At 73.3% G+C, this 56225-nt stretch carries 53 protein-coding genes; 37 read left to right on the top strand and 16 right to left on the bottom strand.

From position 1 onward, the window contains the following. Positions 1–29: 29 nt before the first annotated feature. Positions 30–815: a S1 family peptidase gene (locus CLV70_RS12235; RefSeq protein ID WP_245908186.1), complete on the top strand. Its 786-nt coding sequence runs from the start codon at positions 30–32 to the stop codon at positions 813–815. A 63-nt stretch (positions 816–878) separates the two neighbouring features. On the opposite strand, the gene CLV70_RS39665 is transcribed toward CLV70_RS12235, so the two are convergent. Further along, the gene (locus CLV70_RS39665; protein ID WP_158277759.1) at positions 879–1025 is read right to left on the bottom strand and encodes a hypothetical protein; all 147 of its coding nucleotides are present in this window, start codon (positions 1023–1025) and stop codon (positions 879–881) included. A gap of 386 nt (positions 1026–1411) precedes the next feature. Here CLV70_RS39665 and fabG point away from each other — a divergent pair, with 386 nt between their 5' ends. The 4 genes from fabG (at position 1412) to CLV70_RS12215 (ending at position 8034) form a co-directional block, all read left to right on the top strand. Continuing rightward, the gene (gene fabG, locus CLV70_RS12230) at positions 1412–2116 is read left to right on the top strand and encodes a beta-ketoacyl-ACP reductase (RefSeq protein WP_106126579.1); all 705 of its coding nucleotides are present in this window, start codon (positions 1412–1414) and stop codon (positions 2114–2116) included. A 21-nt stretch (positions 2117–2137) separates the two neighbouring features. Continuing rightward, positions 2138–2905 carry an enoyl-ACP reductase FabI gene (fabI, locus tag CLV70_RS12225; RefSeq protein ID WP_106126578.1) on the top strand — a complete coding sequence of 256 codons (768 nt, stop codon included), beginning with the start codon at positions 2138–2140 and terminating at the stop codon, positions 2903–2905. A 336-nt stretch (positions 2906–3241) separates the two neighbouring features. Beyond that, positions 3242–5770, top strand: coding sequence for an ATP-binding protein (locus tag CLV70_RS12220; RefSeq protein WP_106126577.1), 2529 nt, complete (start codon positions 3242–3244; stop codon positions 5768–5770). Beyond that, the gene (locus CLV70_RS12215; protein WP_146164045.1) at positions 5767–8034 is read left to right on the top strand and encodes a sensor domain-containing diguanylate cyclase; all 2268 of its coding nucleotides are present in this window, start codon (positions 5767–5769) and stop codon (positions 8032–8034) included. Before CLV70_RS12220 ends, CLV70_RS12215 begins: the two co-directional genes overlap by 4 nt. Here CLV70_RS12215 and CLV70_RS12210 read toward each other — a convergent pair. Beyond that, positions 8025–8522: a hypothetical protein gene (locus tag CLV70_RS12210; protein ID WP_158277758.1), complete on the bottom strand. Its 498-nt coding sequence runs from the start codon at positions 8520–8522 to the stop codon at positions 8025–8027. The genes CLV70_RS12215 and CLV70_RS12210 overlap by 10 nt on opposite strands. A 130-nt stretch (positions 8523–8652) precedes the next feature. Between CLV70_RS12210 and CLV70_RS12205 the strand changes: the two genes are divergently transcribed. From CLV70_RS12205 to CLV70_RS12170, 8 genes are all read left to right on the top strand, one after another. Beyond that, positions 8653–9210 (top strand): TetR/AcrR family transcriptional regulator, encoded by a 558-nt coding sequence (locus CLV70_RS12205; protein WP_158277757.1) that lies wholly within the window; start codon positions 8653–8655, stop codon positions 9208–9210. Between the two features lie 46 nt (positions 9211–9256). Then, complete coding sequence (locus tag CLV70_RS12200) at positions 9257–10285, top strand: ferrochelatase (protein ID WP_106126573.1); 1029 nt, start codon at positions 9257–9259, stop codon at positions 10283–10285. Next, positions 10282–11061 carry an HAD-IIA family hydrolase gene (locus tag CLV70_RS12195; protein ID WP_106126572.1) on the top strand — a complete coding sequence of 260 codons (780 nt, stop codon included), beginning with the start codon at positions 10282–10284 and terminating at the stop codon, positions 11059–11061. The genes CLV70_RS12200 and CLV70_RS12195 overlap by 4 nt, the downstream gene beginning before the upstream one ends. A 5-nt stretch (positions 11062–11066) precedes the next feature. Continuing rightward, positions 11067–11822 (top strand): helix-turn-helix transcriptional regulator, encoded by a 756-nt coding sequence (locus CLV70_RS12190; RefSeq protein WP_106126571.1) that lies wholly within the window; start codon positions 11067–11069, stop codon positions 11820–11822. A 45-nt stretch (positions 11823–11867) separates the two neighbouring features. Continuing rightward, positions 11868–12470: an SAM-dependent methyltransferase gene (locus CLV70_RS12185; protein WP_106126570.1), complete on the top strand. Its 603-nt coding sequence runs from the start codon at positions 11868–11870 to the stop codon at positions 12468–12470. Between the two features lie 15 nt (positions 12471–12485). Beyond that, positions 12486–13646, top strand: coding sequence for a CaiB/BaiF CoA transferase family protein (locus CLV70_RS12180; protein ID WP_106126915.1), 1161 nt, complete (start codon positions 12486–12488; stop codon positions 13644–13646). A 108-nt stretch (positions 13647–13754) separates the two neighbouring features. Then, a complete protein-coding gene (locus tag CLV70_RS12175) occupies positions 13755–14270 on the top strand; it encodes a hypothetical protein (protein ID WP_106126569.1) in 516 nt (171 codons plus the stop codon). A 9-nt stretch (positions 14271–14279) separates the two neighbouring features. After that, the gene (locus tag CLV70_RS12170; protein WP_106126568.1) at positions 14280–15809 is read left to right on the top strand and encodes a PP2C family protein-serine/threonine phosphatase; all 1530 of its coding nucleotides are present in this window, start codon (positions 14280–14282) and stop codon (positions 15807–15809) included. A 3-nt stretch (positions 15810–15812) separates the two neighbouring features. Here the strand turns inward: CLV70_RS12170 and CLV70_RS12165 are convergent, their stop codons facing one another. The 4 genes from CLV70_RS12165 to CLV70_RS12150 all read right to left on the bottom strand — a co-directional run bounded on the left by CLV70_RS12165 (position 15813) and on the right by CLV70_RS12150 (position 18160). Continuing rightward, entirely contained in the window at positions 15813–16217 is a 405-nt protein-coding gene (locus CLV70_RS12165; RefSeq protein WP_106126567.1) for an ATP-binding protein, read from the bottom strand. After that, complete coding sequence (locus CLV70_RS12160) at positions 16210–16560, bottom strand: STAS domain-containing protein (protein ID WP_106126566.1); 351 nt, start codon at positions 16558–16560, stop codon at positions 16210–16212. Before CLV70_RS12160 ends, CLV70_RS12165 begins: the two co-directional genes overlap by 8 nt. A gap of 92 nt (positions 16561–16652) precedes the next feature. Further along, a complete protein-coding gene (locus CLV70_RS12155; protein WP_425440142.1) occupies positions 16653–17324 on the bottom strand; it encodes a class F sortase in 672 nt (223 codons plus the stop codon). After that, complete coding sequence (locus CLV70_RS12150) at positions 17321–18160, bottom strand: DUF4397 domain-containing protein (RefSeq protein ID WP_106126565.1); 840 nt, start codon at positions 18158–18160, stop codon at positions 17321–17323. The genes CLV70_RS12155 and CLV70_RS12150 overlap by 4 nt, the downstream gene beginning before the upstream one ends. 155 nt (positions 18161–18315) lie before the next feature. Between CLV70_RS12150 and CLV70_RS12145 the strand changes: the two genes are divergently transcribed. From CLV70_RS12145 to CLV70_RS12130, 4 genes are all read left to right on the top strand, one after another. Then, positions 18316–18897, top strand: coding sequence for an RNA polymerase sigma factor (locus CLV70_RS12145; protein ID WP_106126564.1), 582 nt, complete (start codon positions 18316–18318; stop codon positions 18895–18897). Continuing rightward, positions 18851–19573: an anti-sigma factor gene (locus tag CLV70_RS12140; RefSeq protein ID WP_106126563.1), complete on the top strand. Its 723-nt coding sequence runs from the start codon at positions 18851–18853 to the stop codon at positions 19571–19573. Before CLV70_RS12145 ends, CLV70_RS12140 begins: the two co-directional genes overlap by 47 nt. A gap of 66 nt (positions 19574–19639) precedes the next feature. Then, the gene (locus tag CLV70_RS12135; protein WP_245908185.1) at positions 19640–20380 is read left to right on the top strand and encodes an alpha/beta fold hydrolase; all 741 of its coding nucleotides are present in this window, start codon (positions 19640–19642) and stop codon (positions 20378–20380) included. A gap of 38 nt (positions 20381–20418) precedes the next feature. Continuing rightward, positions 20419–20856 carry a MarR family winged helix-turn-helix transcriptional regulator gene (locus CLV70_RS12130; RefSeq protein WP_106126562.1) on the top strand — a complete coding sequence of 146 codons (438 nt, stop codon included), beginning with the start codon at positions 20419–20421 and terminating at the stop codon, positions 20854–20856. Here CLV70_RS12130 and CLV70_RS12125 read toward each other — a convergent pair. Next, entirely contained in the window at positions 20835–21338 is a 504-nt protein-coding gene (locus CLV70_RS12125; protein ID WP_106126561.1) for an NUDIX domain-containing protein, read from the bottom strand. The two genes, CLV70_RS12130 and CLV70_RS12125, sit on opposite strands and share 22 nt — an antisense overlap. Continuing rightward, positions 21331–22113, bottom strand: a complete 783-nt coding sequence (locus CLV70_RS12120; protein WP_106126560.1) for a hypothetical protein — start codon at positions 22111–22113, stop codon at positions 21331–21333. Before CLV70_RS12120 ends, CLV70_RS12125 begins: the two co-directional genes overlap by 8 nt. Before the next feature lie 88 nt (positions 22114–22201). Here CLV70_RS12120 and CLV70_RS12115 point away from each other — a divergent pair, with 88 nt between their 5' ends. Beyond that, complete coding sequence (locus tag CLV70_RS12115) at positions 22202–23029, top strand: DUF3097 domain-containing protein (protein ID WP_106126559.1); 828 nt, start codon at positions 22202–22204, stop codon at positions 23027–23029. Here the strand turns inward: CLV70_RS12115 and CLV70_RS12110 are convergent. After that, positions 23001–24314, bottom strand: a complete 1314-nt coding sequence (locus tag CLV70_RS12110; RefSeq protein WP_106126558.1) for a serine hydrolase domain-containing protein — start codon at positions 24312–24314, stop codon at positions 23001–23003. The two genes, CLV70_RS12115 and CLV70_RS12110, sit on opposite strands and share 29 nt — an antisense overlap. A 118-nt stretch (positions 24315–24432) precedes the next feature. Between CLV70_RS12110 and CLV70_RS12105 the strand changes: the two genes are divergently transcribed. The 3 genes from CLV70_RS12105 (at position 24433) to CLV70_RS41000 (ending at position 27540) form a co-directional block, all read left to right on the top strand. After that, complete coding sequence (locus CLV70_RS12105; protein WP_106126912.1) at positions 24433–24882, top strand: NfeD family protein; 450 nt, start codon at positions 24433–24435, stop codon at positions 24880–24882. A gap of 10 nt (positions 24883–24892) precedes the next feature. Next, entirely contained in the window at positions 24893–26008 is a 1116-nt protein-coding gene (locus CLV70_RS12100) for an SPFH domain-containing protein (protein WP_106126557.1), read from the top strand. Between the two features lie 377 nt (positions 26009–26385). Next, complete coding sequence (locus CLV70_RS41000; protein WP_245908184.1) at positions 26386–27540, top strand: hypothetical protein; 1155 nt, start codon at positions 26386–26388, stop codon at positions 27538–27540. A 208-nt stretch (positions 27541–27748) separates the two neighbouring features. Here the strand turns inward: CLV70_RS41000 and CLV70_RS12085 are convergent, their stop codons facing one another. The 3 genes from CLV70_RS12085 to CLV70_RS41705 form a co-directional block, all read right to left on the bottom strand. Next, positions 27749–28282 carry a GNAT family N-acetyltransferase gene (locus tag CLV70_RS12085; protein ID WP_342750364.1) on the bottom strand — a complete coding sequence of 178 codons (534 nt, stop codon included), beginning with the start codon at positions 28280–28282 and terminating at the stop codon, positions 27749–27751. A 316-nt stretch (positions 28283–28598) separates the two neighbouring features. Continuing rightward, positions 28599–29405: a TrmH family RNA methyltransferase gene (locus CLV70_RS12080; RefSeq protein ID WP_245908183.1), complete on the bottom strand. Its 807-nt coding sequence runs from the start codon at positions 29403–29405 to the stop codon at positions 28599–28601. Continuing rightward, positions 29402–29527: a hypothetical protein gene (locus tag CLV70_RS41705; RefSeq protein WP_281260444.1), complete on the bottom strand. Its 126-nt coding sequence runs from the start codon at positions 29525–29527 to the stop codon at positions 29402–29404. Before CLV70_RS41705 ends, CLV70_RS12080 begins: the two co-directional genes overlap by 4 nt. 164 nt (positions 29528–29691) lie before the next feature. On the opposite strand from CLV70_RS41705, the gene CLV70_RS12075 reads away from it, so the two are divergent. After that, entirely contained in the window at positions 29692–31602 is a 1911-nt protein-coding gene (locus CLV70_RS12075) for a flavohemoprotein (RefSeq protein ID WP_245908182.1), read from the top strand. On the opposite strand, the gene CLV70_RS12070 is transcribed toward CLV70_RS12075, so the two are convergent. Next, positions 31603–32919, bottom strand: coding sequence for a MurL-like N-terminal domain-containing (locus tag CLV70_RS12070; RefSeq protein ID WP_483880082.1), 1317 nt, complete (start codon positions 32917–32919; stop codon positions 31603–31605). 64 nt (positions 32920–32983) lie between these two features. Here CLV70_RS12070 and murD point away from each other — a divergent pair, with 64 nt between their 5' ends. The 6 genes from murD to CLV70_RS12040 all read left to right on the top strand — a co-directional run bounded on the left by murD (position 32984) and on the right by CLV70_RS12040 (position 39909). After that, complete coding sequence (gene murD / locus CLV70_RS12065) at positions 32984–34336, top strand: UDP-N-acetylmuramoyl-L-alanine--D-glutamate ligase (protein WP_106126555.1); 1353 nt, start codon at positions 32984–32986, stop codon at positions 34334–34336. Positions 34337–34667: 331 nt separating this feature from the next. Continuing rightward, complete coding sequence (locus CLV70_RS12060) at positions 34668–35633, top strand: MurR/RpiR family transcriptional regulator (RefSeq protein WP_106126554.1); 966 nt, start codon at positions 34668–34670, stop codon at positions 35631–35633. Between the two features lie 98 nt (positions 35634–35731). Then, a complete protein-coding gene (gene ngcE, locus CLV70_RS12055; protein WP_106126553.1) occupies positions 35732–37165 on the top strand; it encodes an N-acetylglucosamine/diacetylchitobiose ABC transporter substrate-binding protein in 1434 nt (477 codons plus the stop codon). Between the two features lie 48 nt (positions 37166–37213). Further along, positions 37214–38125 (top strand): carbohydrate ABC transporter permease, encoded by a 912-nt coding sequence (locus CLV70_RS12050; RefSeq protein WP_106126552.1) that lies wholly within the window; start codon positions 37214–37216, stop codon positions 38123–38125. Positions 38126–38144: 19 nt separating this feature from the next. Further along, entirely contained in the window at positions 38145–39077 is a 933-nt protein-coding gene (locus CLV70_RS12045; protein ID WP_106126551.1) for a carbohydrate ABC transporter permease, read from the top strand. Between the two features lie 136 nt (positions 39078–39213). Continuing rightward, positions 39214–39909 (top strand): hypothetical protein, encoded by a 696-nt coding sequence (locus CLV70_RS12040; protein WP_106126550.1) that lies wholly within the window; start codon positions 39214–39216, stop codon positions 39907–39909. 2 nt (positions 39910–39911) lie between these two features. Here CLV70_RS12040 and CLV70_RS12035 read toward each other — a convergent pair whose 3' ends face one another. Then, positions 39912–42860 (bottom strand): AfsR/SARP family transcriptional regulator, encoded by a 2949-nt coding sequence (locus CLV70_RS12035; RefSeq protein WP_106126549.1) that lies wholly within the window; start codon positions 42858–42860, stop codon positions 39912–39914. Positions 42861–43010: 150 nt separating this feature from the next. After that, entirely contained in the window at positions 43011–44126 is a 1116-nt protein-coding gene (locus CLV70_RS12030; RefSeq protein WP_146164044.1) for an endonuclease/exonuclease/phosphatase family protein, read from the bottom strand. 166 nt (positions 44127–44292) lie between these two features. Between CLV70_RS12030 and CLV70_RS12025 the strand changes: the two genes are divergently transcribed. The 7 genes from CLV70_RS12025 (at position 44293) to CLV70_RS11995 (ending at position 53146) form a co-directional block, all read left to right on the top strand. Beyond that, complete coding sequence (locus CLV70_RS12025; RefSeq protein ID WP_106126547.1) at positions 44293–46140, top strand: glycosyltransferase; 1848 nt, start codon at positions 44293–44295, stop codon at positions 46138–46140. 76 nt (positions 46141–46216) lie between these two features. After that, complete coding sequence (locus CLV70_RS12020; RefSeq protein WP_211303758.1) at positions 46217–47527, top strand: aspartate aminotransferase family protein; 1311 nt, start codon at positions 46217–46219, stop codon at positions 47525–47527. Continuing rightward, positions 47524–48555: an NAD-dependent epimerase/dehydratase family protein gene (locus CLV70_RS12015; protein ID WP_106126908.1), complete on the top strand. Its 1032-nt coding sequence runs from the start codon at positions 47524–47526 to the stop codon at positions 48553–48555. The genes CLV70_RS12020 and CLV70_RS12015 overlap by 4 nt, the downstream gene beginning before the upstream one ends. 70 nt (positions 48556–48625) lie before the next feature. Continuing rightward, the gene (locus CLV70_RS12010) at positions 48626–49405 is read left to right on the top strand and encodes a UbiA prenyltransferase family protein (protein ID WP_245908181.1); all 780 of its coding nucleotides are present in this window, start codon (positions 48626–48628) and stop codon (positions 49403–49405) included. Further along, positions 49398–50399 carry a glycosyltransferase family 2 protein gene (locus CLV70_RS12005; RefSeq protein ID WP_106126544.1) on the top strand — a complete coding sequence of 334 codons (1002 nt, stop codon included), beginning with the start codon at positions 49398–49400 and terminating at the stop codon, positions 50397–50399. The genes CLV70_RS12010 and CLV70_RS12005 overlap by 8 nt, the downstream gene beginning before the upstream one ends. After that, positions 50396–51583 (top strand): endonuclease/exonuclease/phosphatase family protein, encoded by a 1188-nt coding sequence (locus tag CLV70_RS12000; RefSeq protein ID WP_106126543.1) that lies wholly within the window; start codon positions 50396–50398, stop codon positions 51581–51583. Before CLV70_RS12005 ends, CLV70_RS12000 begins: the two co-directional genes overlap by 4 nt. A 15-nt stretch (positions 51584–51598) precedes the next feature. Further along, positions 51599–53146: a Rieske 2Fe-2S domain-containing protein gene (locus CLV70_RS11995; protein WP_106126542.1), complete on the top strand. Its 1548-nt coding sequence runs from the start codon at positions 51599–51601 to the stop codon at positions 53144–53146. Positions 53147–53190: 44 nt separating this feature from the next. Here the strand turns inward: CLV70_RS11995 and CLV70_RS11990 are convergent, their stop codons facing one another. Next, entirely contained in the window at positions 53191–53577 is a 387-nt protein-coding gene (locus CLV70_RS11990; protein WP_106126541.1) for a response regulator, read from the bottom strand. Between the two features lie 87 nt (positions 53578–53664). Here CLV70_RS11990 and CLV70_RS11985 point away from each other — a divergent pair, with 87 nt between their 5' ends. Then, positions 53665–54255 carry a nitroreductase family protein gene (locus tag CLV70_RS11985; protein WP_106126540.1) on the top strand — a complete coding sequence of 197 codons (591 nt, stop codon included), beginning with the start codon at positions 53665–53667 and terminating at the stop codon, positions 54253–54255. 36 nt (positions 54256–54291) lie between these two features. Then, positions 54292–55986 (top strand): bifunctional 3'-5' exonuclease/DNA polymerase, encoded by a 1695-nt coding sequence (locus CLV70_RS11980; protein ID WP_425440141.1) that lies wholly within the window; start codon positions 54292–54294, stop codon positions 55984–55986. Positions 55987–56225: the final 239 nt, after the last annotated feature.

Raw genomic sequence — 56225 nt, 5'->3', positions numbered from 1 at the left:
CCCATCGGCAGACTACTAGGAGTTACGCAGTGCGACGACGCACCAAATCTATGCTGGCCGCAGCGTTGCTGGTGCCGGCCGTGGTGACCGGGCTCGCGATCAACAACATCGGCACCGCCAACGCGATCGCGAACGGCGAGCTGGTGCCGGAGGGCAAGTACAGCTTCTCGGTGAAGCTGACGATGACCGGCATCCCGACCGCCGACGGTGGCCGGCGCAACAGCGGCTGCTCCGGCTCGCTGGTCGCCCCCGAGTGGGTGCTGACCGCCGGGCACTGCTTCCGGGACTTCAACAACGTGCGGCAGAACAAGCCGGTCGCGGACCTCACCACGGCCACGGTCGGGCGTACGGACCTCGACAACACCGACAAGGGCCACGACGCCACGGTGATCGCGGTGCGGCAGGCGCCCAACGCCGACGTGTCGCTCGCCAAGATCGACACGCCGATCACGGATGTCCGGCCGATCAAGATCAGCCGTTACGCCCCGCAGGTCGGGCAGGTCGTGCGGCTGACCGGGTACGGCTCCGTCACGGGCACCAACCCGGTACCGGAGAAGCACCTGCGCACCGGCCAGATGAAGGTGGACTCGCTGACCGACTCGGTCACGGGCATGAAGGGCTTCGCGCCGCAGTCGGACACGACGCCGTGCCCGTACGACTCGGGCGGCCCCTTCTTCGTGGAGGCCAAGAAGGGCCCGTACCTCGTGGCCGTGGTCAGCAACGGGCCGTCGTGCCCGCACACCCAGGTGGAGAGCGCCGCCCGGGTGGACAACCTGCTGGACTGGGTCAACGAGACGATCCGCACCGTCAAGTAGTACGACCCGTCGTCGCCCCGGTTCCCGTTCGGGAGCCGGGGCGCCGCTGTCCGTGCGCCCGGGTCACGGGGCGTTGTGGACCAGCACGAAGACCACCACGACCCACGCGGCGGCGATGGTGAAGGTCAACGGAGCGACGAAGCGGTTCATGAGGGTGACTTTCCGGTGAGCGGTGACGGGACGTGCGCACACGGAAGTCGCGACCGGCACCCTGCTCCGTCGCGGCGCGGCACGACGCGCCCCGGCCGCGTACGGAATCGCACGAGGCTCCGGGCGGGGAGCGGGATGGGTCTGGCGGTGTCAGCGGGCCGGATCCGGCCTCGCGGCGCGGCACGCACGGGGGCGTGGCGGACCGGAGACGGGCTCAGAGCGGCTGACGAGCGGCCCGGCCACGACTAGGAGGATCGCTATCTCGCACAGCGATCACCTCCGTCTGTAGTGCCGGCGTCCGAACCGTCGATGAGCGTACCCCTTGGGTCGTTGCGGAGAGAAACCGCGACCCCCGGAGTGTCGCCTCGCCCGGTCACCGGCCGCCGGCACAGGCGCTAGTCTGCGTGCGGTTCATTTCATGCAGGTGGGAAGTAAGGAGCAGCGCGTTGGCCCGCACCGTGTTGGTGACCGGAGGTAACCGCGGAATCGGTCTGGCGATCGCCAGGGCGTTCGCCGAGCAGGGCGACCGGGTGGCGGTCACGCATCGGGGCAGCGGCGCCCCCGAGGGACTGTTCGGCGTCAAGTGCGACATCACCGACCCCGAGGCCGTGGACGCCGCGTTCGCCACGGTGGAGAAGGAGCTCGGCGCGGTCGAGGTGCTGGTGGCCAACGCCGGCATCACCGACGACACGCTGCTGATGCGGATGTCCGAGGACCAGTTCACCCGGGTGATCGACACGAACCTGACCGGCGCGTTCCGCTGCGCCAAGCGGGCCAGCACCAAGATGCTGCGCGCCCGCTGGGGCCGGATCATCTTCATCTCGTCGGTCATCGGCCTCTACGGCGGCCCGGGTCAGGTGAACTACGCGGCGAGCAAGGCCGGCCTGGTGGGCATGGCCCGCTCGATCACCCGCGAGCTGGGCAGCCGTAACATCACGGCGAACGTGGTCGCGCCCGGCTTCATCGACACCGAGATGACCGACGTGCTGAGCGAGGCCCGCCGGGAGGAGATCCTCAAGGCCATCCCGGCCGGCCGGCTCGCCGCTCCCGGCGAGGTGGCGCAGGCGGTGACGTTCCTCGCCGGCGACGGGGCGGCGTACATCTCGGGTGCGGTCGTGCCGGTCGACGGCGGCCTCGGCATGGGTCACTGACCCTCGAATTCAGGAGAGAGCGTGTCTGGACTGCTGGCCGGTAAGCGGCTGCTCATCACCGGCATCATCACCGACGCGTCGATCGCGTTCTCGGTGGCGAAGCTCGCCCAGGAGAACGGCGCGACCGTCGTGCTGACCGGGTACGGCCGGCTGTCGCTGGTCGAGCGGATCGCCAAGCGCCTGCCCGCGCCGGCGCCGGTGATCGAGCTGGACGCCACGAACCCGGAGCACCTGGCCGGCCTCGCCGACAAGGTCCGCGAGCACGTGGACGGCCTCGACGGCGTGGTGCACTCGATCGCGTTCGGCCCGCAGAGCGTGCTCGGCGGCGAGTTCCTCAACGCTCAGTGGGAGGACGTGGCCACCGCGCTGCAGGTGTCGACGTACTCGTACAAGTCGCTGGCGACCGCCTGCCTGCCGCTGATGGGCAAGGGCGGCAGCATCGTGGGTCTGACCTTCGACGCCACCAAGGCGTGGCCGGTGTACGACTGGATGGGCGTGGCCAAGGCCGGCCTCGAGTCGGCGTCCCGCTACCTGGCGCTGCACCTGGGCAAGCAGGGCATCCGCAGCAACCTGGTGTCGGCCGGCCCGTTGCGCACGATGGCGGCGAAGTCGATCCCGGGCTTCTCGCAGTTCGAGGAGGCGTGGGCCGAGCGCGCGCCGCTGGGCTGGGACCTCGTCGATCAGGAACCGGCGGCCCGCGCGGTGTGCGCGCTGCTGTCCGACTGGTTCCCGGCGACCACCGGCGAGATCGTGCACGTGGACGGCGGCTACCACGCCCTGGGGGCCTGAGCCGCTACCTCCGCGGGTGCCGCCCCGGGCGATGCATCGGGTCTAGGTACTCACCGTTGCTGTACAACTACCGATCAGATCAAGGAAGGTGGTGTACGGCCGGGCGGCATCCGCTGAGGCAGAAGAGGCTCGACATGACGCTGGTGCAGCACGGTGAACCCGGAAGGGCGGGGGAGCCGCACCCCGGGGCGGCCGGCGAGGTGCTCCTGTCGGCCGGCGAACGGACCCGCGTGGTGCGCCGGTGGCTGCCCGACGCCACCTCGGTGATCGTCAAGGAGTTCCTCGGCTCCGGCGCGCCGGCGCCACGAGCACGACCTCCTGCACCGGCTGGCCGGAGTGCCCGGGGTGGTACGGCCGGCCGGCGGCGCCGACCAGGACACGATCGTGCTCCGCGACGACGGCGGCCGGGTGCTGGCCGACGTCATCGCCGCCGCGCCCCTGCCGATCGCCGAGGTCAACGCCCTCGCGCTGGAGCTGGCCCGGATCATCGGGGCCGTGCACGCCCGCGGCGTGGTCCACAAGGACATCAATCCGTCGAACGTCCTCCTGACCGGCGCCGGACCGGTCCTGATCGACTTCGACCTGGCCACCACGGTCGCCGTGGACCGGCCCGGCTTCCTGAGCCGGCGCGAGCTCGCCGGCACGCTGCCGTACGTGCCGCCCGAGCAGACCGGGCGCACCGGCCTGCCCATCGACCACCGCGCCGACCTGTACGCCCTCGGCGCGACCCTCTACGAACTGGTCAGCGGGCATCCCCCCGTGTCCGGCGGCGACGACCTGCGCATGATCCACGACATCCTGCTGCGGGTGCCCGACCCGCTGGCCCTGCTGCGGCCGGACGTGCCTCCCGCCCTCTCGGACATCGTCGACCGGCTGCTGCGCAAGGAGCCCGACCGGCGGTACCAGAGCGCCGAGGGGGTCGCCCGCGACCTGGCCCGGGTGGCGGCCCGGCCGGCCGAGGGTTTCGCCCTGGGCGAGTGGGACTTCCCGGCGCGGCTGTCCGCGCCGTCGCGCCTGATCGGGCGGGACGCGGAGCGGCAGGCGCTGTGCGCGGCCCTGGAGGACGCGCTGGCCGGGGGCCCGCGCGGCCTGCTGGTCGCCGGGGTACCGGGGGTGGGCAAGTCCGCCCTGATCAACGAGTTGCGGCAGCCGGTGGCCGTGCGGCACGGCTGGTTCGTCAGCGGCAAGGCGGAGCAGTACCACCCGCACGCGGCGGTGGGCGCGACGCTGCAGGCCGTACGCGGAACGGGCCGCCTGCTGCTCGCCGAGCCCAGCGACGTGCTGGCGGCCACCCGCCGGCACCTGGCCGGGGCCCTGCACACCGGCCTCGCCGCGGTGACCGCGCTGTTGCCCGAGTTCGCCGTGCTGCTCGGCGCCGCCGCGGAGACCGGCGGGCAGGCCGGCGCGGAAGCGGGCGACCACGAGGAGCCCGGCGAGGACACCGGCGACCCGGCGACCGCCGACGCGCGGCTGCGGAGTGCCGTGGTGGAGCTGCTGCGGGTGGTGGTGTCGCCGTCCCGGCCGCTCGTGCTCGTCGTCGACGATCTGCAGTGGGCGGACCCCGTGTCGCTGCACCTCTTCGACGCGCTGCTCACCGAGCCGGACCTGCCGGGGCTGCTGGTCGTGGGGGCGTACCGGGCCGAGGAGGTGGACGCCGGCCACCCGCTGACGCCGATGCTCGCCCGCTGGCAGCGGCTCGGCTCGGCCCGCCCGCCGCTGCTGCTGGAGAACCTGCCCGCCCCGGAGTCCGTGCGGTTCGTCGCGGAGCTGCTGCGGCTGACCGCGGACGCGGCGGCGGAACTGGACGAGGAGTTGCACCGGCGTACCGGCGGGAACCCGTACGACACCCTGGAGCTGGTCAACGCGCTGCGGCGGGACGGTGTCCTGGTGCTCGGCGAGGACGGCTGGTCGTGGGACCGGGCGGCCGTGCGGTCCCACGTGGGGCACGGCGACCTGCTGCCGGTCGTCCGGGCCCGGATCGAGCGCCTCCCCGCGGAGTCCGTGCGGCTGGTGTGCACGATGGCCTGCCTCGGCGGGGAGATCGGCGTCGGGTTGCTGGCCCGGGCGCTGGACGTGCCGGTGGCCACCGTGCGGGAGCGGCTCGCCCCCGCGCTCGAGGACGGGCTGCTGGTGCCGGCCGGTCCGGCCGGCGCAGGCGACGAGGCGGACGCCGGGGTGCGGTTCCGGCACGACCGGGTGCACCAGGCGGCGTTCACGGCGCTCGGCGACGCGGAACGCACCGCCCTGCGGCTGACCCTGGCCCGGCGGCTCGCGGGGGTGTCGGCGGTCGCCGCCGCGGAGCAGTACCTGGCCGCCGGCGAGCTCGACGACGACGCCGAGCGGCGGACCGCGGCCCGGCTGTACCGGACGGCCGCCGCCTACGCCGAGCGCGCCGGCAACTATCCGGTGGCGGAGCGCTTCCTCACCGCCGCGGTGGGCCTGCTGACCGCGACCGGTTCCGGTTCCGCCGAGGATCCGGAGCTGCAGGCGGTCCGGGTCCGCCAGCACGCGGCCCGCTACGCGCTGGGGCGGCTGGACGAGGCCGACGAGGTGTACGCCGCGATCGAGGCGACCGCGACCGACCCGCTCCTGCTGGCGGCCGTGGCCGACGTCCAGCTCAACAGCCTCGCCCAGCGCGGCCGGCAGGCCGAGGCGCTGCCGCTCGGCCTGCGGTTGCTGGCCCGGCTGGGCCGGCCGGCACCCCCGGAGGAGCTCGCCGCGGACCTGCCCGGGCGTGCCGGGAGCTGGTCGAGTTCGCCGAGTCGCTGGACCTCGACGAGGACCTGGCCCGGCCGCCGAGCACCGACCCCCGGATCCTCGCGAGCACGCGCCTGTACAGCCGGCTGCTGCCGATCGCGTCGATGACGGGCAGGATGCCGGTCAGCCTGTGGATCACGCTGGACAGCAGCCGGATCTGGCGGCGGCACGGGCCCTCCGCCGAGCTGGCGGCGGTCCTCGGCGTTCTTGGGCTGCTCGTCATGCAGCTCCGCGGCGAGTACCGGCCGGGGTTCCGCGCGGGCCGGCACATGCTGGCCTACAGCGAGGCCCGCGGCTCCGAGGTGCTGACCGCGACCCTGCGGCACCGGTACGTGATGCAGGTGCTCCCGTGGACGGCGCCGCTGGACCGGATCATCGAGCAGCTGCGGTCGTCGTACGAGGGGCTCGTCCGGGGCGGCGACCTGCAGATGGCCAGCACCACCTCCTTCGCGGTGCTGCCCGCGACGCTGGAGTGCGGCCGGTCGGTGGAGTCCCTCGCCGCGGAGATCGAGGCCGCGGCGGCGTTCGCGGGCCGTACGGGCAACGGGTTCTCGCAGCCCGTGATCGCGGCGTACCGTCAGCTCGCCCGCGCCCTGCAGGGCCGCACGGCCGCGCCGGGCAGCCTGGAGGAGGACGGGTTCGCCGAGGCCGAGCACCTGTCCCGGGTCAGTTCGCACCGGCCGGGCCTGGCGCACTACCACCTGTGCCGGTCCCTCGCGGCGGCCCTGTTCGGCGACTGGGGTGCGCTGGAGCGGCACACCCGGATCCAGTCGGAGGCCCTGGCGAGGCAGCCCGTGCCCGGCTATCCGCTGGCCCTCGTCCACGTGTTGCGGGCGTTGTCGTGCGCCGGGCAACTGCGGCGCGACCCCGGTCCGGAGGCGGCCCGGGCGCTGGGTGACGAGCTCGGCCGGGCGCGGGACTGGCTGGCCGCCCGGGCCGGGGACGCGCCGGAGAACTTCCGGCACCTGCTGCACCTGGTGGAGGCCGAGCGGGCCTGGGCCGGGGGCGATCCGCTGACGGCGCTGGCCGCCGGGGACGCGGCGCTCGCCGCCGTGGAGGCGGTGCAGCGGCCGTGGCACCGGGCGTTCATCCTCGAACGGACCGCTGCGCTGCACGAGGCGTACGGCCTGCACCGGTCGGCGCGGCAGTTGCTGGCCGAGGCGCGGCGGGCGTACCTCGACTGGGGTGCCGACGGCAAGGTGCGGCAGCTCGACGAGAGCTTCCCGGAGCTGCGTGCGGCGGCGCCGAGGGGTGCGCCGGCCGGCGGGCGCGGCGGCAGCATCCGCGCCGACGTGGTCGACACGCTGGCGATCCTGCGGGCGTCGCAGGCGCTGAGCTCGGCGACCGGCCTGGTGCAGCTGCAGGCGGCGATGACCGAGCAGCTCACCGCGCTGACCGGCGCCGCGGACGTGGTGCTGGCCCTGCGCAACGGCGACGACTGGTTCGTCCCGGCCGGCCCGCGCACCGGCGACAGCGCCGTGCCGGTGGAGGAGGCCGGGCGGCGCGGGCTGGTCCCCCTGACGGCGTTCCGGTACGCCCGGCGCACCGGTGAGCCGCTGCTCGTCGACGACGCCACCCGCGACGACCGGTTCGCCCGGGACCCGTACCTGGCCGGCGCCGAGCGCTGTTCCCTGCTGGTGATGCCGATCTTCCACCACGACGTGCCGCAGGCGATGCTCGTGCTGTCCAACCTGTACGCCGGCGGCGTCTTCACCACCGACCGGCTCGACGCGGTGACCCTGATCGCCGGGCAGCTGGCGGTGTCGCTGAACAACGCCCTGCTGTACGCCTCGCTGGAGGAACGGGTGGCGGAACGCACCCGCGCCCTCGCCGCCGCCAACGACCAGCTCGAACGGCTCAGCGTGACCGACGCCCTGACCTGCCTGCCCAATCGCCGCGCCTTCCAGCGGGTCGCCGCCGAGGCCTGGGGCCGGCTGGTGCACACGGGGAGCCCGTTCGCCGTCGCGATGATCGACATCGACTTCTTCAAGCCGTACAACGACCGCAACGGCCACCAGGCCGGCGACGGGTGCCTGCGGCGGGTCGCGGGCGCGCTCGGGGCGAGCGTGCGCGACGCCTCGGACCTGGCCTGCCGGTACGGCGGCGAGGAGTTCGTCCTCGTCCTGGCCGACAGCGACGAAGCCCAGGCCGCCGCCGTCGCCGAACGGGCCCGGGCCGGCGTCGAGGCCCTGCGGATCCCCCACCCGGACAACCCCGCCGGGGTGGTGACCGTCAGCGTCGGGCTCGCCGTCGCGTCCGACGCCGCCGACGGTACGGCCGACGCCCTGCTGGCCCGCGCGGACGCGGCGCTCTACGCGGCGAAGGAGCGGGGGCGCAACCGGGTGGGCCGGGCCCTGTCCGTCTACCGGTAGCCGCGGTGCGAGACGGGTGACCCGGTGGGCAGGGCGGCCGTGCGGGTGAGGCGATAGCCGAGCGCCGCGACGACGATGAAGGCCAGAGCCATGGCGACGTTCGGGTAGAACGGCACGCCCAGGACCACGGGCGGCTCGGGCGAGCCGGCCTGGCCGCCGAAGCCGTACGAGGTGCCGGGCCACAGCCGGGAGAGGATCAGCCCGGCCCAGAAGGCGCCGCCGAGGAAGGCCGCGGTGCCCATCGCGAACCGGTCGGTGACGGGGCGGCGCAGCACGGTGACGGTCGCGGCCAGCCCCATGGCAAAGGCCGCCATGAACGACATGCTGATGTGCAACTTGGCGTGCGGAATGTCCAGCGGAATGCCCATGTGCTGCGGATAGGCGATCACCGCGTCGGTGACGATCGGCACGATCATGGTGGCCAGGGCGGCGACGAGCAGGAGGTTCCGCCCGGCCCTCGGTCCGGGGGAGAGAGTCTGCGAGGTCATGACGAGCTCCGTTCCACAAATAGTAAGTACCTACTTGCATGCTAGAAGCGGCCCGATGCCAAAAGCAAGTGGTTACCCACATTGCGGTAGGGTGGCCCGGGGCAGGGGGATCCGGAGGAAGGCGGCACCGATGGCGCGGGTTGCGGAGCGGACGATCCTCGACGCGACGATCGCGTGCATCGTCGAGAAGGGCTATGTCGGGGCCACCACCCGGCTGATCGCCGCGGCGGCCGGGGTCAATGAGCTGACCCTCTTCCGGCGCTTCGGCGACAAGCGCAACCTTGTCATCGCCGCGGTGCATGCCCAGATCAGCCGCTTCGGGATGCGGGACACGCAGCCGACCGGCGACCTGCACGCCGACCTGCTGCGGATCCTCGAGTTCTATCACCATGCGTTCGTCGCCAACGGCCGGCTCATTCTGGCGCTGATCGTCGAGGCGAGCCGCGACCCCGGCCTGGCCGCCGTCATCCGCGAGCCGCTCACCGTTCTGGCCGAGATCGAGGACCTGCTGCTGCACTACCAGAAGGCGGGTCAGCTCATCGTCGAGCCGCCGCTGCGGGCGCGCAACGCGCTGATCGGCCCGGTGCTCGCCCACGCCCTGAACGCCCAGCTCGACGTCGGGGCGGAGGCTCCCGCCCAGCCGCGGGAGCTGCTCGAAGGTTTCCTGCGTGGACATGGCAGCCGCTGAGCGGCCGGGCGATCCGCGGCCGCGGCGGCCGGGTAGATTCGGCCCGGTGGCGTATGACGCGTTTGTGCTGCTGTCCTTCGGCGGCCCGGAGCACCCCGACGACGTGATGCCGTTCCTGCGCAATGTGACGCGCGGGCGGGGCATCCCGGAGGAGCGGCTGGCCGAGGTCGCCGAGCACTACTACCACTTCGGCGGCGTGTCGCCGATCAACCAGCAGTGCCGCGACCTGCTCGCCGCGGTGGAGGCCGACTTCGCCGCGAACGGGGTGGCGCTGCCGGCGTACTGGGGCAACCGGAACTGGCAGCCCATGCTGGCCGACACCCTGGCGCGGATGCGCGACGACGGCGTCACGTCCGCCCTGGGCTTCGCGACCAGCGCGTACGGTGGCTACTCGTCCTGCCGGCAGTATTGGGAGGACATCGCGCAGGCGCGCGCCAAGGTCGGCCCCGGCGCCCCGGCGATCGCCAAGCTGCGGCAGTTCCACGACCACCCCGGCTTCGTCGAGCCGCACGCCGACGCGGTCCGTACGGCGCTCGGTGAGCTGGACGCCGGCCGGCGGGCGACCACCCGGCTGGTCTTCACCGCGCACTCCATCCCGGTGTCGATGGCGGCCACCGCGGGGCCGGCCGGCGGGCGCTACGAGGCGCAGTTGCAGGAGACGGCCGCGCTGGTGCACGCCGCGTCCGCCGCCGACCTGCCCTGGGACCTGGTCTGGCAGAGCCGGTCCGGCCCGCCCCAGGTGCCGTGGCTGGAGCCGGACATCAGCGACCACCTGACGGCCCTCGCCGAGAAGGGCGTCACCGACGTCGTGGTCAGCCCGATCGGTTTCGTCTCCGATCACCTCGAAGTCATCTGGGACCTCGACAATGAGGCCCGGGAGACCGCGGACGGGCTCGGCCTCGGCTACGCCCGGGCCGCCACCCCCGGCACCGACCCCCGGTTCGTCGCGATGATCCGGGAGCTGGTGCGGGAGCGGACCGACGGCGGCGACCGCGGCCGGCTCGGTACGCTCCCGGTCTGGGACGTGTGCCCGGCGGACTGCTGTCCGGCACCGCAGAGACGAGGAGCCCCATGACCGAGCGCAAGGCCATCGAGACCTGGCTCACCGACATGGACGGGGTGCTGGTCCACGAGGGCGTGCCGGTGCCCGGGGCGCCGGAGTTCGTCAACCGGATGAAGTCGTCGGGCAAGCCGTTCCTGATCCTCACCAACAACTCCATCTACACCCCGCGCGACCTGCAGGCCCGGCTCGCGCGGATGGGCTTCGACGTGCCCGAGCAGTCCATCTGGACGGCGGCCCTGGCGACCGCGCAGTTCCTCGCCGGCCAGCGCCCCGGCGGCACCGCGTACGTGATCGGCGAGGCGGGCCTGACCACCGCCATGCACGCGGCCGGCTACGTGCTGACCGAGTTCGCCCCGGACTACGTGGTGCTGGGGGAGACCCGCACGTACAGCTTCGAGGCGATCACCAAGGCGGTCCGGCTGATCAACGACGGCGCCCGGTTCATCTGCACCAACCCGGACGCCACCGGCCCGTCCAACGAGGGCGCGCTGCCCGCGGCCGGTTCGGTGGCGGCGATGATCTCCAAGGCGACCGGGGTGGAGCCGTATTTCGTCGGCAAGCCCAACCCGATGATGATGCGCTCGGCCCTCAACGTCATCGGCGGGCACAGCGAGAGCACCGCCATGATCGGCGACCGGATGGACACCGACGTGCTCTGCGGCCTGGAGGCGGGGCTGGAGACCATCCTGGTGCTGACCGGCATCAGCACCCGGGCGGAGAGCGAGCGGTATCCGTACCGGCCGTCGCGGATCGTGGACAGCGTCGCCGACCTGATCCCGGAGATCTGAGCGGCATGGACCTGCCCGAGCTCGGCGCGTTCCTGCGCTCGCGCCGGGCCCGGATCACCCCCGCCGACGCCGGCCTGCCGCCGGGTGTCCGCCGCCGCGTCCCCGGCCTGCGCCGCGACGAGGTGGCCACGCTGGCGCGAGTCTCGGTCGACTACTACATCGAGCTGGAGCGGGGCCGGGGCGCCCAGCCGTCCGACCAGATGCTCGGCGCCCTCGCGCGGGCGCTGCGGCTCGGCGCCGACGAGCGCGACCACCTGTTCCACCTGGCCGGGCGGGCGGTCCCGCCGGCCGGCGCCGACGAGATCCAGCCGGCCATGCTGTCGCTGCTCAAGCGCCTCGACGCCGTGCCCGCGCGCATCCTCAGCGACCTGCACGAGACGCTCGCGCAGAACGACGCGGCGACGGCGCTGCTGGGCGTACCGGAGCCGGGCAGTTTCCTGGAGCGGTGGTTCACCGATCCGGCGAGCCGCGCGATCTACCCGCCCGAGGACCACCCGCACCACTCCCGGGTGATGGTGCACGACCTGCGCGCGGCCGTCGCCCGGCGGGGACGCGACGCGGAAGCCGCCGACATGGTCGCGCGCCTGCGCCGCACCGGCCCGGAATTCCGGGAGCTGTGGGAGACCGGCGACGTGGCGGTCCGGCGCGGCGACCACAAACGGATCTGCCATCCCGTACGCGGGGTGCTCGACGTCACCTGCGAGAACCTCTTCTCCGAGGACGGCCGCCAGCGCTTGCAGTTCTTCACCGGACGCGAGTGACGACCGCGTGCGGGCCGTCCCGGCGGCGTCAGGCAGAATCGCGGCGTGACGCGACTACAGGGTGACGCCGACGCCCCGCCGGAGACGGTGTCCGAGGAGCATTTCATCGGGCTCTACCTGGCCAAGGACGACCCGTGGGACCTGACCACCAAGTGGCACGACCGCCGCAAGTACGCGGTCACCGTGGCCTCCCTGCCACGCGAGCGCTACCGCAGCTGCTACGAGCCGGGCGCCTCGATCGGCCTGCTGACCCGCCTGCTCGCCCCGCGCTGCGACGAGATCCTGGCGGTCGACTGCGTGGACTCGGCCGTCGAGCAGGCCCGCGAGGCGGTGCGTGACTTCCCGCACGTACGCGTGGAGCACGCCATGCTGCCGGCCGATCTGCCCGACGCGACCTTCGACCTCATCGTCATCGGCGACCTGCTCTACTACCTGTCCGCCGACGACCTCCAGGCCCTGCTCGACGGCCTGGTCGACCGGCTGGAACCAGGCGGCGACCTGGTGGCCGTGCACTTCCGCGACCGCGACGGCGGCAACTACGACGGCTTCCACGTGCACGCCGCGCTCGCCGCCCGCCCCGGCCTCGAACGCAGCGTCCACCACGAGGACGAGTGGTTCCTCCTCGACATCCTGCGCCGCGTCCCGTAGCCGGGGGTGGGTCCGTTGGCCGGGCCGCTGAGCGGTCACCGCATCGTCGAGTTCGCGGGCATCGGCCCCGGGCCCTTCGCCGGCATGATGCTCGCCGACATGGGCGCCGAGGTCATCCGCGTCGACCGCTTCCCGCCCGGTCCACGCCGGGCGCCGCAGGGTGCGACCGACGTCCTGGGCCGCGGGCGCCGGTCGGCCGCCATCGACCTCAAGGCGGCGCCGGGCCGCGACGCGGCGATGCGGCTGATCGAGCGGGCCGACGCGCTGATCGAGGGCTTCCGGCCCGGCGTCATGGAACGCCTCGGCCTCGGACCGGACGACTGCCTGACCCGCAACCCCCGGCTCGTGTACGGCCGGATGACCGGCTGGGGCCAGGACGGGCCGGCCGCGGGGCTCGCCGGGCACGACATCAACTACATCGCCCTCAGCGGCACGCTCGACCTCATCGGCAGGCGCGGGGAGGCCCCCGTCCCTCCGGTGAACCTGATCGGCGACTTCGGCGGGGGCGGCATGCTGCTCGCCTTCGGCGTGGTCTGCGGGCTCCTCGAAGCGGGCCGCTCGGGGCGCGGGCAGGTGGTCGACGCGGCGATGGTCGACGGGTCCGCCGTCCTGGCCCAGATGATCCACGGGTTCCGGGCCGGCGGCCTGTGGGGGGAGCGGGGCACCAACCTGCTCGACACGGGCGCCTGGTTCTACGACGTCTACGAGACGTCCGATCATCGGTACATGGCCCTCGGTGCGCTCGAGCCGCCCTTCCTCCGCGAGTTTCTCGAGCTCAGCGGGCTCGCCGCGGACGTCGACGGGCGCGGACCGGTGCCGGACGCGCACCTGCGGACGACCTGGCCGGAGATGCGTGAGCGGGTGGCCGCCCTGGTCCGCACGAGGACCCGGGACGAGTGGGCCGCGATCTTCGAGGGCAGCGACGCCTGCTTCGTCCCGGTGCTGACGGCGCAGGAGGCGGCCGCCCATCCGCACAACGTCAGCCGGGGCACCTTCACCCGGGCCGGCGGCGTGTTGCAGGCGAGCCCGGCGCCCCGGTTCAGCCGTACGCCCGCCACCGCCGGCGGGCCCGCGCCGGAGCCCGGCCGGGACACCCGCGAGGTCCTCGCCGCCTGGGGCTTCACCGCGGAGGAGATCGGCGCGCTCGGGTCCGCCTCGGTGATCCCGGGCACGTAGGGCGGGTCGCCGGATGCATCGCCGCGTTGGGCGGCGGTGGTGCCGAACCGTGACCCACCATGGGACGAGGCGCGGCGGTCGCGTCACTCGGCGAGGGGCGGGAGTCGGATGCTGTCACCCGATCGGACGGTCCGGGCCCGGTACGACATCGGGCCGCTGGTGCGGGACGTGCGGATGCGCCGGATGGAGCTCGTTCCCGGCGTCCTGTCCGGCGGCGTCGCGGACCACCTGGCCGCGCTGACCGCCCGTGCCGCCGGGGCTCCCACCGGCGCCATCCATCTCGCGGACGGCGACACGCTGCGCCTCGCCGGCGGTTTCGGCCTGCCGCTGTGCTGGACCGAGCTGCGGTCCGTACCGGCCGGTGCCACGCTGGCGAGCCTGGTGCTCACGCGGGATTCCGCCCTGGTCGTCCCGGACGTGATCGCGGACTCCCGGGTGCCGCTCGACGCGCCCGTGCGGGTGGCGGGCGGCGGCGCGTACGCGGGAAGCCCGGTCCGCGACGCCGCCGGGAGGATCACCGGGGTCTGTGCCGTGTTCGACTACCACCCCCGGCAGTGGCATGCGGCCGAGCTGGCGGCGGTCGACGAGGCCGCCCGGGTGTGCACCGCCCTGGTCGCCGCATAGGCTTCCCGCATGGCCGACGACCGCACCCCGGGGGAGCCGTTCGTCGCCCAGGTGCAGGAGATCCTCGCCGCCATCCCGTCCGGGTGCACGTGGCTGCTGCCGGTGACCGAGGCCGGCGAGGTCGCCGACTTCACCGTCGCCGCGACCAGCGGCCAGGCCGACCTCTACGGGCGGGGCGTGGAGCGCCGGCAGGCCCGGCTCAGCGAGCTCTATCCCACCATGGTGGGCGGTCCGCTGTGGACGCTGTATCGCCGGGTGCTCGCCGACGGCGTGCCGGGAGAGCTCCGCGACTTCGAGTACGAGGACAAGAGCGCCGGGGTGGTGGCGCACTCCCGCTTCGTCGTCAGCGTGCGCCGGGTGCTGGGCGGCCTGCTGGTGTGGTGGCAGCGCTCCGACGAGCACGAGCGGCGGCTGGACCGGACCGAGCAGCTCGGCAGCCTCGGCTGGGCCGAGTACGACCTGGTCAGCGGCCGCGTCGAGTGGTCGCCGGGGATGTTCCGCCTCTTCGGCCGGGACCCGGCCGAGGGCCCGTTGCCGCGCGTCGAGCAGGCGGCCGCGATGGTCGCCGAGGACCGGGGCATCGCCGAGACGGCGTGGCAGACCCTTGACGCGGGGTCCACCTCGGACGTGACCGTGCGGTTCCGCACCGGCACGGCCGTCAAGCACCTCCGGATCCTGTCCGAGGTGGCCCGTGACGCGGACGGCGCGCCGGTGAAGATCTACGCCGTCGTCCAGGACGTGACGGCCCGCGTGGACTCCCGCTCGGCGATCGAGCGGCTGGCGGATCAGCTCCGCGTACGGGAGACCACCGCCCTCGCCGAGCACCGCCTCGCCGCCCAGCTCCAGAACATGATCCAGCCCGTGCCGGCCGCGCCGCTCGCCCTGCGCGGCCTCCAGGCGATCGTCGGCTATCTGCCCGCCGGGAAGGCGCTCCGGGTCGGCGGCGACTGGTACCACGCGCAGACCCTGCCCGACGGCCGGGTGCTCCTCGCGGTCGGCGACGTGGCGGGGCACGGCCTGGACGCGGCGAGCGGGATGGCGCACCTGCGGTTCGCGCTCGTGGCGTGGCTGTCGATCGGCATCCACGACCCGGGGCAGCTGCTCGGGCACCTCAACCGGCTCTGCGCGCAGCTCGGCATCACCGGCACGGCGGTGGTCGGCTGCCACGACCCGGCGAGCGGGACGCTGTCGTGGGCGCGCGCCGGGCACCTGCCGCCGCTGCTGTCCCGCGCCGGGACCACCGAGGAGCTGCCGCGCCCGCCGGGGCTGCTGCTGGGCGCCGACCAGCACGCCGGATATCCGGTGGCCGCCGCCCGGCTCGAGCCCGGCGACCTGGTGCTGTTCTACACCGACGGGCTGGTGGAGCGGCGGGAGATCGGCGCCGAGAAGATGCTGGCGAACGTCAAGGAGCGGCTGTCGGCCGTGTCCGCCCTGTCCGCGGCCTCCGGGGAGGATCCGCTCGCCCGGCTGCGGGGGCTGCTGCGCCAGGCGAACCCGGACGACGACACGTGTCTGCTCGCCGTACGCGTGCTGCCCTGACCGTCACAGGTGCAGCCGCACCCGCACCCGCGTGCCCTCCGCGACCGCGGAGGTCTCCACCTCGTCGCAGACGCGCTCGACGATGGCCAGTCCCCGCCCGCCGAGGGCGTCGGCCGCGGGCATGCTGCGTCCCATCACGCGCAGCGGGCCCTGATCCACGACGTCGCAGACGAGCACGCCGGCCTGGGTGAACACCCGCACCACGCCGCCGCCGGTGGTGTGCTGCAACGTGTTGGTCGCCAGCTCGCTCACGGCCAGCACGAGCAGCTCGACCCGGCCGCCGGCCAGGCCCAGGGCCGCGGCGCGGGACGCCACGAAGGCGCGCACGGCCGCCAGGTCGCCGGGAGCGGAGTAGCTGAGCGCGTCGGAGGCGGCGCCGACCGGCGGACCCGCGAAGGGATCAGGCATGGCCGGCGTCCTCGGTGCGCGCCGGTCCGGCCGCCGGCGGGGGAGCGAGCAGCCGGTCCACCCCGGTCATCTCCAGGACGGTGGCGACCGGCCCGGACGCGTTGACCAGGTGCAGCCGGCTGCCGGCGCGCTGCGCCGCGTGGTGGGCGACGACCAGGCCGTGGATGCCGCTGGAGTCGATGAACGTGACGCCGGCGAGATCCACGACGACGGGCGTGGCGGTGGCCACGGCGTCGTGCAGCACGGCGGTCAGCCTGTCCCGGCCCTCCAGGTCGCACTCCCCGCTCAGCGCGACGATCACCGTGCCGTCCGCCGCGGAGGTCGTCGCCTCGAAGTGCGCCATCGTGACGATGCACCCTTTCGTTCGGCAACCGGAGACCTCGCACATCATGCCATCCGCGGTCATCCCGTGGCGGTTCCGCGCCGCACCGGCGCTCAGCGGGGTACGGCGGTCACCACCACGTTGTCCCGATAGTGCCCGGTTCGCCGGTCGAACGGGCCGCCGCAGGTGATCAGGGTCAGCCGGGGCCGGCCGTCGCGGGCGAAGTACTTCGCCAGCGGGATCGCGGTCTTGGTGTACCGCTCCCGGGCGACGACCTCGAACTCGCGCCCGCCGGAGGCGCCGGTCAGGGTGACGGCGTCGCCGGCGGTGAGCGCCCCGAGCCGGAAGAAGGCGCCTCTGCCCTGGTCGGCGCTGTCGACGTGCCCGGCGATGACGATCGAGCCGGCCCGCGCCGACAGGCCCGGGCCGAACTCGTACCAGCCGACCCGGTCGACGCTGGGCGGGACGTCGAACTCGCCGTCGGCGGACACCCCGACCGGGTCCACGGTCGCGGTCAGCCCCAGCGCGGGGATGCGCAGGCCGGTGGGCCCGTCCACGCCGGTGCCGGCCGGCGGCGCACCGTCGCGGACGACCACGGCGGGTGCCGGGCCGGACGGGGACGGCGCGGCACTGGCCAGGGCCGACACCGTGGCGCCCCCGACGTCCGGCGCGGTACGCGAGCGGCACGCGGCGATCCCGAACGCGGCCAGCAGCACCACGCCGGCGAGCAGGGGGAGGGCGGCGCGCCCCGGGACTCCCCGGGGCGCGCCGATTCCACCGGTCACCGTCGCGCCGGGGCGGTCCGGCGGGCGCCGCGCAGGCGTACGGCGCCGGCCAGCAGCAGGGCCAGGCCCGTGGCACCGGCGGCGAACCACGGCAGGGTCAGGCCGCGGTCGGCGAGGCCGCCGGTGCCGCTGGGCACCCCGCCGGGCGCGGAGTGCAGGCCGTCGACGGTCTGGGCGACGACGTCGAGCGTCTTGGCCTCGGCGGAGCCCACGGCGTACACGATCGTGGCCGTGCCCTCCTTCAGGGCGAGATCGGTGGGGCCGAGCACCACGGTGCCGGTGCCGGCGAGCACCACGTCCGCGGCGACGGTGCCGGCGGGCAGGTCGGCCTTGGCCTCCTTCGGGTTGGTCAGGTCCTCGAACACGGGGTCGCCGCCGGCCCGCACGTCGACCGCCGGGGCGGCCGCGGTGTGCCGGACGATCAGCCGGGCCTGGCCGGCGTCCAGCTTGGCGGTGTCGTTGACGAACGGCGTCAGGGTGGGCTTGCCGTCGGCGCTCAGGTGCGCCACCAGGCTGATGTTCGCGCCGCCGGGAACCTTCGCGTCGTCGACCGTGAGCAGCGCGTCGTCCGGGGAGCCGCCGGGCTCGGTGAGGGCGATGTCGTACGAGCCCTCGTCCAGGGTGAGCGGCCCGGCGACCTTGCCCGGCTGGAACCCGGGGATCGTCTTCTTGCCGTCGACGTAGACGTCCACGGGCTGGCCCGGGATGCCGTGCACGACGGTGACCTGCGAGGATGCGGCCATCGCCGGTGCGGTGCTCAGCGCGCTGAGCCCGCCGAACGCGGTGAGGGCGAGGGTGCCCGCCGCGGCGGCGCGGCGCAGGTGCAGGAGGGGCATGGGAACTCCCTGTCGGATCGATGATCGGTGTCGGATCACCGGGGGTTTCGCCGCGCGGCCGCCGTACGGATGCACCGAAGTTTTTTTGATCGGGGTGCATCCGCGCGGGCCGGTGCGGACGAGGGAGTTGCTGACGATGCGGTGGAGGGAGGTCGATGAGTCCCGGGGATGAGCTCGCCGAGCGGTTCCGCGACGGCGACGACAGGGCCTTGCGTACGGCGTACGAGCAGTACGGCGGCGCCGTGCTCGCGCTCGCCGTGCGGGTGCTCGGCAACCGCGCCGACGCCGAGGACGTCACGCAGGCGACGTTCGTGGCAGCCTGGATGGGACGCGAGACGTTCGATCCGGGGCGCGGGTCGGTGCTGGGGTGGCTGCTGGGGATCGCGCGCCGCAAGGCGGTGGACCGGATCCGGTCCACCGTGCGCGACGAGCGGATCAGCGACACCGTACGCTCCCTCCCGCCGCCCGCCACGACGCCGGAGGAGACCCCGGAACGGGTCGTCGACCGGCTGGTGGTCGCCGACGCGCTGAACCGGCTGCCCGGCGAGCAGCGCCGCACGCTGGAGCTGGCGTTCTTCGACGATCTGACGCACCCGCAGATCGCGGCGGTGACGGGCCTGCCGCTGGGCACGGTGAAGAGTCATATTCGCCGGGGGATGGCGAGCCTGCGACGACGATGGGAGGTGGACGGTGCAGCATCTGGACCCCGATCGGCTGGTCCTTCTCGCGCTCTCTGAGGACGCGGCGGACCCCGGTGAGTCCGCCCACCTTGCCGACTGCGCGGGCTGCCGCGACGAGCTGCGGGCCCTGCATCACGTCGCGGAGCTGGGCGCCGAGGCCGCGGACGTGCGTTCCCTGCCGCCGCCGCCCGAGCACGTGTGGGCCGGCATTCAGGCGGACCTCGCCCGGCTGACCACGCCCGTGCAGGAGCCGGAGCGCACGGTCGTCGTGCCGATGCGTACGCCGGCCCGCGGGCGCCCGCGCTGGCTGGCCCCGGTGCTGTCGGCGGCTGCCGCGGCGGTGCTCGCGGTCGCCGGCACGGCGGTGGCCCTGGGCGCGTTCGACCGCCCGCCGGCCGCCGACGTCACCGCCCGCGCCACGCTGGCACCGTTGCCCACCGCGCCGGCCGCCGCACGGGGCAGCGTCGAGGTGCTCAGCGACGGCGAGATGGTCGTCGACGTCAGCGACCTGCCGCTCACCACCGGCTTCCACGAGGTGTGGCTGATCGACCCCGACGACACCAGCAAGATGGTCTCGCTGGGCAACCTGTCCGGGCGGGCCGAGGTGGTGCTGCCGGTGCCGCCGGGCACCGACCTCAACCGCTACCGGCTGGTCGACGTGTCGGACGAGGCGCACGACGGCGACGCCGCGCACTCGGGCAAGAGCCTGCTGCGGGGGACTCTGACGTCCTGACCGCGGCCGTCCCCGCCGGTCCGGCCCGGCCGGCGGGGCGGACCGGGCAGCCACCATAATGCGGACATGGTGATGACTGTGGGTGGTGGACCCGTACACGTTCTGGCGTTGCACGGCTGGTTCGGCTCGGCGCGCGGGTGGGGCGGGCTGCCCCGGCTCATCGACGGCGCGCGGTTCACCTGGGCATTCCCCGACTACCGCGGGTACGGCGAACGCCGCGACGTGCCCGGCGACCACAGCATCGCGGAGATCAGCCGGGACGCGCTGGCGGTCGCCGACGAGCTCGGCTGGGACCGGTTCGCCGTCGTCGGCCACTCCATGGGCGGCAGCGCGGCGCAGCACCTCCTCGCCGACGCACCCGGACGGGTGACCCACCTCGTCGGCATCAGCCCGGTGCCGGCCGGCGGGGTGCCGTTCGACGAGGAGAGCTGGGCGCTGTTCGACGGCGCCGCGCGCGACCCCGGAGCCCGCAAGGCGATCATCGACCTGACGACGGGCAACCGGCAGTCGTCGTACTGGCTGGACCTGATGGTGCGGCACAGCGTGGAGGCGTCCACCGTGGAGGCGTTCGGGGCGTACCTGGGGTCGTGGGCGCGTACGGACTTCACCGAGCGGGTCGCGGGAAACCCGGTGCCGGCGCTGGCCGTGGTCGGCGAGCACGATCCGGCGCTGGGCGCGGCCACGATGCGGGCGACGTGGATGACCACGTACCCGAACGCGCGGCTCGAGGTCATCGCCGAGGCCGGCCACTACGCCATGGAGGAGGCCCCGGTCCGGCTGGCCACGATCCTGGAGCAATTCCTCTGACGGCGTTTGCCCCGGCGCTTTTCGGCCACCCAGCGGCCATGACGGGTCGCGCAGCGCCGGAGGTCGCCCACCTGGTGAAGAGGCTCCAGCACGCCCACCACCGGGCGCTCAGCGCCGCCCTCGCCGACCTGGGCGTGTCCCCGGTGCAGTGGGACACGCTGTGCCACCTCGATCGGAACCCCGGCGCCTCGCTGCGCGACCTGGCCCGGCTGACGCTCCAGACCGACCAGGCGACCGGGTCGCTGGCGTCGCGGATGGTCGACCGGGGGCTGCTCGTGCGCGTCCCCGGGCCGGGACGGGTGGTGCGGCACCGGCTCACCGAGCTGGGCGAGCGGCTGCGGCGCGAGGGCGAGGGCCGCGCCGGGCGGGTGTGCGCCGAGACGTTCGCGCCCCTCGGCCGGGCGCGGCTCGACGAGCTGGGCGACCTCCTCGAGGCCCTGCTCGCCGCCCGGGCTCAGAGCCCGGATGCGACCTGAGCGAACCAGCGGTCCGCGACCCGGGTGTGCAGCTCGAAGCCGAGCTCCCGGGGCCCGTCCAGGACCAGCCGCTCCCGGGTCTCGTCGTTCGCCACGGCCGCCGGGAGCTCCTCCGGCGTGGCCAGGGCGGGGAAGAGGCCGAAGATCAGCAGGGTGCCGTCGGGGGCGCTGATCGTGTCGAAGAGGCGTACGGAATCGGGGTCGGACCGCAGCCCGGCCTCCTCCCACAGCTCGCGCGCCGCGGCCTGCTGCCAGGTCTCGCCGACCTCGATGAAGCCGCCCGGCAGGGCCAGCCGGTCCCGGGCCGGCGGGATGCCGCGCCGGATCGCGAGCAGGCCGCCGCCGACCGGCTGGACCGCGACCGCCACCGGCGTCGGATTCAGATAGCTCGTCTCGCCGCAGGCCGCACAGCGCCGCGGCCACGGCTGGCCGGGCGTGAAGCGGGCACCGCAGAACGTGCAGTGCGCGTAGCGGTCAGGCATGCAGCGGAGAGTTGCAGGCGGCGACCAGCGCCTGCCGGCAGGCCGTGGTGAGCGGGCGCAGGGCCGCGTCCCGCTGCTGCGCCTCGTAGGTGTTGACGGCGCCGCCGGGCGCGTTGTGCTCGGCCAGGGCGAGCACCTGGTCCAGGATGCTGGCGCGGGCGAACAGCCGCCGCGACCTCGGGTCGAAGCCCGGGGGCAGCGTCGCCGTGCTCTCCGGCCGGCGCAGCGCCTGCAACGCCCCGGCCAGCTCCGGCCGCCACTGCGCGACGTCGAGGCGGGTGAGCTGGGTGGTCGCCTCGGCCAGCGCCTGGGTCAGCTCCGCCTCCGCCTCCGCGGAACCCAGCTGGAAGACCGGCCGGTAGTCGGCGACCGGGAAGAAGCGCCACAGCACCGTCTCGAAGGTGACGCCCGAGCCCGACGTGTGCCGGCGCACCTCCGGGACGACGCCGAAGCCGGGCGTCATCACCGCCTCGCCGGCCAGCATCGCGGCGCCGGTCAGGTCGCCGGGGCCGGGCAGGCCGCGCGGGTCGCCGGGAGCGGGCAGGACCAGGCGGATCTCGTCGGGGTGGAGCTTGGCGAACGCGGGCAGCGCCTGCCCCAGCGGCACGTCGGTCCAGGTGCCGGGGGCATCGGCGACGAGGTGCTCCTCGTCGGCGGCGATCTCGTCGGCCAGCTCGTCGAAGGGGACGAGGCCGGCGCGCCAGGCGCGCACCCAGGCCACGAACCGGGTCGACCGGCGCGCCGTGAGGGTCGCCGCATCTGCTGCGGGGGACATGCGAGCAAGGGTACGTGGCGGGCGCCGACGTTGTCTCGGCCGGAGCGTCGGAACCCGCGTGTCCGCGCGGACGAGTTACCGTGCGGGCATGTATGGGGAGGACGTGCTCGCGGGCAACTGGCGGCGCCGCAAGGTGATACCCGAGGTCGACGCCGAGCCCGGACTGGTGGTGGAGGACGCGGACGCCGGCTTCTGCGGCGCCGTGGTCGGCTTCGAGTACGGCGCGGTGGTGCTCGAGGACCGGCACGGCAAGCGCCGCAACTTCCCGCTGGAACCGGCGGCGTTCCTGCTCGACGGGCAGGTCGTGACGCTGCGCAGGCCCGCCGCCGCCCCCGCGGCGCCGCAGCGGCAGCGCACCGCGTCCGGCTCGGTGGCGGTCGCCGGCGTCCGCGCCCGGGTCGCCAAGGCCAGCCGCATCTGGGTCGAGGGCATCCACGACGCCGCCCTCGTCGAACGCATCTGGGGCGACGACCTGCGCATCGAGGGCGTGGTCGTGGAGCCGCTCGACGGCATCGACGACCTCGCCGGCGCGGTCCGCGACTTCCGCCCGGCCCGCGACCGGCGCGTCGGCGTGCTCGTCGACCACCTCGTGCCCGGCTCCAAGGAGAGCCGCATCGTCGCCGCGGTCACCGACCCGGACGTGCTGGTCACCGGGCATCCGTACGTCGACGTGTGGCAGGCGGTGAAGCCCGCGCGGGTCGGGCTGCGGGAGTGGCCGGTGATCCCGCCCGGCCGCCCCTGGAAGGAGGGTGTCTGCCAAGCGGTGGGCATCGCCGAGCCGGCCGACATGTGGCGCCGCATCCTGGGCAGCGTGACCAGTTACAAGGACGTCGAGACGCCGCTGATCAACGCGATGGAACGGCTGATCGACTTCGTCACCGAACCTTCTACGCCAGGTGATAGGGATCACGGCTGAACACGAAGGTCGCGATCTCCAGCTCCCGCACCCCGCCGTCCGGGTCGCGCCGCACGGTCAGGACCTCACCCGTGTTGGCGCCCGCCGTGCCCCGCCAGCGGTCCGGGGCCTCGCGGGTGAACCGCCACGGCGGCCGGGACGCGTAGCCGGCGGGCGCCATCACCAGATCCTCGCCGTCCGCGTTCACCTCGTACTCGCTGCCCATCCACCACCAGCGGCCGCACAGCTCGGCGGTCTCGTCCCGCGGTGCGGGCGCCGGGCGCCACGGCGGGGGCGGGGCCGGCTCGGCGTCCAGGACGGTGGTCAGCGCCTCCAGGGCCACGGCGCGCAGGCCGGTGCCGCGCAGGCCGTACGCGTTGGTGAAGGCGATCACCCCGGTGCGGCTGGGCCGGTGCACCAGGAGCTGGGAGTTGTAGCCGGGCATCGAGCCGCCGTGGCCGACGTACACGCGCTCGCCGACCCGGTGCAGCTCCGGGCCGAGACCGTGCCCGGCGGTCCAGGTCTCGTCCTGCATCACCACCGGGGTGCACATCTCGTCGATGGTCTCCCGGCTGAGCACCGCCGGCGCCGGATCGGCGAGGAACGCGGCCCACTTCGCCATGTCGGTCACCGTCGACCACAGCTGGCCGGCCGGTGCCATGGCGCCCGCGTCCAGCCGGGGCTCCTCGTGCAGGCTGCCGTCGAGGGCGTGGACGACGTACCCGCGGGCGAACGGCTCCACGGGGGAGTAGGTGGTCCGCTTCATGCCCAGCGGGTCGAGCACCCGCTTGCCGACCAGGTCCGCCCAGGACTCCCCGGTGACCCGCTGCAGGACCGCGCCGAGCAGCCCGTACGCGAGATTGGAGTAGTGGTAGTTCCGGAACGGCGGTCCGGCGATCTTGTCGGGCGCGAGGTCGGTCAGGAGCCGGTCCAGGCTCACGCCGGCGTTCCGCTCCCACCACGGCCCGTCCGGCTCGCGCTGCAGGCCGGAGACGTGCCCGAGCAACTGGCGCAGCGTGATGCCGCCGACCGGGGTGCCCGGCAGGTGCCGGTACAGCAGGTCGTCGAGGCCGAAGAAGCCCTCGTCGCGCAGCTGCATGATCATGGTGGCGGTCAGCGTCTTGGTGATCGAACCGAGCCGGTACTGCGTCTTCGGGTCCGGCGGCGGTGTCTCCCCGGCGCCGGTGAAGTGCAGCAACGAGCGGTCGCGGACGACCGCCAGCGCCAGCGACGGCGCGCGGCCCGCGGACTGGGCGCGGGCGGCGATCCCGGTGACACGTCGGCCGGTTTCCGGCAGCAGGGACACAGTGAGCCTTCCTGGGTGTGGAGTCATGGGTCTAACTCCGGTACGCGGATATGGCTACGCCGGAACCGATGCCCACGCGATGTCGCTGTACGTGCGCGGACGTGACACGATCGGGTATGTGGAAGCCGTCCTCTGGTTGGTCCTCGCCATCGCCCTCGCGATCGGCGAGGCGTTCACCGCGACCTTCCTCATCATCTTCTTCGCCGCGGGCGCCCTGGCGGCGGCCGGCGCGGCGGCGCTCGGTGCCCCGGTGCTGCTTCAGGTCATCGTCTTCGCCCTGGTGTCCGGCCTGTCCGTCGGCGCGCTCCGCCCGATCATCATGCGCCACCAGCGGTCCGCGGCCGAGACGGGCGAGACGCCCTTCGGCATCGAGGCGATCGAGGGCTCCCAGGCCACCGTGCTGGAGGAGGTCGACGCCGACCACGGGCTGATCAAGATCGACGGCGAGCTGTGGACGGCGCGCTCCTTCGACGGGACCGAGAAATATCTTCCGGGCGAGCGAGTCCGGGTCATCAAGGTCAAGGGCGCCACGGCCATCGTGTGGCGCGACGACATGCCCAACCTCTAGAGAGGCACCCATGGAAGTCGTGATCGGTGTACTCATCTTCGTGATCGCGCTCTTCGCCGTGATCACCCTTATCCGCTCCGTCCGCATCGTCCCGCAGCAGCGGATGGACGTGGTCGAACGGCTCGGTAAGTACAAGCGCACCCTGTCGCCGGGCCTCAACCTGCTGGTCCCCTTCGTCGACGCGGTCCGCACCAAGGTCGACATGCGCGAGCAGGTCGTCAGCTTCCCGCCGCAGCCCGTGATCACGTCCGACAACCTCGTGGTGAGCATCGACACGGTCCTCTACTTCAAGGTCGTCGATCCGGTACGCGCCACGTACGAGATCTCGAACTTCCTCCAGGCGATCGAGCAGCTGACGGTCACCACGCTGCGCAACGTGATCGGCTCCCTCGACCTCGAACGCGCGCTGACCAGCCGCGAGGAGATCAACCGGCACCTCTCCAGCGTCCTCGACGAGACCACCGGCCGCTGGGGCATCAAGGTCACCCGCGTCGAGATCAAGGCGATCGAGCCGCCGCCCAGCATCCGCGACTCCATGGAGAAGCAGATGCGCGCCGAACGCGAACGCCGCGCCACGATCCTCAACGCCGAGGGCCACAAGCAGGCGGCGATCCTCACCGCCGAGGGCGAGAAGCAGTCCCAGGTGCTGCGCGCCGACGGCGACCGGCAGGCCCGCATCCTCCAGGCGGAAGGCCAGGCCAAGGCCATCCGTACGGTCTTCGACGCCATCCACACCGCCAACCCGTCCCAGAAGGTCCTGGCTTACCAGTACCTCCAGGCCCTCCCGCAGATCGCCAACGGCTCGGCCAACAAGGTCTGGATCGTCCCCACCGAGCTGACCAAGGCCCTCGAGGGTCTCGGCGGCGCGCTGGGCGGCCTCGGCAGCATGGTCGGCGACAAGCCCACCGAGGCGGTCGACTCCGGCGCCGTGGAACGCGAGGCGGCCCAGGCGGCCCAGGCGGCGGCGGACGAGGCCGCGGCGGTCAACGCCCAGGTCCGCCAGGCCGAGGCCCAGGCCTCGGGCGACAACGCCCCGAAGGGCCTGCCGGCCCCGGAAAGCATCCCGCCGTCGGCGGCCCTGGGCGCGGCCGACTACAACGGCGCCGGCGAGCCGGAAAGAGCCTGACCCTCCGGTACGCCGAAACTGCACGCACCCGCGGGGCGGCCTGCCAGGTCGCCCCGCCCCCATGCCCGCCCCCCTTTCCCTTCGGCGTTTTGCTTCGTCTCTGCTCCGGCGGCCTGCTCGCCGGTGCCGGGATCGGCCTGCTCACCCACTGCCCGCCGTGCCCGCTCGGCGTGCGCCCCGGCCTTCGCGGGTGCGGGATCGGCTTGCTCGCCCACTGCCCGCCGTGCTCGCTTGGCGTGCGCATCTGCCTTCGCGGGTGCGGGATCGTAGCGAATTGCGTGAAATGCCGCACATTCCGGCGGTTCTTTGCCATGGTGGTCGGAGGATTCCCGACCGGTGCCCCCGGCCGCTCGGCTTGAGCCCACCAAGGCGGAGCCATGAGCATGAGTCAGCGCCAGACGGCCAGCGGCCGCCCGCTGCGGGTCGCCCCGGCCTGGGTCGGCGCCCCCAGCCAGGGAACAGCCGACGACCACCTGCTCCCGGTCCGCGAGGCCGTCTGGATCTGGTCCGTACGCCGCTACGCCCGCACCGCCCTCTGGGCCCTGCCCGCCGGAGCCGCCCTCTACGGCTGGTCCACCCTGGGCGTGCCCACCCCCGCCGGCCAGCTCCTGGTGGAGATCACGGCGGGCTGGCTCTGCACCATCGCGATGATCGCGCTCGCGGGCCTGCTGGCGGGCTCCCGCACCCGCCGCCCGGCCGTCGCAGGCCTCCTGATCGGCCTGGCGGGCGCGCTGCTGTGGTTGCCCCTCCTGGCCCTGCCCGGCGGCGACACGATCACCGGCCGCCCGACCAGCGCCTCCGGCGACCCTGCCACGGGAGGCTCGAACGGCGCGGGCTCGACCGGTGCGGGCCTGAACGGCGCAGGCCCGAACGGCGCGGGCTCGACCGGTGCGGGCTCGAACGGCGCCGGCTCGGCCGCCGCCGGCTCGGTCCTCGGCGGCTCGGCTGAGGGAGGCGCCGCCGCGGAGGACACGGCCGGGACCCGCACACTGGCGCGCGGTGCTGTCGCGGACCCTGCCATGGGCGGTGCGGTTGCGGGAGACGCTGTCGCGGGCAGTGCCGTGGGCGACGGTGCCCCGGGCGCCGGCGAGGAGGCCGGGGCGATCGGCGGTGGGCCGGGTGCCGGGGCGGCGGGGGTGCCGGCCGCGGCTGGCGGTGCCGAGGCCGGGGTGACCGCCGACGGGACCGGGAAGGCCCAGCTGCCGGGTGGTGCGCGTACCGAGGTTGCTCAGGTGCCGGAGAGGGCCGTTGCCGCCGGGCTGCCGAACCTCGGGTTGACCACCACCCAGATCCATCGGGCATCGGTCGCCGCCGCGGCCGTCATGGGGGTGGGGTGGCTTCTGCTGGGCTGGGCCGTCCTGCGGTCCAAACTGGTCAACCCGGCCGACGGCGTGCTGCTGATCCTCGCCGCCGTGTCGATCGGGGCGGGGTCGTTCGCGGTCCGGCCACTGCCGACGGTGGGTGCGCTGCTCCTGCTGGCGGCCGGCATGGGCCTGGCCTGGACCGGCTCCCGCCTGATCCCGGCAACGTGAGCCTGGTCAACGCTCGATCCGTGCACCACGGCGGTGTAAGCCCGGTCCTCCGCGCCTGACCCGGTACACCACGGCGGTGTAAGCCCGGTCGCGCCTGACCCGGTACACCACGGCGGCGTGAGCCCGGCCCGCGCCTGATCCGGTGCACCCCGGCGGTTGTGAGCCCGGTCCGCGCCTGATCCGGTGTTCCACGGCGGCGTGAGCGCGGTCAGCGCTTGATGCGGTACACCACCGAGCGGCGCAGGGGGCCGGGTGGGACGGTGGGGTCGTCGAAGTCGTCGGCCGGGTCCCGGGTCATGCCGAGCCGGTGCATCACCGCCTGGGAACGCTGATTGCCCACCGCCGTGATGGCGAGGATCTCCGTCAGGTTCAGCACGTCGAAGCCGTAGTCGAGACACGCGTGCCCGGCCTCGGTGGCGTAGCCGTGGCCCCACGCCGACCGGGCCAGCCGCCACCCCACCTCGACGCCGCCGAAGGGGAGTTCGTCGTCGACCGGGTCGAGGCCGGCCATGCCGATGAACTCGCCGGTCGCCGCGAGCTCGAGGGCCCACCAGCCCCACCCGCGCCGCTCCAGCTCGGACCGGAACGCGTCGACCGACCCGGCGCTCTGGTCGTACGTGAGGATCTCGGGGAAGTGCTCGCGGACCAGGGGGTCGGCGTTCATCGCCGCCCACGGCATGACGTCGTCGGCACGCCACTGGCGCAGCAGCAGCCGTGCCGTCTTCAGCTCAGAGATGATCATCGCGTCCTAACTGGGCGGTCGCCCGCCCGGAGTGCCGAGGAGCGTGGGAACCGCCGGACTCCGCCCGGCGGCGGTCCTCCAGGGCCTGGCGGGGCCGGAGCTGCCGGACTCCGCCCAGAGGAGGATCCGTCGGGGCCTGGCGGGGCCGGAGCTGCCGGACTCCGCCCGGCGGAGGGTCGGCCGGGGCCTGGCAGCACCGGACCTGCCGGGTCAGGACGGCCCCGGCCCCGCCCCGCTCGGGTGGCAGGGGAGCGGGCCGGTCGTCGCGGCTGGCGGGAGGGGGCATCGGGCTGGTCGTCATCCGTCGCGTCGGGGGTCACAGGTCGTCGTCGCGGCCCAGTTCCCAGAAGGCGACCGCTGCCGCGGCCGCCACGTTGAGGGAGTCGACGCCGCGGCGCATGGGTAACCGTACCGGGGTGTCGCTAGCCGCCAGGGCGTGGCGGGAGAGGCCCGGGCCCTCGGCGCCGAGGAGGAGGGCCGGGCGCTTGCGCTGGGTGGCGTCGAGGCGTTGCATCGGGAGGGCGCCGGCGGCGGGGGTCAGGGCGAGGACCGTGAAGCCGGCCTCGCGGACCAGGTCCAGGCCGTCCGGCCAGGGCTCGAGGCGGGCGTACGGTACGGCGAACACCTCGCCCATGCTCACCCGTACGCTGCGGCGGTAGAGCGGGTCCGCGCAGGTGGGTGACAGCAGGACGGCGTCGATGCCGAGGGCCGCCGCGCCGCGGAAGACGGCGCCGATGTTGGTGTGGTTGTTGACGTCCTCGAGGATGGCGATGCGGCGGGCGCTCGCCATCACGTCGGCGGCGTCGCGCAGGGGCAGGCGGTGGAACGAGGCCAGGACGCCGCGGTGGACGTGGAAGCCGGTGGCGCGTTCGAGCACCTCGGGGGTCGCGGCGTAGACCGGCGCGTCGTCGAGGTCGTCGAGCTGCCCGGCGCGTTTGGCGTCGATCAGGTAGGACCGGGGCCGGTAGCCGGCGCGGCGGGCGCGGCGCAGGACCAGCTCGCCCTCGGCGATGAAGAGGCCGTTGGGCGGCTCCCACCGGGTGCGCAGCTCCAGGTCGGTGAGGGCGCGGTAGTCGCCGAGCCGTTCATCGCCCGGGTCGGTGATCAGGTGTACGTCGGTCACTCGGTCCACCCGGTAGGTGAGGCCACGAAGGTCACGCGTCCGCCGAGCCGGGCGGGTCCGGCGCCGGGCCCGGTCACGAAACCGTCGGGCGACACCGAGATGTCGGCGACCACCTTGCCCATGCGAACCTCCTCCGCTCGTCGGGCGTGCGGGAACGAGCATGCCACCCGGGTACGACGACCCGGGCGCCCGGGAGGGCCGAACGGCGAAGGGGTAGCGGCGGCGGATCGGCCCCGGCGGCAGTACGGTTGTACGGTACGGGTCGTCGGCGGTCGGGGGTGTGCTGGTGTCTTCCGGATCCGGGTCTGACCCCCACATGCTGGCGTTGCTGCGCGCGATGCGCCTGCGCGCGGCCGCCCCGGAGGCGGTGGCCGCCGGCGAGGCCGACACCGCGGCAGCCCTGAGCGGCGACGCGGCGCCCACGAGCGGTGACGCAGCGCCCACGAGCGGTGACGCAGCGGCCAGGAGCGGCGACGCGGCAGCGGGCGGCGGAAGCGGCGGGAAAGGCCCGGACGCGGCCGTGCACCCCGAAGCGCTCCTGCACCCGGACTGGCCCGCGAAGCGCGAGCAGGACGCCACCCGCCCGGAGGTGTTGCCCCCGCCGGCCCGCCCGGCCCTGCCGCCGGCGCCCCCCGCCCGCGAGCTTCCGGCGCCCCAGCCGGAGCCCGCCCTGCCCGCGGACCTGCACCCGGGCCGCCTCATGGACCTGCTCCCGGAGGCGTTCGGCAGCCCGGCCGTCGTGCCGAAGCCGGCTGCCACACCGCCGCCCCGGAGCGCTCCGCCGGCGACGAACGCCCCTTCCTACCCCCGGGGAGTGCCGGCGCGGGCGCAGGCCGACTCCCCGGCCGTCCGCCGCGACGTCCCGATCCGCCCCCCGGTGATCCCGTACCCGCCGGGACCGGGTCCCTGGGGCGGGCGCCACCCGGGGTCGTCGACGGATCCGGTCCCCGTCATCCCCGGCCTCGTCGGCCCGCGGCTCGTCGGCCCGCCGTGGCCCAGCGACCCGATCCAGCCGGTCACCCCGGCCCCGCCGGTGCGTCCGCCGGTGCCGCCCGCGCCGGTCGACGGCATGGACCCGGCCGACGACGCCGCGTTGCAGGAGATCCGGCGGCTGCTCGGCAACAGCCTGTCGATGGCCGGGGGGCCGCAGGAGGTCGCCGTACGGCTGCGGGCCGCGCTCGTCCAGGCGGAACCGGGCCTGTTCGCGACGATCCCGGGCGACGCCGCCGCGCAGGCCGAGCAGTTGGCTGAGGGCCTGACCTGGCTGGTGCACACCATCGACCGGCCGCCGGCCCTGGTGGCCGGGTTCGGGCGGCTCGGCGCCGCGCTGGCCGAGTGCGGGGTGGCACCGCAGCAGTTGCAGCTGACCGGGGCGGCGCTGGCCGAGGCGATGCGGGCCGGCCTGGCCGCGAACGGGTGGCGGCAGGATTTCGACCAGGCGTGGCGGTCGACGTGGCAGCACGCGTACGAGTGGATCGCGCACGGCATGGTGGCGGCCGCGTACGACCCGGTGACCTGGACCGCCGTGGTCGTGGCGCACGAGCGGCGCCGGGACGATCTGGCCGTCGTGCGGCTGCGCCCGTACCTGCCGATGCCGTACGTGCCGGGGCAGTACGCGCGCATCGAGGTGCCCGGGCTGCCGGGGGTGTGGCGGCCGTACTCGCTGGCCGGGGCGCCGCGCCGGGACAACGTGATCGAGCTGCACGTGCGGGCGAAGACGCTGACCGGGGTGAGCGGCACGCTGGTGCACCGGACGGCGGTCGGCGACAAGGTGCGCATCTCGCGGGCCGAGGGGGCGATGACCCTGCCCGCCTCGGGGCGCGACCTGCTGCTGATCGCCGGGGACACCGGCGTGGCCCCGCTCAAGGCGATCCTGCGGGAGCTGGCCGAGACCGGCGATCCGCGCTCCGCCGTGCTGTTCTGGGGCGTGCGGACGCTGGCCGAGCTCTACGACATCGAGGAGATCGCGGCGATCGCGCAGGCGGCGCGCCGGGTCACGGTGGTGCCGGTGATCTCCGAGGGCGAGGCGGGCCCGTACGCGTCAGGCCTGGTGACCGACGCCGTGGCCGCCTACGGGGAGTGGTCGGAGCACGAGGTGTACCTGGCCGGTCCGCCGTTGATGCTGGCCGCGACCAGCGCCGCGCTGCACGAGCTGGGCGTCGCCCCCGGCCGCATCCACCACGACGCCCCGGAATGATCAGAGAACCAGGGACAGGGCCTTCGCGTACGCCGGGGGCACGAACGTCTGCCCGCCCGGGGTGAGCACCGCGTCCCGGGACGCCTCGGCCCACGCCCCGGCCGGCACCGCGTCGCGCAGCGCGGCCACGACGGGCGCGTCGCGCCACTGTGGGTCGTCGGCGAGCATGGCCAGCGCGACCAGCGACTCCTCGACCTCGCCGACGCACTCGAACGGCTTGTGCGCGTCGATGCCGAGCAGTTCGAGGTAGCCGGGCACCTGGGCCGGTTCGGCGAACAGGTCCCGGCCGAAGATGCGGGTGAGCCGCTCGCGGGGCATCGACGGCGCCATCGCGAGGGCGACGAAGCGGCACTTGGGGCAGTCGCCGCACCAGCGGGCGGTCGGGTCGTGCAGCTTGAACGCCTTGTTGCAGCTGGTCACCACGTCGTCGTACGCGGTGAACCGGGCGAAGAGCTGGGCGATGTGCAGCTCGGACAGCGAGCGCAGCAGCGAGAAGTACGGCTCGGTGAGCCCGGCGTGCGCGGTCACCGCGGCCCGCAGCAGCCCCTCGGCCTCGACGCCCTTGGACCACTGGTGGTTGATCGGGTGACCGTTCCAGATCAGGTTGGGGTCGGACGCGGAGCGCTCGTTGGACATCACTACCGGGCCGAGCCCGTGCAGCGTGGCGGTGGCGATGGCGATCAGCGAGTTGATCGCGGTGACCGGGATGTGGCCGTTGCGGGCGCCCGCCCGGTTGAGCTCGAACAGGCGGGGGTCGAGCCGGCGGCGGGCGGCCAGCGCGGGCAGCCCGGAGGCGGCGTTGACGTTGACGATCACCGGGTTGGGATTGACCGAGAACGGTACGGGGTCGAGCCCGGCGGTGCGCAGGATCTCGAGGGTCACGATCGAGTCCTTGCCGCCGCCCACCGCGGACAGCGGGCGCCCCTCGGCGTTGTCGACGGGCGCGGCCGGCGACGACACGCCCGGCACGCCGACCGTCAGGTCGAGCACGTACGGCAGCTGGTTCACGTACGCGTACTCGCCGAGGCCCTTGCTGTACACGGCGTCGAACAGGGCCTTGGCCTCGGCGGGCACCGCCTTCGGCGCCTCGATGCGCGCGGGCGCGCCGACCTTGTAGTAGCTCACCCCGGCGACGACGTGCAGCAGGTCGAGCACGCGGTGGAAGGCGTCCGGCACGCCGCCGGCCTCGGGGACCGGGAACGTGACGGTCTCCGTGAAGGCCTCGGGCGCGGCCCCGTCGAGCAGGTAGTCGAACGTCGCGACCCCGGTGGCGGGGTCGTACGCGTACGAGGGGAAGCGCATGACGTCGAACTGCACCCGCGAACTCCTGTCACTGGACCGACGGGCAATACTAGTGCGACTCGACAAAGGGAGTTCTCCTGTGCGCCTGGCAGACCTGCGCGGACGTTCCGTAGCCGTCTGGGGTACCGGCCGTGAGGGCCGGGCCGCCGTGACCGCCATCGCCGCGCACGGGCCGGCGCGCCTGCTCGCGGTGGACGACAGCGCCGACTTCCTCTCCGTGCCGTGGGAGGGCGAGCTGGCCGCGCTGGCGCCGCTGGCCGGCGGCGATCACGCGTTCCCCGCCCTGGCCGCGGCCGACGTCGTGGTGCGCTCGCCCGGCGTGCCGCAGACCCACCGGTGGATGGCGGAGCTGCGGCGGCGGGGCGTGACGATCACCGGCGGCAGTGCGCTGTGGATGGCCGACCACGCCCGCGAGACCGTCGGCGTGACCGGCAGCAAGGGCAAGAGCACCACGTCGGCGCTGATCAGTCACCTGCTGGCGGCGGCCGGCCGGCCCAACGTCTTCGGCGGCAACATCGGCGTGCCGTTGCTGGATCTCCCGGCCGCCGGGCAGTACGTCCTCGAGCTCTCCAGCTATCAGTGCAGCGACCTGACGGACTCGCCGCGGGTGGCCGTGGTGACGTCGCTCTTCCCGGAGCACCTGGACGCGCACGGCGGCGAGCGGGAGTACTACCGCGACAAGCTCAATCTGCTGGCGCACGGGCCGGAGCTGATCGTGGTGAACGGCGCCGACCAGCGCCTGGTACGGGAGACCATCGCCGTCCGCGACGTGAACGGCTTCCCGGCGATCCCGGCGGGTTCCGGCGACTCGCGGTTCCGCATCGACGACGACGATCTCGTCTACTGCAGCGACGAGCCGCTGTTCCCGCGGGACACGCTGCGGCTGCGGGGCCGGCACAACGGCCTCAACCTGTGCGTGGCGCTGGCCGTGCTCGACGGGATGGGCATCGACGTGCCGGGGCTGCGCGAGGAGCTGCGCGCGGCGGTGGCGTCGTTCGAGGGGCTGCCGCACCGGCTCGCCGAGATCGAGGATCCGTCCGGGCTCACCTTCGTCGACGACACCCTGTCCACCACTCCGCACTCGGCCATGCACGCGATCGACGCGTACGAGGGACGGCCGTTGACCGTGCTCGTCGGTGGCACCGATCGCGGCCTGGACTACTCCCCGCTGCGCGAGCACCTGCGCGGCAAGGAGATCACCGTGATCGGTCTCCCGGACAGCGGCCCGCGGATCCTGGCCGAGCTGGCCGGGCTGGCGGGTGTGCGCACGGAGGAGGCGGAGGACCTGCCCGCGGCGGTGAGCCTCGCCCGCAAGCTGACCCCGCCCGGGGGAGTCGTGCTGCTGTCCCCGGCGGCGCCGAGTTACGGCCGTTTCCGCAACTTCGAGCACCGTTCCGCGGTCTTCATCCAGGCGATCCGCGAGACTGCTTAACCGGTTCTGGGCAGAATTATTGCCGTAACCGGTCCGACACAGAACGCCCCCGCCGCCGGCGGGGGCGTTCGTCGTTGCCTCCGCGCCGTCCCGGGGAGCCTTTCGTGCACCCGTGGAGTCGGCGATAAATCCGCTCAAAGCCCATGTTTGCCAGCGCTTGAGCCGTAACGGCCATAAGGGGATCGACGCTCGTCAACCGCCGTCGGCGGCCCCGCATTCTCTCGATGGCCAAGGTAACGGTTTGAAAACTTCACCCACGGTCTTGACACGAGGGGTCAGAAAGTAAGAACTTTTACCGCGACAGTTAACACTCCTTTCCGAACGGAGCACCATGGCGCAGCCTGACGCAGACGGCACCGCAACGACCGCGGTTGTCGCCTCGTCGGTGCGCGAGCAGGCTCCGCAGCAGTCGATGAACTCCGACGGTGTGCTGGTCCGGGTGCGTACGCTGCTGCCCGAGTTCACCGGCGCGCTGCAGCGCGTGGCCGAGCAGGTCCTGACCGATCCGGCCTCCGCCTCCCGGGCGACCATCGTGGAGCTGGCCGAGCGCAGCGGCACCTCGCCGGCCACCGTGACGCGCTTCTGCCGGGCGCTCGGCTTCGACGGCTACGCCGACCTGCGGCTGGGCATCGCCGCCGAGACCGGCCGGGCCCGCTCGGCCGGCTGGACCGTCGACATCGGCCGCGAGATCCAGCCCAGCGACCCGCTGGAGCGGGTGCTCGCCCAGATCATGGCCGCCGACACCCGGGCCATGCACGACACCGCCGCGCTGCTCGACCTCGCGGAGGTGGAGCGGGCCGCGGTGGCGATCGCGGCCGCGCCGCGGGTCAACATCTTCGGTGCCAGCGGCAGCGCCCTGGTCGGCGAGGAGATGCAGTTCAGCCTGCACCGCATCGGCGTGCCCGCCTGGGCCTGGACCGACGTCCACAACGGCCTCGCCAGCGCGGCGCTCTCGCGGGCCGGCGACGTCGCCCTCGGCATCTCGCACAGCGGCGCGACCGGCGAGACGATAGAGCTGCTCGCCGAGGCCAGCAGCCGCGGCGCCACCACGATCGCGCTGACCAGCTTCCCGCGCTCGCCGCTGGCCGAGCTGGCGGACATCGTACTCATCACCGCCACCCAGGCCACCACGTTCCGGCCGGACGCGCTGTCCGCGCGGCACCCGCAACTCGTCGTCCTCGACCTGCTCTACGTGGCCGTCGCCCAGCGGACCCACGAACGTTCGCACGCGGCCTTCCAACGCACCGCCCAAGCTGTCCACGGCCACAAGGCCGTCAAGGACGGGAGTTCTCCATGAGGCTCGTTCCCCACCACGCCGATCCCCTTCGCCACCGGCCCGGCGGCCCGCGCCGTCACCGGCTGACCCGGCACCGCATCAACCTGAGGAGAAAGTGAATGACTGAGATTTTCCAGCCCGAGGTCGACCGCCGGACGCTGCTGCGCCGCGCGGCCGCCGTGGGCCTGCTGGCCACCCCCGCCGTCGGCATGCTGAGCGCGTGCGTCGGCGGTGGCAGCGACGACGACAAGGCCTCCGACAAGCCCAAGGGCACGGTCTCGGCGACCAACCCGCTGGGCATCAAGGAGGACGAGCCGCTGGAGATCATCATCTTCAACGGTGGCCTCGGCACCAAGTACGCGACGGACGTCGACATCCCGTCGTACAACAAGCTGTTCCCGAACTCCAAGGTCACGTTCAACCAGACCGAGGAGATCGCCACCGTCGTGCAGCCGCGGTTCACCGCCGGCAGCCCGCCGGACATGATCAACAACTCCGGCTCCAAGCTGATGGACCAGGGCGCCCTCGTCCAGGCCGGCCAGGTGCAGGACCTGACCGACCTGTACGCCGCGCCGTCGGTGGACATCGCGGGCAAGACCGTCAAGGACACCCTGATCCCGGGCACCGTCGAGCAGGGCACGTTCAACGGCAAGCCGTACGTGCTGAACTACGCCTTCACGGTCTTCGGCCTCTGGTACTCCGGCAAGCTGTTCAAGGACAACGGCTGGACCGTGCCGACCACCTGGGCCGACTTCACCGCGCTGCTCGGCAAGATGAAGGCCAAGGGCATCACCCCCTACGGGTACGCCGGTGCGAACGCGCCGTACTACCAGTACACGGTGATCCTGGCCAGCGCCGCGAAGATCGGTGGCGCCGACATCCTCAAGAACATCGACAACCTCGAGGACGGCGCCTGGAAGAACGACGCCGTCAAGCAGGCCGCGGCCGCGTGGGCCGAGGTCGGCGCGAAGTTCTCGAACAAGGCGTTCCTCGGCCTCAAGCACACCGAGGTCCAGCTCCAGCAGAACCAGTACAAGGTGGGTCTCTACCCGTCGGGCTCCTGGCTGGAGAACGAGCAGGCGAAGGACACCCCGGAGGGCTTCGACTACCAGCTGATGCCGCTGCCGAGCGTGACCACCGCCGACAAGCTGCCCGTCACCGCGCTCTACGCCGCGGCCGGCGAGCAGTACTTCGTCGCCAGCAAGGGCAAGAACCCGCGCGGCGGCATGGAATTCCTGCGCCACATGCTCTCCAAGGCCGGCGCGGTGGGCTTCACCCAGCTGACCAAGACCCTGACCGTGGTCGCCGGCGCGACCGACGGCATGGAGATCAGCCCCGGCCTCACCTCGGGCAACAAGGCTCTTTCCGCGGCCGGTGCGGACACCTTCAGCTTCCGCTTCGACACGTGGTACAAGAAGCTCGACGACGAGCTGCGCGCCGCCACGAACGAGCTGATGTACCAGGGCGGCACCGCGGACAAGTTCTGCGACCGCATGCAGAAGGCCGCCGACGCGATCAAGAAGGACTCCTCGATCGAGAAGTTCAAGCGCTGACCTCCTGCCAGACGACGTAATTCGCGATCACGAACGGAGCACGGAACCATGAAGCACGGCAGGTACCCGTTCATCATCGGCTTCCTGATCGTGCCGGTGGCCATCTATGGGACGTTCGTGGTCGCGGCTTACCTTCAGGCCTTCCAGTTGTCGTTCACCAACTGGCGCGGCTTCTCGCCGGACGTCAACTACATCGGCTTCGACAACTTCACCAAGCTGTTCCACGACAACGTCTTCTGGAAGGCGATCCAGCACCACATCCTGCTGCTGATCTTCCTTCCGCTGCTGACGATCATCCTGGCGCTCTTCTTCGCCTTCCTGCTCAACGTGGGCGGCGGCTCGAAGGGTGGCCGTACCCGGGGGGTCTGGGGGTCGAAGGTCTACCGGGTGGTGTTCTTCTTCCCCCAGCTGCTCGCGCTGGCGCTGGTCGCGGTGATCTTCGCCCGGGTCTACTCGCCCGACGAGAGCGGCCTGATCAACGGCCTGCTGCACCAGTTCGGCGGGGACCCGATCCTCTTCCTCGCGGACAAGAACCTGGCCCTGTGGTCGATCCTCGCCGTGCTGGTCTGGCAGGCCGTGGGCTTCTACGTGGTGCTCTTCTCCGCCGGCATGGGCTCCATCCCCACCGAGATCTACGAGGCGGCGGCGCTGGACGGCGCCACCCGCGGGACCCTGTTCTTCAAGGTGACGCTGCCGCTGCTGTGGAACACCCTCCAGGTCGCCTGGGTCTACCTGGGCATCGCAGCCTTCGACGCGTTCGCACTGGTCAACGTCATGTCGGTGGACCGTGGTGGCCCCGACGGCGCCACCACCGTGCTGGGCCTGGAGATCTTCCGCAACATGCAGGACTACGCACAGTTCGGCTACGCCTCGGCGATGGGCGTCGTGCTGTTCTTCCTGACCATCACCTTCGCGGCGCTGACCCTGCGGGTCACCCGGCGCGACGCCGTCGAGCTCTGAGCCGTACCGGGAGCCTGAGATGACCAATCTGCGTACCGATGTCTCCGCGCCGCCGCCCGGCACCGTGCCGTACCCGGGATCGCGGCACTCCGCCTCCGCCGGGCGGGAGAAGAAGGAGATCAAGCTCTTCAGCGGCTTCGCGCACGTCGCGCTGGCGATCTGGGGAATCCTCGTCGTCGCCCCGCTGATCTGGGTGGTGCTGGCGTCGTTCAAGAGCAACACCGAGATCTTCACGGCCGCGCCGTTCAGCCTGCCGAGCAAGATCTCGTTCGAGACCTACAAGACCGCCTGGACCGAGGCGCACATCGGCCGCTACTTCCTGAACAGCGTCTTCGTGGTGGCGGTCAGCACCACGGGCACGATGGTCTTCGGGTCGATGGCCGCCTACGTGCTCGCGCGCTACAAGTTCGTCGGCAACCGGTTCATCTACTACCTGTTCGTCTCCGGCCTGGCGTTCCCGGTGTTCATGGCCATCGTGCCGCTGTTCCTGATCCTGCAGAACCTCAACCTGCTGAACACGTACACCGGTCTGATCCTGGTCTACATCGCCTACTCGCTGCCGTTCACGGTCTTCTTCATGACGGCCTTCTTCAAGACGCTGCCGAACCATGTCGCGGAGGCGGCGATCGTCGACGGCGCCTCGCACACCCGGCTGTTCTTCCAGGTCATGCTGCCGATGGCCCGGTCCGGCCTGGTCAGCATCACGATCTTCAACATCGTCGGTCAGTGGAACCAGTATCTGCTGCCGGTCGCCATCATGCAGGGCCAGGGCGCGGACCAGAAGTGGGTGCTCACCCAGGGCATCGCGAACATCTCGGTCTCGGCGGGCTACCAGGCCAACTGGGCCGCGCTCTTCGCGGCGCTCACCCTCTCGATCCTGCCGATGATCATCGTGTACGCGTTCTTCCAGCGTCAGATCCAGTCCGGCCTCACCGCGGGCGCCACGAAGTAGCCCGGCACCCCGGTCGCGTGCGGCGCCCTTCTCCCCGCCGGGAGGAGGGCGCCGCGGCATGTCCGCGCGATAGCCGATCGCAAGACGCTTGATACGGGCCTCTGGGAGGGTTCTGCTCCCCGGACCCGGAGCGACGATGACCAGTGCGGACCCCATCCTTTACCTCGACGAGGCGACCACCGGCTGGCTGCTCGCCCGGGTCGACCCGGTCGCCGTCGCCGCGCGGGTCCTGGCGGATCCGCCGGCCGATCTGGTGGCGACGTCGCCGCCGGCCGGCGACGGCCTCGTCGTCGTGGCCGACCCGGCCGCCCGCCGGGTCGTCTGCGTCATCTCCTCGCGGCGGTTCCGGGAGGTGTGCGTCGCGGGCGCGGTGTCGGCGCTGGCCCGGTCCCTCGCCGGCCCGTTGCCGGTGGTCTGCGTGCTGGGGGACGGGCGCCGGGAGGTGTCCTGCGTGGAGCACCTGCTGCGCAGCGTGCCGGGCATCGTGCAGCTCGTCGTGTGCCGGTCCGGGCCCGTGCCGGTGAGCCCGGAGCCGGACCCGCGCGGCGGTCACGGCGCCACCGTGGCCGTGACGGGCTCGGTGCGGGAGGCCCTCGAGGGGGCGGAGCTGGTGCTGATCATCGCGCCGCCCCGGGATGCCCTGGACCCGCGCTGGCTCGCCCGGGACGCGGCGGTCGTGGACGCCACGGGAGTCGTCGACCTGGCGCCGCTGGGAGCGCGGCTGAGCCACGCGGTGAGCGCCGCCGAGCTCGCCGTCGTGGCGACCGGGCTGGCCGCCGCGGCGTACCGGGCGGCGCTCTCGCACGTGGTCGGCGTACGCCTACCCCGCTAGCGTTACGCGCTGCGGGCCGTCCGCGGGCCGGGCCGGCTCCACGAGGGATGACTCACCGGCGCCCGGACCTCGCCGGCCGCGGGGACCGCCTCCTGCGCGGCGCCGAGGATCTCACCGGCCTTCGCCAGCCGCCGGCCGGCGAGGGTCGTCCGGCCCTGCGCCGCGTCGACCCGGCTGAGGGCGAGCAACGCATGGCCCTCCAGCAGCCGGGCGCCGATCTCGCGGGCGGCGTCCAGCGCCGCGGACACCCGGGTCCGCGCCGGCTCGTGCCGGCCGGCGAGCAGGTCGGCGAGGCCCAGCCCGAGCACGGCCTGCGTCTCGCCGTACCGGTCGCCGACGTGCCGGGCCACCCGCAGCGACCTGACGAACGCCTTGACCGCGGCCTCCGGCTCGCCGTCGCGCAGGGCCGCCTCGCCGGCGCCGTGCAGCGCCCGCGCCTCGGGCCGCCGGGCGCCGGTCATGCGGGAGATCGTCAGCGCCTCGCTCAGCAGGTGGGCCGCCTGCTCGCCGGGGAGCAGCGCGGCGATGTCGGTCAGCACCTGCGACTGGCCGGCCGGGTTCGGGGGCGTACGGAAACCTTTGAGCGCCTGGTCGTACCGGCGACGGGCCAGGCGCACGCGGCCGGCGACCCGGTCGGCGTGGGCCAGGAGCCGCAGCGCCAGGGCCTCGCCGTGCCCGTCCGCGCACCGTTCGAAGCCGGCCCGGGCGCCGTCCAGCCGCTCGGTCGCCTCGGTGAACCGGCCCTGCCACAGCAGGGCCGCGCCGATCGAGCAGTCCATCGCCGCCGTACCGCGGACGTTGCCGGTCCGCTGGACGCATTCCGCGGCGGCCATGGCCGACCGGGTCCACAGGTCGACGAGGCCGCGCGCCTCGAACCCGGCCGCCGCGGCGAGCGCCAGCTCCCAGCAGACCTCGTCCCAGTCGAGCGCGGCGGTCTGCCGGACGGCGCTGACCAGCGTCATCCGTTCGGCGTCCAGCCAGGCGCCCGGGGTCGCGAGCAGGTCGTCCACCCAGCGCGGCGGCAGGGCGGGGCGGGGCGCCGTGCCGGGGCTCAGCACGCGGTCGCCGCCGTACTGGCGCCGGTAGGCCTCCTCGGCGAGGCCGAGCAGGACGCCGGCGAACCGCCGGTGGAGCTCCTCGATCTCGGCGGCCGGCCGCTCCCGGACCGTCCGCTCGCGGGCGAAGACCCGCACCAGCTCCGGTACGCGGTAGCGCACCATGGCCCGGTCCTCCGGGCACACCTCCAGCAGCTGCGCCTCGACCAGGCGTTCCAGCGACTCCTCGAGATCGGTCGCGCCGGCGCCCAGCACCGCCGTACCCATCCAGGCGGCCAGGGACGGCACCTCGAGCAGCGCCAGCCGGCTCAGGAGGCGGCGATCCTCCGGCCGTACGCCCTGGAGGCTGCTGCCCAGCGTGGCCCGGACCGACGTCGCGCCGTGCTCGAGCTCGTCGAACCGGCCGGCCTCGCCGGCGAGGCGATCGGCCAGCCGGGCCAGCGGCCAGTGCGGCCGGGCCGCGAGCCGGGCGCCGGCGACCCGCACGGCCAGCGGCAGCCCGCCGCACAGCCCCGCGATCTCGTCCGCCGTGGCGGGATCGGCGCGCACCCGGTCGGCTCCCGCGATCCGGGCCAGCAGCTGCACCGCCTCCGCTCGGTGCAGCATGCCCACCTCCACGCGATGCGCGCCGGGCAGCCCGGGGAGCCGCGATCTGGCGGTGACGAGTACCCGGCAACTCGCGCTGCCCGGCATCAGCGCCGGCAGCTGCGTTTCCTCCGCGACGTCGTCGAGCACCACCAGCACCCGTCGGTCCGCGAGCAGGCTCCGGTAGATCTCCGCCCGCTGGTCCAGCCCGTCCGGTACGGCGGCGTCCGGCACTCCCAGCGCGCGCAGGAAGCGCCGCAGGACCTCGGACGGGTCGGCCGCCGGCGTCGCACCGCCGAGGTTCACGAACAGCTGGCCGTCCGGGAACATGTCGCTCAGCTGATGCGCGACGTGCACCGCCAGGACCGTCTTTCCCACGCCGCCGGTGCCGGTGACGGCGATGACGGGCACGGACAGGCCCGGCGCCGGTGCCGACAGCAGGCGGGTCAGCTCGGCGACGGCCTCCTGGCGTCCCGTCAGGTCGGCGACGCCGGCGGGCAACTGGCGGGGTATGGGCGGTCGGCCGCCGGGCGGGGCGGCCGGCCTGCGCCGGGGTGCCGCCGGGCCGGGGGCCACGCTGCCCCGCAGGATGTCGCGCTCCAGGTGGCGAAGCTCCGCGCTCGGCTCGATGCCGAACTCGTCGACCAGGATGCCGCGCGCACTCCGGTACGCCTGGAGCGCCTCCGCCTGCCGGCCGGCCCGGTACAGCGCGAGCATGAGGTGGCAGTGCAGCGTCTCCCGCAGCGGATGCTCGTCGACCAGGGCCCGCAGCTCGTCGATGACGGTGGCGTGCCGGCCCAGCGCGAGTTCGAGGCGCAGGCACTCCTCGGTCGCGGCGAGCCGCCGTTCCTCCAGCCGCCGGGCGCCGGCCTCGAGCATGCGGCCGAGCAGGCCGCCGAGGGCCGGCCCGCGCCACAGGGCCAGGGCCCGGCGCAGCTCGGTCGCGGCGTCGGCGTCGTGGCCGTTCTCCACGAGCAGGCCGGCGCGGATCACCAGGTCGTCGAACACGGCCGCGTCGAGCTGCCCCGGCGCCGTGCGCAGCAGATAGCCGGGGGCCTGGGTGCGGATCACGTCCGGCGCGTCGGCCTCGGTGAACGACCGGCGCAGCGCGGACACGCAGATCTGCACCTGGCTGCGGGCGGTGGACGGCGCCCGGCCCTCCCAGACCGCGTCGAGGAGCCGTTCGGTCGGGACGAGCCGGTTCGCCTCCAGGGCCAGGACGCCGAGGATCGCGCGGTTGCGCCGGCCGCCGAGCGGGATGTCGCGATCGGCGACGCTGGCCCTCAGCGGTCCGAGAATCTGCAGTTCCATGGGTCCTTCCAGGTGCTGGCAGCAGGCACGGAGCCGCTCGGTCCAACCGGCAGCTTTGTTAAGTGTTGCAGGGTGTGGACGTCCCCTGACTTTGAGTGAAGCCGAGTCTAATCAGGACGCCCGAGGGCCCGGGGACCCATCGAACGTGACCTATTTCATGGGGAAGGTGAGCGTCAGCTCTTGCGCGTCGTGATCGGACATGGACCTGGGCGAGCGGAAGGCGTACGTGTGCACATTCACTCCCGGGCTGACGAACGCCCAGTCCAGGCGCCACAGCGGCGGCAGCAGGCCGGGCGTCCACGACGCGGGGTACAGCCGGGAATTCGCCCGGGCCGGATCGCGGAGCAGGCGGGACAGCCCGTCCACGTCGGCCATCGCCGGGCTCGTGTTGAAGTCGCCGGCGACCACCACCGGGCGGGGGTTGGCGGCGATGTCCTCCGTCAGGCCGCGCAGTTGCGCCGCACGCTGCTCGTCCGCGCGGTGCGGGAACGACCAGAACGACCGCGACAGCGGGCTGGCGATCTTCAGCTGCACCGCGATGTGGGCGTTGTAGAACGAGACCGTCGACCCGCCCACCCGCACATCGGTCCGCAGCACCTTCGCGTCCCGGAACACCCGGTGGAAGTCGGCCCCGCCGTCACCGGACGCCGCGGGATCCGGGGCCACCGGCGGCTGCGCGACGATCGGCAGCCGGGACAGCGTCAGCAGCTCACTGCGCGCGGCGATGTGGTAACCGGGGAATTCCCGCCGCACCCTCGCCAGGTCGTCCAGGGGCAACTCGCCGTCGTACGGCCGGCTCAGATCCCAGCCCAGGTACTCCTGCAACAGGTAGACGTCGGCGTTCTGCTCCTTGAGGAACCGGTAGAAGGTGTCCGGGTCGTCCTGCTGGTCCCAGTACTCGGTGTTCCAGGAGAAGACGCGGAGCGCACCGGCCGGCGCCGACCGGTCGGTGGGCCACAGCGCCGCCCAGTTCAGGCCGCTGTCCGCGACGCCGAGCGCCAGGGCCAGCACCGCCGCCGCGACGACCCGGCGGCGCACCGGCCGGACGAGCGCCGCGGCGGCCAGGGCGCCCGCCGGGACGGCGACGAACAGCACGGGCGGCAGCGCCGAGGCGAACAGCCACACCCACCACCGCCCGTTGAGCACCAGGTGGGCGACCGTGAAGACCAGCCAGGCGGCGACCACCGCGGCGAGGACGCGGGACGCACCGCCCGCGCGGACTCGTACGGCGGCCGGAGGAGCCGGACTCCCGCGATCGACATCCATGCCACTCCTCGGGTTCTGTGACGGCAGCGAATCAGCGCGGGATATCGAACCAGCATCGGGGCGGTATTGACCAATGCCGCGGTGATGCCCCGCCGGTGCGGTGGCTGTCCGCGGCCGGAAGGCGACAGATAGTCGATCGATATGCCGGGTTGCTCTACTCCCCGGCATGAGCCTGACGGTCTCGGTGATCATTCCCAGCTACAACTCAGCCCGTACGTTGGAAGCCTCTGTGCGGTCGGTTCTCGCGCAGACCTATCCGCCGCACGAAGTCATCGTGGTGGACGACCGCAGCACCGACGGTTCCCCGGAGATCGCCCGGCGCCTGCCCTGCCGGCTCGTCGAGAACGCGGTCAACGGCGGCGTCTCGGTCGCCCGCAACGCCGGGGCGGCCGCGGCCACCGGCGACGTGCTGTTCTTCCTGGACGCCGACGAGGCGCTGACGCCGGACTCGCTGGCGGCGGCCGTGGAGATCCTCGAGGGTGACCCGGGGTGCGGCTGCGTGCACGGGGTGACCGCGCCCGAGCCGCTGATCGACGACGGTCCGGTCGAGTGGTACAAGACGTTGCACACGTACTGGTGGCGGTGGCGCCGGCTGGGCGTGGTGCAGACGGCGTTCTTCGCCCAGGGCGCCGTCCGGCGGTCGGTGTTCGAGGCGGCCGGCGGGTTCGACGAGACCCTTCGGGACTCGGAGGACCTGGAGTTCAGCGACCGGCTGGCGCCGATCACCCGCATCGTCATGACGGACCGCATCATGGCCGGCCACGACGAGGAGTACCGGCTCGGGCGCCTGATGTCGGAGCAGGTGCGGCGGTCGCAGCTGCTGGCGCGCACCGTCCTGGGCGCCCGTCGCAAGGGCAAGGCGAGCCTGACGGCGAACCGCCCGCTGGGCATCCTCGCGGTCGCGGCGGCCGCGGCCACGGCGCCGTTCATGGTCCTCGGGCCGGCGCCCGCCGGGCTCACGGCCCTCTTCCTGCTCACCTTCGCGTGCTCGGACCCCGGCCTGCTCCGGCTGGTGGTCCGCTACCGCGGGGTCCGGTTCGTGCCGTTCTTCCTCGGCGTCCACCTGCTGATCCACCTGGCGCTGCTCACCGGCCTGGCGATCGGCCTGCTGCGGATGGTGCTGGGCGGCCGGCCCAGCCGCTGGCTCACCCCGGTCGTGATCGTGGCGGCGCTGGCCGGGGTGGGTTTCGCGCTGCGCCGCGACGGCCCCGCCGCGGCGGCGGCCCTCGCGCGGCCGGGCGCGGTCCCGCTGGTCTGCGCGGCGGCCGTGGCGAACCTGGCGGGGCTGCTGGTCGGCATGGCGGCGTGGCGGGCGCTGGTGCCGCTCGACGGGCTGGTGGCGGCCCGGATCTTCTTCCTCGGCCAGCTCGGCAAGTACCTTCCCGGGCGGGTGTGGGGCGTGGTGACCCACGTGGACCTCGGCCGCCGCGCCGGGGTGCCCGCGGAGCGGATGGTCACCGCCTACCTGGTCAGCATCGGGCTCACCATCCTCTCCGGCGCCGGGGTGGGCCTGCTCGCGGCGCCCGGCGTCTGGATCGCCGCGCCGGTGCTCCTCTTCGTCGCCTGCCTGGTCCGGCCGGACCTGCTGAACCGCCCGATCACGCTCGCCGCGCGGCTGCTGAAGCGGCCGGTCACCCCGGTGCCGCCCGCCCGGCTGCGGCGGGCCCTGGCGCTCGCGGTCGTCTCCTGGCTGATCTCGGGCCTGCACCTGTGGGCCATCGCGGTGGCGCTCGGCGCCGGACCGGCCGGCTCCGCGGCCGTGGCCGTCGGCGCCTTCGCCCTCGCGACCGTGGCCGGCAGCCTCTCCGTGATCACGCCCGACGGCTGGGGGGTCCGCGAGTTCGCCCTCACCGCGGCCCTGGCCACGGTCCTTCCGCTCAGCGCCGCCGGGGTCGCCGCCATCGCCAGCCGGCTCGTCTGCGTCCTCGTCGAAGTGTCCATCTCCCTCGCCGTCCTCGGCCTGTCCCGATCCGCCGCCCTAGGAGCGCCGCATGCCCGATCTGTTCACCCTTGACGAGGCCGAGAGCCTCGACATCGACCGCGTCCACGCCCTCTACCGCCGGCACGTCAACAGGAGCCAGGTCTCGCTGATGACCTCGTTCGGCTTCGGCCGCGAGCTCGTCGACCGGGCCGAGGGCGCCTACCTCTACCAGCGCGACGGCCGCCGGATCCTCGACCTGACCGGGGGCGTCGGCGTCCTCAACCACGGCCACAACCACCCCCGCATCCTCGCGGCGCGGCAGCGGTTCGCCGAGCGGCAGCGGATGGAGGTGCACAAGACGTACTTCTCGCCGTACCTGGCCGCGCTGTCGCACAACCTGGCCGCCGTGCTGCCGGCCGACCTGACCATGTCGTTCCTGCCCAACTCCGGGGCCGAGGCGGTGGAGGGTGCGGTCAAGCTGGCGTACAAGTACCACAACGGCAGGCGCGGGACGGTCCTGCGGGCCGACTCGAGCTTCCACGGCAAGCTGCTCGGCTCCGGCGGGCTGACCGGGCAGAGCCACTTCTCCTTCCCGACCATCCCCGGCATCGACACCTTCCGGTACGGCGACCTCGACTCGCTCCGGCGGACCGTCGCGGCCCACCCCGGCGACGTGTACGCGATCCTCATCGAACCCCTCAGCGCGTCCACCCTGCGCTGGTGCTCCGAGGAGTTCCTGCGCGGCCTGCGCGAGCTGTGCACGGCCGAGGACATCGTGCTGATCTTCGACGAGATCTACACCGGCTGGGGCAAGACCGGCAGCCTCTTCTACTTCATGCGCCACGAGGGCCTGGTGCCCGACGTCCTGACCACGTCGAAGTCGTTCGGCGGCGGCAAGTCGTCGATCTCCGCCTTCGTCGCCCGGGAGCCGATCTACCGCAGGGCGTACGACAACCTCGGCGACGCCCTGCTGCAGAGCACGAGCACCACGTACTACGGCTTCGGCGAGGAGTGCGCGACGGCGATCGAGGCCATCGCGATCGCCGTCGACGACGAGTACCCGGCCCGCGCCCGCGACCTGGAGCGGGTGCTGGGCCCCGGGCTGCGGCGGCTGGCCAAGCAGCACCCGGACATCGTGAGCGAGGTCGCCGGGGCCGGCGCCCTGTGGGGGGTCTTCCTCGACGGCGGTCCCCGCATCCTGGACGTCATCGCCCGGCTGGCACCCGGCGGCATGGCCCGCGATCCCCGCTTCAAGACCAAGCTCATCGCCTGCGCCGTGGTCAACGCGATGTACCACGACCACGACATCTTCACCTACTACACGCTCAACGGGCTCAGCCCGCTCGTGCTGGCACCGAGCCTGGTCACCACCCCGGAGGAGGCCGAGCGGGCGGTCGACGCCCTCGACCGGACCCTCGCGCAGGGGCTCGGCCGGCTGGTCACCCGATTCCTCAAGGAGAAGGTGAGCACGCTGTGGTGAACCGGATCATCGCGGTCACCGGCGCCGCCGGCATGCTCGGCTCCCGGCTCACCGAGCGGCTCGTGGCCGACGGCCATCACGTGCGCGGCATCGACCTGCGACCCGGGCCGGGGGTGGAGGTGGTCGGCGACATCCGCGACGCCGCGGCGATGGCCCGAGCGATGGACGGCGCCGACGCCCTGGTGCACTGCGCGTCGGCGCTGCCGAGCTATCCGGTGCCCGAGATCCGGTCGATCGTCGTGGACGGCGCGCGGACCGTGCTCACCGCGGCGGCGCGGGCCCGGGTGCCGCGGCTGGTCCACATCTCGTCCACCGCGGTCTACGGGCTGCCCGGCGTCGTACCGACCACCGAGGAGTACCCGCGGGAGCCAGTCGACCCGTACAGCTCCGCCAAGGCGGCGGCCGAGGAGGTCGCGGACAAGCTGCGCGCGGAGGGCCTGTGCGTACCCATCCTGCGGCCGAAGACGTTCGTGGGCCCCGGCCGGATGGGACTGTTCGCGATGCTGTTCGAGTGGGCCGAGGAGGGGCGCAACTTCCCGGTCCTCGGCAGGGGCGACGTACGGATCCAGATGCTGGCGCTGGCGGACCTCGTCGACGCGGTGGTCTCGGTCCTGGACGCGCCGGAGGACGCCGCCAACGACACCTACAACCTGGCCGCCGCGGAGTTCGGCACCCTGCGCGAGGACTTCCAGGCCGTGCTCGACGCGGCCGGGCACGGCCGCCGGGTGGTGTCGCTGCCCGGCCGTCCCGCCCTCGCCGTGCTGGGCCTGCTCGAACGGGCCCGCCTGTCGCCCGTGTACGGCCGTCTGCTGCAGAAACTCACCGCCGACTCGTACGTGAGCATCGAGAAGGCGCAGCGACGGCTCGGCTATCGGCCACTGATGTCCAACCGGGACGCCATCCTCGGCACCTATGCCTGGTGGCGCGATCAGCGCAAGGAGCCACGCCATGCCGCCCACCAGAACGGACGTACCAGTCGCGATCCCTGGAAGCAGGGCGCTCTCGCCGCCGCCAAGGTCTTTTTCTGACCGGTCCCGGCGCTCCGCCCGCGACCTGCTCCGGCTGCTGAGGCCGGGACAGTGGCCGAAGAACCTGGTCGTGGTGCTGCCCCTGCTGGACCCGGCGCTGCTGGGGTGGCGCCACGCGGGCCGTGCCGGGATCGCGGTGCTGGCGTTCATCCTCGCGTCGGCGGTGGTCTACGTGGCCAACGACATCGCCGACCGGGGACGGGACCGGGCCCACCCCACCAAGCGGGACCGGCCGATCGCGGCCGGCCGGGTGTCGCCCTGGGCGGCCGGTGCGCTGGCCGTGTCGCTGGCGGCGGTCCTCGCCGCCGTCGTCGGCCCCGCGGTGACCGACTGGTGGCCGCTGCTGGCGTACCTGGTCGTCAACGCGGCATACAGCTTCGTGCTCAAGCACGTGCCGCTGGTGGACCTGTTCGTCGTCGCCCTGGGCTTCGTGCTGCGGCTTGCGCAGGGCTACGAGGCGGTCGGCTCGCCCTCGTCGGGCTGGCTGACGCTGTGCGTCCTCGCGGTGTGCCTGCTGCTCATCCTCGGCAAGCGCCGCCACGAGCTGCGGGCCGGCGGCGTCGCCCACCGCCCGGCGCTGGCGGGCTACAACGAGTCGCTCCTGGACCACCTGCTGGTCCTGACCGCCGCCCTCGCCCTGATCACCTATCAGCTCTACGTCTACACGTTCAGCGCCGCGGCCCTGTTCACCGTGCCCTTCGCGCTGTTCGCCCTGTTCCGCTACCTGCAGGTGGTGCTGGTGAACGCGGGGGGCGGCAGTCCCGTCCGCGTCCTCCTGCGGGACCGCGTGATGCTCGTCAACGCCGCGCTGTGGCTACTCGTCTTCGAGGGAGGACTCCTGTATGGATGAGCCGACGGTCTCGGTCATCATCCCGATGTACAACGACAGCCGCACGATCGGGCTCTGCCTGTCGGCGGCGCTGTCCCAGACGTACCCGCCGGTCGAGGTCATCGTCGTCGACGACGTCAGCACGGACGACAGTGCGGCCGTGGCGGCGGCCCACCCCTGCACCCTGATCCGCAGCGACGTCAACGGCGGGCCGGGGGGAGCGCGCAACCTGGGCGTACGGCACGCCAAGGGCGACGTGTTCTTCTTCGTCGACGCGGACGTGGCGATGAGCCCGGACGCCGTCGCCAACGCCGTCCGGCTGCTCTCCGGGCCCGAGGGCTACGGCGCCGTCTTCGGCGTACCGGACAAGGTGCCGCTGTTCCCCGAGGGGCCGATCGGTCAGTACCGGATCCTGCAGTACCACTACTGGCGCAAGAGCGCCGAAGGGCCGGTCAGCGGCGGCTTCTACGCCCTCGGCGCGGTCACCCGGGAGGCCTTCGAGCGGGCCGGCTGGTTCAACCCGGCGCTGCGCCAGACCGAGGAGATCGATCACGCCGAGCGGTTGTCGGCGGCGTACCCCATGCTGCTGACCTCGCGCATCGGCGGGCGCCTGTCCGACGAGAACCGGCTCGCGCCGATCCTGAGCAAGGCGTTCCGGCGCAGCCGCCTGCGCGTACCCTTCTATCTTCAGCGCGGCCGGGCGATGCAGGGCATGGAGACCGGCTCCCGCGCCTTCGCCGCGGTCCTGGCCGCGGTGGTCCTGGCCGGCCTGCCGGTCGCCCTCGTCCATCCGCCGGCGGTCGTCCCGCTGGGACTTCTGCTCACGCTGTTCGTCGCCGTCGACTTCGGGCAATACGCTTTCGTACGGCGTGAGCGAGGTCCAGCCTTCACGGCTTTCTTCACCGGCGTCCACCTCCTGATGAACGCCGCCGTGGTCTGCGGGCTGGCGGTCGGCGTTCTGGAGTGGACGGTCCGGCCCTCGTTCCGCCGGATGTACCGCGGGGTGGCCTCATGACGGCCACGCTCGACGAGGCCGTCCCGGCGGTGCTGCCCCCGGCGCCGTCCCGCCGCCGGCGGGCCGCCCGGCTGCTCCGCCGCTGGTACGGCTGGGCGCTGGTCGGGGTGACGGTGCTCTGGCTGAGCTACAACGTGGTCCGGCGGGTCACCACCGGCCGCTGGCACTGGTCCATCCTGCTCGACTCGGCCCCGCCGGTGTTCCTGATCGCCGTGCCCCTGGCGCTGGCGCTGGCGAGCGCGGCGGCGTGCGGCCCGCGGCGGCGGTGGGCCGCGGCCCTCGCGCTGGCCGGCCTCCTGCCCGGCGTCGACCAGGTGGGCGTCAACGTCGCGGCGCTGGGCGCGGGGGAGCGGCCCGTGCCGCCGGGCGCGATCCACCTGTTCACCTGGAACACCAACTACTGGGGGATGAGCAACGAGGATCCCGAGGCGCAGTACCGCTTCCTGCGCAAGCAGAACGCCGACGTGTACCTGCTCCAGGAACACGTCATCTGGGTGCCCGGCACCGCGGAGGTGGGGTACCTCCCGGTCCAGGACGACGCCAAGCTGCGGGCCGAGTTCCCCGGCTATCACATCGCCCGGCGCAGCGAGCTGGTGACCGTCTCGCGGTTCCCGATCGTCGCCCAGCCGCTGTTCGGGCCCGCCGCGGAACTGCCGTCGGACGCGCCGTTCAACGAGGTGTTCGCCCGGGACAAGACGCTGCGCACCGATCTGCGGATCGGCTCGCGGGTGCTGTCGGTCTACAACGTGCACGTCACCGTGCCGACCGCGATCGACCTCAACTTCCTGAACCCGCAGGTGGACATGGACTCCTACTACCGGCGCAAGTTCGAGTGGCGGCAGGCCGAGGTGCGGGCGGTCGCCGACGACGTACGCCACAACCCGAACCCCTCGGTGATCTCCGGCGACTTCAACGCGACGTCGTCGATGGGCACCCTCGACCCGCTGCGGGCGGTGACCGACGACGCCACCCGGGCCGGCACCCAGGTCCTGCCGCTGAGCTGGCGGTTCAACGCGCCGATGAACTTCAGCTGGGACAGCCCGCTGGCCGGTCTGCCGCTGCCGTTCTGGCGCATCGACTGGACCTTCACCCGCGGGGCGGTCGCGGTGCACCGCTACGAACTCGTCTCCTCCGAGTGGCTCTCCGACCACCGCCCCCAGGACCTGTGGTTCTCGCTGACCTGACAGAAGGACGTGACTATGAAGATCACCGGTACCGGGCACGCGGGTCTGCGCATCGACACGGCGGCCGGCAGCATCCTCTGCGACCCCTGGGTGAACCCCGCCTACTTCGCCTCGTGGTTCCCCTTCCCCGACAACTCCGGACTGGACTGGGAGACCCTGGGCGACACCGATTATCTGTACGTCTCCCACCTGCACCACGACCACTTCGACCCGGCCCACCTCAAGCGGTACGTCAGCAAGAAGGCGACGGTGCTGCTGCCCGAGTACCCCACCAGCCAGCTGCGGGACGAGCTGCGCGACCTCGGGTTCACCCGCTTCGTCCAGACCCGCGACAACGAGGTGTACGAACTGGACGGCGGGCTGCGCGTCATGATCCAGGCGCTCACGTCGCCCACGGACGGGCCCATCGGCGACTCGTCGCTCTGGGTGGAGCACGACGGCGTACGCCTGCTGAACCAGAACGACGCCCGCCCCACCGACCTCGACGAGTTCGCCCGGCTCGGCCACGTCCACGCCCACCTGCTGCAATTCTCGGGCGCCATCTGGTATCCGATGGTCTACGAGATGACGGCGGCGGCGAAACGGGCCTTCGGCCGGCAGAAGCGGGAACGCCAGTTCGACCGCACCTGGCGCTACATCGACGAACTCGGCGCCACCCACGTGTTCCCCATCGCCGGGCCGCCCTGCTTCCTCGACGACGACCTGTGGCAGTTCAACGACATCTTCGGCGACGACAGCAACATCTTCCCCGACCAGTCCGTCTTCCTGCGCGAGTACGCGGCCGTCGGCGGGACCAACGGAGTGGTGCTGCTGCCCGGAAGCGTCGCCGACGTCACCCCGGAGGACTGCGCCACCACCCATCCGGTGCCCGTGGACGAGTTCTTCGCGAACAAGCGCGAGCACCTGGCGGAGATGCGCGAGCGGAAGCGGCCGATCATCGAGGCGGAGAAGAGCACCTGGCGCCACCCCGAGATCGACGTGCTCAAGGAGATGAAGCTGCGGATGGAGCCGCTGCTGGAGAGCTCCGTCTACATCGCCGAGGGGATCGGCACCCCGGTGCGGCTCGACCTGGTCTCCTACGACGGCACCGAGGTCGAGTCCGTGCTCATCGACTTCCCCGGCAGGGAGGTCCGCCCGGCCGCCGGCGAGCGGGTCCGCTACAGCTTCCGCGTCCGGCGCGAGCTGGTGGAGCACCTCATCCACATCGAGGAGGGCGACTGGGTCAACTCGCTGTTCCTGTCCTGCCGGTTCTCCGCCACCCGGATCGGGCGCTACAACGAATACATCTACGCGTTCTTCGAGTGCCTCACCGAGGAACGCATGCAGTACGCCGAAGGCTGGTACGACGAGCACGAACGGGCCGTCGACGCGGAGGACATCGAGCTCGGCGCCTGGTCGGTGCAGCGCCGCTGCCCCCACCTCAAGGCGGATCTGCGCCGCTTCGGCGTGGTCGACGGCGACGTGCTGACCTGCCAGCTGCACGGCTGGAAGTTCGACCTGCCCAGCGGCCGGTGCCTGACCAGCGTGGCGCCGGGCGTACGCGCCAGCCTCGGTCCCGGCTGAGCCGGCCGGCGGCGCCGTTCCCACCGGGGAGGGGCGCCGCCCGGCTAGCGGGCCACCTCGGGCGCGAGCAGCCCGAGGTAGGCCAGCTTCTTGCGGATCGTCTCCGGCGTGAACGGCTTGATGACGTACTCGTGGGCACCCGCGGCCAGCGCGCGCACCATCTGGCTGTGCTCGGTCTCGGTCGTCACCATCATCATGCACATGTCCCGCAGCGGCGGCATCTTGCGGATGTGGCGAATCAGCTCCAGGCCGTCCATCACCGGCATGTTCCAGTCGATCAGTGCCACGTCCGGCACCGTCGGGATCTCCACGAGCAGGTCCAGCGCCTCCCGCCCGTTGCTCGCCTCGTACGCCGCGAAGCCCAGCGGGCCGAGGGTGCGCTGGAGGATGCGGCGCATCGTGCTCGAGTCGTCGACGACCAATGCCAGCATGTGTTCGCCTTTGCCTCGAAGAGCGGGACCACGGTGCCCATCGGCAGGTGCGAGCGGTCCCTGAGGCAATAGCACTACGTTGAGGCGATGGAATTCCAGGAGGTCGTCCGCCGCCGCCGCATGGTCCGCAGCTACGAGGACCGGCCGATCCCGCCCGACGTCGTGGACCTGATCGTGCAGAACGGCCTGCGGGCGCCGTCGGCCGGGTTCTCCCAGGGCTGGGGCTTCCTCGTCCTCGACGACCCGGCCGGCATCGCCCGCTTCCGGGAGGCCTGCCGCCCGGAGACCGCGCCCGAACGGTGGTTCGCGGCCAACGTCGAGGCGCCGCTGCTGATCGTCCCGCATTCGCACAAGGACGCGTACCTCGACCGGTACGCCGAGGCGGACAAGGGGCACACGGACCGGTCCGACAGCTGGTGGCCGGCGCCGTACTGGGACATCGACACCGGCATGGCCGCGCTGCTGATGCTGCTCACGGCGGTCGACAAGGGGCTCGGCGCCTGTTTCTTCGGCATTCCGGCGGAACGGATCGAGTCCTTCCGTACGGCGTTCGGCGTGCCGGCCGCCTTCATGCCCATCGGGGCCGTCTCGATCGGCTACAGCCAGGAACCGCCCCGCGACCTCTCCGGCCGCCGGAAGCCGACGGACCAGGTCGTGCACCGCGGCCGCTGGAGGTGACCGGTTTCTGTCGTACCCCTGTTCCAGAATGAGCGGGTGCTGGTGGCGGTGGTGTCCGACGACGGAAGCTGGGCGGGTCCCGGGCGGCTGCAGACCGTCCGCCCCGACGGCGTGCCGGTCGCCGCGCCCGAGGCCGTCACCGATCTGCCCGCCGCGATCGCCGCGCGCGAGGCCGCCGACCACCCGCGCTGGCTCTGGGCGGCCACCGCGGAGGGCTATCCGGTGCTGCTCCGGGCCGGGGTGCGGGTCCGCCGCTGCCACGACGTCGAGCTCACCGAGGCGCTGCTGCTCGGGCACGCCGGGCGGTGGGGCGAGCCCCGGTCGCTCGCCGCCGCCCACGCCCGGCTCACCGGCGGCCCGGTCCCGCCCGATCCGCCGCCCCGGCCCGCCGATCCGCCCGGCCTCACCCAGGCCGCGCTCTTCGACGCGGTCGGCGGCCCGTCGCCCGCCGCCGGCCCGGTGGTTCTCGACTCCCTGACCCGGGTGTACGCGGACCAGCACCGGCGCATCGCCGCGACGGGCCACCCGGGGCGCTTCGGCCTGCTCGTGGCCGCCGAGTCGGCGGGCGCCCTGATCGGCGCGGAGATGGGCCACGCCGGCATCCCCTGGCGCGCGGACGTGCACGACGAGGTGCTGCGCGAGCTGCTCGGCCCGCCCCAGCCGGTGGGGCCCCCGCGCCGCCTCGCCGAGCTGGCCGCCGAGGTCAACGCCGCGTTCGGCGTGCACGGCCTGCACCTCGACTCCCCGGCCGAGGTGGTGCGCGCGTTCACCCGGGCCGGCATCGACGTCCCCAACACCCGGGCCTGGGTGCTCCGCAAGATCGAGCACCCGGCGATCAAGCCGCTCCTGGAGTACAAGGAGCTCTACCGCATCTGGACCGCGCACGGCTGGGCCTGGCGCGACGCCTGGGTGAGCGAGGGCCGCTTCCGCCCCGAGTACGTCCCCGGCGGCGTCGTCTCCGGCCGCTGGGCCACCCGCGGCGGCGGCGCCCTCCAGGTCCCCAAGGTGGTCCGCCGCGCGGTGGTGGCCGACCCCGGCTGGCGCTTCGTCGTCGCCGACGCCGGCCAGCTCGAGCCCCGCGTCCTCGCCGCGGTCTCCGGCGACACCCGCCTCGCCGCGGCCGGCGAGACCGACGATCTCTACGCGGCCCTCGCCGCCGACGCCTTCGCGGGCGACCGCCCCCGCGCCAAGCTCGCCCTCCTCGGCGCCATGTACGGCCAGACCGGCGGCGCGGCGATCCCCGCCCTCGCGGTCCTCCGCCAGAACTACCCGACCGCCTTCGAATACGTCGAGGCGGCGGCCCGCACGGGCGAGGCAGGCGGCCTGGTCCGCTCCTGGCTGGGCCGCACCTGCCCACCGTCCTCCACCGCCTGGCGAGACGCCGGCCTCGACCCCCCGGAGGAAGCCGGCTCGGCGGAGGCACCGCAGGGCGGAGCCTCGGGCCGCGCCCGCGGCCGCTTCACCCGCAACTTCGTCATCCAGGCAACGGCGGCGGAGTGGGCCCTGGTCCTCCTGGCCACCCTGCGAACGGCCCTGACCGGCCTGCGAGCGGAAATCGTGCTCTTCGTCCACGACGAGGTCGGCGTCCACTGCCCGGCGGACGAGACCGACCAGGTGGTCGCCGCGGTGCGCACGAGCGCCGCCCGCGCGGGAGAGCTGCTGTTCGGACGAACGGAGGTGCGCTTCCCCCTCGACGTGTCGGTGGTCGAGTGCTACGCCGACGCCGCCTGACAGAGATGATGTTGGTGAGCACCTCCCGCCGGGGTCTGACCCTCCGCCTGACTGACTTCGGGTCCTTTACGGGATTTGTCGGCCCTGGTCGGGAGGTGCTCGTGCACTCATCAGGCGTGGCGTTGTGACTTCATAGGAGCCTGGCTAGTGTGCTGCGCCGGAAATTCGCCTACAAAATCGTGCGAGTGATTCGAGGATCTCCTCGGCGGTCTTGGTCCAGATGAACGGTCGTGGGTTGC

The organism is Pseudosporangium ferrugineum (assembly GCF_003002065.1).
Classification (GTDB): domain Bacteria; phylum Actinomycetota; class Actinomycetes; order Mycobacteriales; family Micromonosporaceae; genus Actinoplanes; species Actinoplanes ferrugineus_A.
Note: the sequence above shows the minus strand (reverse complement) of the source record. Positions and strands in the feature narration are given on the sequence as shown.

Bases quoted from the DNA above. Each gene is read 5' to 3' on its own strand.
- CLV70_RS12195 (WP_106126572.1), top strand. From the start codon at position 10,282: ATGACCGAGCGCAAGGCCATCGAGACCTGGCTCACCGACATGGACGGG.
- CLV70_RS12030 (WP_146164044.1), bottom strand. From the start codon at position 44,126: ATGGATGTCGATCGCGGGAGTCCGGCTCCTCCGGCCGCCGTACGAGTC.
- CLV70_RS12120 (WP_106126560.1), bottom strand. From the start codon at position 22,113: ATGTCCCCCGCAGCAGATGCGGCGACCCTCACGGCGCGCCGGTCGACC.
- CLV70_RS12020 (WP_211303758.1), top strand. From the start codon at position 46,217: ATGACCTCGTTCGGCTTCGGCCGCGAGCTCGTCGACCGGGCCGAGGGC.
- CLV70_RS12130 (WP_106126562.1), top strand. From the start codon at position 20,419: ATGACGGGTCGCGCAGCGCCGGAGGTCGCCCACCTGGTGAAGAGGCTC.
- CLV70_RS41000 (WP_245908184.1), top strand. From the start codon at position 26,386: ATGAGCATGAGTCAGCGCCAGACGGCCAGCGGCCGCCCGCTGCGGGTC.
- CLV70_RS12150 (WP_106126565.1), bottom strand. From the start codon at position 18,160: ATGCCCCTCCTGCACCTGCGCCGCGCCGCCGCGGCGGGCACCCTCGCC.
- CLV70_RS12085 (WP_342750364.1), bottom strand. From the start codon at position 28,282: ATGATCATCTCTGAGCTGAAGACGGCACGGCTGCTGCTGCGCCAGTGG.
- CLV70_RS12025 (WP_106126547.1), top strand. From the start codon at position 44,293: ATGAGCCTGACGGTCTCGGTGATCATTCCCAGCTACAACTCAGCCCGT.
- CLV70_RS12100 (WP_106126557.1), top strand. From the start codon at position 24,893: ATGGAAGTCGTGATCGGTGTACTCATCTTCGTGATCGCGCTCTTCGCC.
- CLV70_RS12050 (WP_106126552.1), top strand. From the start codon at position 37,214: ATGAAGCACGGCAGGTACCCGTTCATCATCGGCTTCCTGATCGTGCCG.
- CLV70_RS12005 (WP_106126544.1), top strand. From the start codon at position 49,398: ATGGATGAGCCGACGGTCTCGGTCATCATCCCGATGTACAACGACAGC.
- CLV70_RS12045 (WP_106126551.1), top strand. From the start codon at position 38,145: ATGACCAATCTGCGTACCGATGTCTCCGCGCCGCCGCCCGGCACCGTG.
- CLV70_RS12175 (WP_106126569.1), top strand. From the start codon at position 13,755: ATGCTGTCACCCGATCGGACGGTCCGGGCCCGGTACGACATCGGGCCG.
- CLV70_RS12145 (WP_106126564.1), top strand. From the start codon at position 18,316: ATGAGTCCCGGGGATGAGCTCGCCGAGCGGTTCCGCGACGGCGACGAC.
- CLV70_RS12165 (WP_106126567.1), bottom strand. From the start codon at position 16,217: ATGCCTGATCCCTTCGCGGGTCCGCCGGTCGGCGCCGCCTCCGACGCG.
- CLV70_RS11990 (WP_106126541.1), bottom strand. From the start codon at position 53,577: ATGCTGGCATTGGTCGTCGACGACTCGAGCACGATGCGCCGCATCCTC.
- CLV70_RS12205 (WP_158277757.1), top strand. From the start codon at position 8,653: ATGGCGCGGGTTGCGGAGCGGACGATCCTCGACGCGACGATCGCGTGC.
- CLV70_RS12060 (WP_106126554.1), top strand. From the start codon at position 34,668: ATGGCGCAGCCTGACGCAGACGGCACCGCAACGACCGCGGTTGTCGCC.
- CLV70_RS12215 (WP_146164045.1), top strand. From the start codon at position 5,767: ATGACGGGCAGGATGCCGGTCAGCCTGTGGATCACGCTGGACAGCAGC.
- CLV70_RS12135 (WP_245908185.1), top strand. From the start codon at position 19,640: ATGGTGATGACTGTGGGTGGTGGACCCGTACACGTTCTGGCGTTGCAC.
- CLV70_RS12190 (WP_106126571.1), top strand. From the start codon at position 11,067: ATGGACCTGCCCGAGCTCGGCGCGTTCCTGCGCTCGCGCCGGGCCCGG.
- CLV70_RS12210 (WP_158277758.1), bottom strand. From the start codon at position 8,522: ATGACCTCGCAGACTCTCTCCCCCGGACCGAGGGCCGGGCGGAACCTC.
- CLV70_RS12115 (WP_106126559.1), top strand. From the start codon at position 22,202: ATGTATGGGGAGGACGTGCTCGCGGGCAACTGGCGGCGCCGCAAGGTG.
- ngcE (WP_106126553.1), top strand. From the start codon at position 35,732: ATGACTGAGATTTTCCAGCCCGAGGTCGACCGCCGGACGCTGCTGCGC.
- CLV70_RS12160 (WP_106126566.1), bottom strand. From the start codon at position 16,560: ATGGCGCACTTCGAGGCGACGACCTCCGCGGCGGACGGCACGGTGATC.
- CLV70_RS12040 (WP_106126550.1), top strand. From the start codon at position 39,214: ATGACCAGTGCGGACCCCATCCTTTACCTCGACGAGGCGACCACCGGC.
- CLV70_RS12035 (WP_106126549.1), bottom strand. From the start codon at position 42,860: ATGGAACTGCAGATTCTCGGACCGCTGAGGGCCAGCGTCGCCGATCGC.
- CLV70_RS11985 (WP_106126540.1), top strand. From the start codon at position 53,665: ATGGAATTCCAGGAGGTCGTCCGCCGCCGCCGCATGGTCCGCAGCTAC.
- CLV70_RS41705 (WP_281260444.1), bottom strand. From the start codon at position 29,527: ATGGGCAAGGTGGTCGCCGACATCTCGGTGTCGCCCGACGGTTTCGTG.
- CLV70_RS12125 (WP_106126561.1), bottom strand. From the start codon at position 21,338: ATGCCTGACCGCTACGCGCACTGCACGTTCTGCGGTGCCCGCTTCACG.
- CLV70_RS12170 (WP_106126568.1), top strand. From the start codon at position 14,280: ATGGCCGACGACCGCACCCCGGGGGAGCCGTTCGTCGCCCAGGTGCAG.
- CLV70_RS11995 (WP_106126542.1), top strand. From the start codon at position 51,599: ATGAAGATCACCGGTACCGGGCACGCGGGTCTGCGCATCGACACGGCG.
- CLV70_RS12000 (WP_106126543.1), top strand. From the start codon at position 50,396: ATGACGGCCACGCTCGACGAGGCCGTCCCGGCGGTGCTGCCCCCGGCG.